General features: G+C 41.6%; 52 protein-coding genes and 1 tRNA gene. 19 read left to right on the forward strand and 34 right to left on the reverse strand.

What is annotated here, in order from left to right; all coding sequences use genetic code 11:
- Positions 1-443 precede the first annotated feature (443 nt).
- From RR876_RS11945 to def, 3 genes are all read right to left on the reverse strand, one after another.
- On the reverse strand, positions 444-2,510 hold the full coding sequence (locus tag RR876_RS11945) for a TonB-dependent copper receptor (RefSeq protein ID WP_332477764.1): 2,067 nt from the start codon (positions 2,508-2,510) through the stop codon (positions 444-446).
- A 69-nt stretch (positions 2,511-2,579) separates the two neighbouring features.
- On the reverse strand, positions 2,580-3,017 hold the full coding sequence (locus RR876_RS11950) for a DUF2946 family protein (protein WP_332477763.1): 438 nt from the start codon (positions 3,015-3,017) through the stop codon (positions 2,580-2,582).
- A gap of 90 nt (positions 3,018-3,107) precedes the next feature.
- A complete protein-coding gene (gene def / locus RR876_RS11955) occupies positions 3,108-3,641 on the reverse strand; it encodes a peptide deformylase (protein ID WP_332477762.1) in 534 nt (177 codons plus the stop codon).
- Between the two features lie 120 nt (positions 3,642-3,761).
- Here def and RR876_RS11960 point away from each other — a divergent pair, with 120 nt between their 5' ends.
- Genes RR876_RS11960 through RR876_RS11970 form a run of 3 tightly spaced genes read left to right on the forward strand, consistent with a single transcriptional unit; the run spans position 3,762 to position 6,687 of the window.
- Positions 3,762-4,916: a LysM peptidoglycan-binding domain-containing protein gene (locus RR876_RS11960; protein ID WP_332477761.1), complete on the forward strand. Its 1,155-nt coding sequence runs from the start codon at positions 3,762-3,764 to the stop codon at positions 4,914-4,916.
- 22 nt (positions 4,917-4,938) lie between these two features.
- Positions 4,939-6,072, forward strand: coding sequence for a DNA-processing protein DprA (gene dprA / locus RR876_RS11965; protein ID WP_332477760.1), 1,134 nt, complete (start codon positions 4,939-4,941; stop codon positions 6,070-6,072).
- A gap of 45 nt (positions 6,073-6,117) precedes the next feature.
- Entirely contained in the window at positions 6,118-6,687 is a 570-nt protein-coding gene (locus tag RR876_RS11970; protein WP_332477759.1) for a Sua5/YciO/YrdC/YwlC family protein, read from the forward strand.
- A gap of 399 nt (positions 6,688-7,086) precedes the next feature.
- On the opposite strand, the gene RR876_RS11975 is transcribed toward RR876_RS11970, so the two are convergent.
- Entirely contained in the window at positions 7,087-8,007 is a 921-nt protein-coding gene (locus tag RR876_RS11975; RefSeq protein WP_332477758.1) for a DMT family transporter, read from the reverse strand.
- Between the two features lie 337 nt (positions 8,008-8,344).
- Here RR876_RS11975 and RR876_RS11980 point away from each other — a divergent pair, with 337 nt between their 5' ends.
- The 6 genes from RR876_RS11980 to RR876_RS12005 all read left to right on the forward strand — a co-directional run bounded on the left by RR876_RS11980 (position 8,345) and on the right by RR876_RS12005 (position 12,418).
- Positions 8,345-8,899: a hypothetical protein gene (locus tag RR876_RS11980; protein ID WP_332477757.1), complete on the forward strand. Its 555-nt coding sequence runs from the start codon at positions 8,345-8,347 to the stop codon at positions 8,897-8,899.
- A 123-nt stretch (positions 8,900-9,022) separates the two neighbouring features.
- On the forward strand, positions 9,023-9,568 hold the full coding sequence (locus RR876_RS11985; protein WP_004984048.1) for a glutathione peroxidase: 546 nt from the start codon (positions 9,023-9,025) through the stop codon (positions 9,566-9,568).
- 199 nt (positions 9,569-9,767) lie between these two features.
- Positions 9,768-10,142 carry an RcnB family protein gene (locus RR876_RS11990; protein ID WP_332477756.1) on the forward strand — a complete coding sequence of 125 codons (375 nt, stop codon included), beginning with the start codon at positions 9,768-9,770 and terminating at the stop codon, positions 10,140-10,142.
- 134 nt (positions 10,143-10,276) lie between these two features.
- On the forward strand, positions 10,277-10,867 hold the full coding sequence (locus RR876_RS11995) for a hypothetical protein (protein ID WP_332477755.1): 591 nt from the start codon (positions 10,277-10,279) through the stop codon (positions 10,865-10,867).
- 90 nt (positions 10,868-10,957) lie between these two features.
- Positions 10,958-11,401 (forward strand): AAA family ATPase, encoded by a 444-nt coding sequence (locus RR876_RS12000; RefSeq protein ID WP_010325655.1) that lies wholly within the window; start codon positions 10,958-10,960, stop codon positions 11,399-11,401.
- A gap of 81 nt (positions 11,402-11,482) precedes the next feature.
- Positions 11,483-12,418, forward strand: coding sequence for a hypothetical protein (locus tag RR876_RS12005; protein ID WP_332477754.1), 936 nt, complete (start codon positions 11,483-11,485; stop codon positions 12,416-12,418).
- A gap of 31 nt (positions 12,419-12,449) precedes the next feature.
- On the opposite strand, the gene RR876_RS12010 is transcribed toward RR876_RS12005, so the two are convergent.
- From RR876_RS12010 to RR876_RS12060, 11 genes are all read right to left on the reverse strand, one after another.
- Positions 12,450-12,770 (reverse strand): hypothetical protein, encoded by a 321-nt coding sequence (locus RR876_RS12010; protein ID WP_332477753.1) that lies wholly within the window; start codon positions 12,768-12,770, stop codon positions 12,450-12,452.
- 357 nt (positions 12,771-13,127) lie between these two features.
- A complete protein-coding gene (locus tag RR876_RS12015; RefSeq protein ID WP_058868679.1) occupies positions 13,128-13,547 on the reverse strand; it encodes a F0F1 ATP synthase subunit epsilon in 420 nt (139 codons plus the stop codon).
- A 26-nt stretch (positions 13,548-13,573) separates the two neighbouring features.
- Complete coding sequence (gene atpD, locus RR876_RS12020) at positions 13,574-14,968, reverse strand: F0F1 ATP synthase subunit beta (RefSeq protein WP_332481882.1); 1,395 nt, start codon at positions 14,966-14,968, stop codon at positions 13,574-13,576.
- A gap of 26 nt (positions 14,969-14,994) precedes the next feature.
- Complete coding sequence (gene atpG / locus RR876_RS12025; RefSeq protein ID WP_201707056.1) at positions 14,995-15,864, reverse strand: F0F1 ATP synthase subunit gamma; 870 nt, start codon at positions 15,862-15,864, stop codon at positions 14,995-14,997.
- Positions 15,865-15,952: 88 nt separating this feature from the next.
- A complete protein-coding gene (gene atpA, locus RR876_RS12030) occupies positions 15,953-17,497 on the reverse strand; it encodes a F0F1 ATP synthase subunit alpha (protein ID WP_004684423.1) in 1,545 nt (514 codons plus the stop codon).
- Between the two features lie 44 nt (positions 17,498-17,541).
- Positions 17,542-18,078: a F0F1 ATP synthase subunit delta gene (locus tag RR876_RS12035; RefSeq protein WP_004684422.1), complete on the reverse strand. Its 537-nt coding sequence runs from the start codon at positions 18,076-18,078 to the stop codon at positions 17,542-17,544.
- A 12-nt stretch (positions 18,079-18,090) separates the two neighbouring features.
- Entirely contained in the window at positions 18,091-18,561 is a 471-nt protein-coding gene (locus tag RR876_RS12040) for a F0F1 ATP synthase subunit B (RefSeq protein WP_004684420.1), read from the reverse strand.
- A 38-nt stretch (positions 18,562-18,599) separates the two neighbouring features.
- Positions 18,600-18,845, reverse strand: a complete 246-nt coding sequence (atpE, locus tag RR876_RS12045; protein WP_000424060.1) for a F0F1 ATP synthase subunit C — start codon at positions 18,843-18,845, stop codon at positions 18,600-18,602.
- A gap of 84 nt (positions 18,846-18,929) precedes the next feature.
- A complete protein-coding gene (atpB, locus tag RR876_RS12050) occupies positions 18,930-19,805 on the reverse strand; it encodes a F0F1 ATP synthase subunit A (RefSeq protein ID WP_332477751.1) in 876 nt (291 codons plus the stop codon).
- 107 nt (positions 19,806-19,912) lie between these two features.
- Complete coding sequence (locus tag RR876_RS12055; RefSeq protein WP_332477750.1) at positions 19,913-20,311, reverse strand: ATP synthase subunit I; 399 nt, start codon at positions 20,309-20,311, stop codon at positions 19,913-19,915.
- A 171-nt stretch (positions 20,312-20,482) separates the two neighbouring features.
- Entirely contained in the window at positions 20,483-21,322 is an 840-nt protein-coding gene (locus RR876_RS12060; protein WP_332477749.1) for a zinc ABC transporter substrate-binding protein, read from the reverse strand.
- Between the two features lie 141 nt (positions 21,323-21,463).
- Here RR876_RS12060 and RR876_RS12065 point away from each other — a divergent pair, with 141 nt between their 5' ends.
- The 4 genes from RR876_RS12065 to RR876_RS12080 are packed head-to-tail and all read left to right on the forward strand — an operon-like array spanning position 21,464 to position 24,031.
- Positions 21,464-21,958, forward strand: a complete 495-nt coding sequence (locus tag RR876_RS12065; protein WP_004984035.1) for a transcriptional repressor — start codon at positions 21,464-21,466, stop codon at positions 21,956-21,958.
- Positions 21,943-22,725 (forward strand): zinc ABC transporter ATP-binding protein ZnuC, encoded by a 783-nt coding sequence (znuC, locus tag RR876_RS12070; protein ID WP_332477748.1) that lies wholly within the window; start codon positions 21,943-21,945, stop codon positions 22,723-22,725. Before RR876_RS12065 ends, znuC begins: the two co-directional genes overlap by 16 nt.
- A gap of 3 nt (positions 22,726-22,728) precedes the next feature.
- On the forward strand, positions 22,729-23,529 hold the full coding sequence (gene znuB / locus RR876_RS12075) for a zinc ABC transporter permease subunit ZnuB (RefSeq protein WP_332477747.1): 801 nt from the start codon (positions 22,729-22,731) through the stop codon (positions 23,527-23,529).
- Between the two features lie 4 nt (positions 23,530-23,533).
- Positions 23,534-24,031 carry a DUF523 domain-containing protein gene (locus RR876_RS12080; protein ID WP_332477746.1) on the forward strand — a complete coding sequence of 166 codons (498 nt, stop codon included), beginning with the start codon at positions 23,534-23,536 and terminating at the stop codon, positions 24,029-24,031.
- Here RR876_RS12080 and RR876_RS12085 read toward each other — a convergent pair.
- Entirely contained in the window at positions 24,012-24,632 is a 621-nt protein-coding gene (locus RR876_RS12085) for a LysE family transporter (RefSeq protein WP_183175634.1), read from the reverse strand. The two genes, RR876_RS12080 and RR876_RS12085, sit on opposite strands and share 20 nt — an antisense overlap.
- A 161-nt stretch (positions 24,633-24,793) precedes the next feature.
- Between RR876_RS12085 and RR876_RS12090 the strand changes: the two genes are divergently transcribed.
- Positions 24,794-25,714, forward strand: a complete 921-nt coding sequence (locus RR876_RS12090) for a Dyp-type peroxidase (protein WP_332481883.1) — start codon at positions 24,794-24,796, stop codon at positions 25,712-25,714.
- Between the two features lie 45 nt (positions 25,715-25,759).
- Here RR876_RS12090 and RR876_RS12095 read toward each other — a convergent pair whose 3' ends face one another.
- The 4 genes from RR876_RS12095 to RR876_RS12110 form a co-directional block, all read right to left on the reverse strand.
- A complete protein-coding gene (locus RR876_RS12095) occupies positions 25,760-26,518 on the reverse strand; it encodes a hypothetical protein (protein WP_332477744.1) in 759 nt (252 codons plus the stop codon).
- 4 nt (positions 26,519-26,522) lie between these two features.
- Positions 26,523-28,709 carry a LysM peptidoglycan-binding domain-containing protein gene (locus RR876_RS12100; protein WP_332477743.1) on the reverse strand — a complete coding sequence of 729 codons (2,187 nt, stop codon included), beginning with the start codon at positions 28,707-28,709 and terminating at the stop codon, positions 26,523-26,525.
- Between the two features lie 2 nt (positions 28,710-28,711).
- Positions 28,712-32,026 carry a type VI secretion system Vgr family protein gene (locus RR876_RS12105; RefSeq protein ID WP_332477742.1) on the reverse strand — a complete coding sequence of 1,105 codons (3,315 nt, stop codon included), beginning with the start codon at positions 32,024-32,026 and terminating at the stop codon, positions 28,712-28,714.
- A gap of 152 nt (positions 32,027-32,178) precedes the next feature.
- Positions 32,179-33,879 carry an NAD-dependent malic enzyme gene (locus RR876_RS12110; RefSeq protein WP_332477741.1) on the reverse strand — a complete coding sequence of 567 codons (1,701 nt, stop codon included), beginning with the start codon at positions 33,877-33,879 and terminating at the stop codon, positions 32,179-32,181.
- Positions 33,880-34,151: 272 nt separating this feature from the next.
- Here RR876_RS12110 and RR876_RS12115 point away from each other — a divergent pair, with 272 nt between their 5' ends.
- Entirely contained in the window at positions 34,152-34,751 is a 600-nt protein-coding gene (locus RR876_RS12115) for a hypothetical protein (protein WP_332477740.1), read from the forward strand.
- An 8-nt stretch (positions 34,752-34,759) separates the two neighbouring features.
- On the opposite strand, the gene RR876_RS12120 is transcribed toward RR876_RS12115, so the two are convergent.
- On the reverse strand, positions 34,760-35,044 hold the full coding sequence (locus RR876_RS12120) for a DUF2798 domain-containing protein (protein WP_004684392.1): 285 nt from the start codon (positions 35,042-35,044) through the stop codon (positions 34,760-34,762).
- Positions 35,045-35,221: 177 nt separating this feature from the next.
- Between RR876_RS12120 and argS the strand changes: the two genes are divergently transcribed.
- Both argS and RR876_RS12130 read left to right on the forward strand, forming a co-directional pair.
- The gene (gene argS, locus RR876_RS12125; RefSeq protein ID WP_332477739.1) at positions 35,222-37,027 is read left to right on the forward strand and encodes an arginine--tRNA ligase; all 1,806 of its coding nucleotides are present in this window, start codon (positions 35,222-35,224) and stop codon (positions 37,025-37,027) included.
- A 278-nt stretch (positions 37,028-37,305) separates the two neighbouring features.
- Positions 37,306-37,908 carry an SPOR domain-containing protein gene (locus RR876_RS12130; RefSeq protein WP_332477738.1) on the forward strand — a complete coding sequence of 201 codons (603 nt, stop codon included), beginning with the start codon at positions 37,306-37,308 and terminating at the stop codon, positions 37,906-37,908.
- A 26-nt stretch (positions 37,909-37,934) separates the two neighbouring features.
- Here RR876_RS12130 and RR876_RS12135 read toward each other — a convergent pair whose 3' ends face one another.
- The 7 genes from RR876_RS12135 to RR876_RS12165 form a co-directional block, all read right to left on the reverse strand.
- Positions 37,935-38,546, reverse strand: a complete 612-nt coding sequence (locus RR876_RS12135) for an alpha/beta hydrolase (RefSeq protein ID WP_332477737.1) — start codon at positions 38,544-38,546, stop codon at positions 37,935-37,937.
- Positions 38,547-38,560: 14 nt separating this feature from the next.
- Complete coding sequence (locus RR876_RS12140) at positions 38,561-39,202, reverse strand: glutathione S-transferase (RefSeq protein WP_332477736.1); 642 nt, start codon at positions 39,200-39,202, stop codon at positions 38,561-38,563.
- Between the two features lie 131 nt (positions 39,203-39,333).
- Positions 39,334-39,732 carry an OsmC family protein gene (locus tag RR876_RS12145; RefSeq protein WP_332477735.1) on the reverse strand — a complete coding sequence of 133 codons (399 nt, stop codon included), beginning with the start codon at positions 39,730-39,732 and terminating at the stop codon, positions 39,334-39,336.
- A gap of 106 nt (positions 39,733-39,838) precedes the next feature.
- The gene (locus tag RR876_RS12150) at positions 39,839-40,786 is read right to left on the reverse strand and encodes a pirin family protein (protein ID WP_218289132.1); all 948 of its coding nucleotides are present in this window, start codon (positions 40,784-40,786) and stop codon (positions 39,839-39,841) included.
- A 322-nt stretch (positions 40,787-41,108) separates the two neighbouring features.
- Positions 41,109-42,677 (reverse strand): glutamine-hydrolyzing GMP synthase, encoded by a 1,569-nt coding sequence (gene guaA, locus RR876_RS12155; RefSeq protein ID WP_332477734.1) that lies wholly within the window; start codon positions 42,675-42,677, stop codon positions 41,109-41,111.
- A 147-nt stretch (positions 42,678-42,824) separates the two neighbouring features.
- Positions 42,825-43,190 carry a NirD/YgiW/YdeI family stress tolerance protein gene (locus RR876_RS12160; RefSeq protein WP_332477733.1) on the reverse strand — a complete coding sequence of 122 codons (366 nt, stop codon included), beginning with the start codon at positions 43,188-43,190 and terminating at the stop codon, positions 42,825-42,827.
- A gap of 112 nt (positions 43,191-43,302) precedes the next feature.
- Positions 43,303-43,719 carry a DoxX family protein gene (locus tag RR876_RS12165; RefSeq protein ID WP_332477732.1) on the reverse strand — a complete coding sequence of 139 codons (417 nt, stop codon included), beginning with the start codon at positions 43,717-43,719 and terminating at the stop codon, positions 43,303-43,305.
- 194 nt (positions 43,720-43,913) lie between these two features.
- Between RR876_RS12165 and RR876_RS12170 the strand changes: the two genes are divergently transcribed.
- Entirely contained in the window at positions 43,914-44,558 is a 645-nt protein-coding gene (locus RR876_RS12170) for a DedA family protein (protein ID WP_332477731.1), read from the forward strand.
- On the opposite strand, the gene RR876_RS12175 is transcribed toward RR876_RS12170, so the two are convergent.
- The 5 genes from RR876_RS12175 to RR876_RS12195 all read right to left on the reverse strand — a co-directional run bounded on the left by RR876_RS12175 (position 44,555) and on the right by RR876_RS12195 (position 47,405).
- Positions 44,555-45,148, reverse strand: a complete 594-nt coding sequence (locus RR876_RS12175; protein ID WP_005401909.1) for a LysE family transporter — start codon at positions 45,146-45,148, stop codon at positions 44,555-44,557. The two genes, RR876_RS12170 and RR876_RS12175, sit on opposite strands and share 4 nt — an antisense overlap.
- A 215-nt stretch (positions 45,149-45,363) precedes the next feature.
- Positions 45,364-45,753: a hypothetical protein gene (locus RR876_RS12180; RefSeq protein ID WP_332477730.1), complete on the reverse strand. Its 390-nt coding sequence runs from the start codon at positions 45,751-45,753 to the stop codon at positions 45,364-45,366.
- Positions 45,750-46,604 (reverse strand): ParA family protein, encoded by an 855-nt coding sequence (locus tag RR876_RS12185; RefSeq protein WP_279679147.1) that lies wholly within the window; start codon positions 46,602-46,604, stop codon positions 45,750-45,752. Before RR876_RS12185 ends, RR876_RS12180 begins: the two co-directional genes overlap by 4 nt.
- Before the next feature lie 85 nt (positions 46,605-46,689).
- Complete coding sequence (locus RR876_RS12190; RefSeq protein WP_332477729.1) at positions 46,690-47,082, reverse strand: SirB2 family protein; 393 nt, start codon at positions 47,080-47,082, stop codon at positions 46,690-46,692.
- A gap of 14 nt (positions 47,083-47,096) precedes the next feature.
- Positions 47,097-47,405: a BolA family protein gene (locus tag RR876_RS12195; RefSeq protein WP_176536954.1), complete on the reverse strand. Its 309-nt coding sequence runs from the start codon at positions 47,403-47,405 to the stop codon at positions 47,097-47,099.
- Positions 47,406-47,626: 221 nt separating this feature from the next.
- On the opposite strand from RR876_RS12195, the gene RR876_RS12200 reads away from it, so the two are divergent.
- Positions 47,627-47,702 (forward strand) — tRNA-Gly (locus RR876_RS12200).
- Between the two features lie 137 nt (positions 47,703-47,839).
- Here RR876_RS12200 and RR876_RS12205 read toward each other — a convergent pair.
- A partial coding sequence (locus RR876_RS12205; RefSeq protein ID WP_332637084.1) for a type I secretion C-terminal target domain-containing protein occupies positions 47,840-49,823 on the reverse strand: 1,984 nt, incomplete at its 5' end.

Below are 49,823 nucleotides of genomic sequence, written 5' to 3' on the forward strand. Positions count from 1 at the left end.
TTTTACCACTTGGGCTAAATCCTTGTTTCTCAACAAGTTTTAATCAACATCACCGCCGATGGATGTGCATTCTACAGTATTTCTAATCCCTTGCAACACCTTTTCTCAATAAATATTTCTGCATGTTTATTTTTCAAACTCATAAAAACATAAGTTATTGTTATTTATATAAAATATTTTTTAATAAATTTATCCACTTCCCTAGCTAGCGCCATAAACCACACCATCACACTCGCACAAATTAAACTTAATCTATTGTTTTTATTTATTTAAATAAAAATATCTCAAAATAAATCTTAAATATTTTACTTAAATCGCTGTTTCTTTCTACTTTTTATGGTGAATATCCACCCACAATGCTGTTTTCTCTGTCAATTTCTATCTTAGAACCAAAAACAGCCATGCTATTTCTAGAATGGCTGTTTCCGATCATCACAATATATTTAGAACTTCATACTGATACGAGCCCAATAATTGCGACCCGTATTGTTAAATTGTTCAGTGCCAACTTGACCATCCACACCAACACCCAACTTATTTAAGTGTTCGGTATAGGTTTTATCAAGAACATTATCGATACCGACAGCAAGATCAACATCATTCATCACTCTATAGCTCGCATTCAACGCGAGTGTGCTAAAACCTTTACTCTCGCCAATGTCATAACCCACGATATTACCTTTATTGAGGTTAATACGATCCTGCTTTGCCACTGCACGCCATAATAAGCCTAAAGAATATTTATCTTGTACATATCTTAAATTGAAACGCCCTTCTAAAGGTGCAACCTGAGGCAATGGATCATTATTATCCGTAATTTCTCCCCATGCATACATGGTACTAATATCAGCTTGAATCGCATCGGTAAATTGATAACCCACACCTGCTTCTGCACCTGCAATCACCGCATCAACATTTTTAGCACCCGCGCTAAAAGAAGAACCATGGCTATGACCACCCATTCCTGTGGTTGGGTGATTATGATAACTCAATAAAATAAAGTCATTCACTAAACCTGCATACGCAGAAACCCAAGAGCTAAATGCACCACGTTCGTGTTGATAGCCCATATCCAACTGTAAAGTTTTTTCAGTATCAAGATCGTTAAATGTTGGCTTTGACATGCCTGTATTGCCATGTGCTGTACTAAATAATTCCCAATAATCAGGTACTCGCTCTACATAACCCAAACCAATATAAGATTTGGCATAATGTTCAGGATGCTGATTTTCTAAACGAATAAATGCACTTGGCAAGGTTTCTTTACGTTCATCATTCAGTTTAAGTGCATCAATTTTTACTTGATCAATTCGTGCGCCTGTCACCAATTTATAGGCATCATTCAATTGATATGTTAATTCCCCAAAAGCACCATAAGAATGAAACTTCATATTGGTGGCTAAAGGCATATTCATCATCATGGATTTCATACTGCCAGCATGGTGATTTTGCTGAGAATCAATTCCTGTAATCAGGCTCAATTTATCCCATTCACTGGTCATGGCTAAACGGCTATTTAAAGTACGGCGTGTGACCTGCATTTCTGATGGATTTGCTACCATCTTGTGTGTTGTCATGTCATGAGTCATTGGCGGTGTACGCAAACGGAAATTATCCATCACATGATCGTTATAGCTATAGTTGATCTGCCCTTCAACTTTTTGAATAACATCCGTTAGATTTTTCTTTTCAAATCTTAAGCCTAGGCTTTCACGGGCAAACTGTGAGCCATCCATCGTTCGACCTGCGTATTCAGCCTCTCCATCGGCTTTTCCACCTATCAGTTCAACCCATGTATCGTCATCGGGCGTCCAGCCTAAAGCTAAATCGGTATTCCAACGCTCCCAAGCAGAAGGAACTGTATTACCATCACCATCTTGGTAACGATTTGACTCAGAACGATTGGCATTTAGACGAATATATTTTTTCTCATCACCCACCGCCGCTTCAATATTATGATCAAGACGACCAAATGAGCCGATTAAAACGCTGGCTTGTCCAAGGTAGTTTTTATCTTTCGATAATTGCGGTTTTTGTCGTTCGAAAATAACCGTTGCCGCCGAACCCGTATTGGCATATTTAACCGTTTGAGGGCCCTTAATGACAGAAATACGATCATAACTTTCAGGCTGAATATAAGACGTTGGCGCATCCATACGTGCAGGACAAGCGCCTAAGTTTTCAGTGCCATCAGATAAAATTTTAATGCGTGAACCAAACATACCGCGGAAAGTCACATCGCCATTGGTTCCACCACTTTTGATTGAACTAAAGCCAGGAATACTTTGTAAATAATCTGCGCCATCTGTTGCAGGAACAGGTTGAATAGGCTGTTTTGGATCTGCATGAATAATTAAACCATTGGCATCATTATTCAGCTGAGCAGTGACCACGATTGGTGCTAATTGGGTAGCGTCATGATCTTGCTGTGCAGCGATACTGCTTGAAGAATAACAAGCGATACAAATTGCAGCCGATAAAGGCTGTAAAAAGAATTGAGGTTGAGCCATTTTCTTTCTCTTAAATCATAATAAAACAAGGCTGGAGTCAATGAAGACCCTAGAAAAATAAGTTTTGATTTATGCAAAAAGTGGCGGGGCTCGCCCTTGAGGAATCAGAAAGAGTCGTTGTAATGCAAAATAAACATGCCAAAACGTGTCTTGAAATGCAATTAAGCGGACTTGTATACGATCTAGAACAGCTTTGACCTCCAACTCAGGGGGTAAAACTAAATTGCCATAGACCGTACAATATTGGCATTGATGGCTTGCATCATGATGATTGTGTTCAGCAGGTTGTGAACTGAGTTCATGCTTAGCCTGCATTTCATGATGATGTGTGGAATGCTTTTCAGCATGAGAACTGAGATGTTCAACTGGTTTGAGTAAAAGCGCACGCGAAATGGTTTCACAGACCGGCGCAATTTGATATTGCGTCGGTAGTAAAGGCTGTAAAAAAACAGCAATCTGTAAAAACACGGCTACACAAGACAGTAGCAACGCAGCTCTAAAAAACAATCCATTCCATCCGAATTGGGAACGCGGCCAGTATAACAAAGCCCAATCGAAATTGGGCTCACTTTAAAGATGATTTTTAAGCAAAAAAACTTAACCGCGTTTTACAGCTACTTTGTCTTTTTGGCGCTGACGCGTCAATTTTTCCACTTTTTCACGTGCGCGTTGACGCTTCAGTGGTGACAAATAGTCGACGAACAATTTGCCATTTAAGTGATCCATTTCATGTTGAATGCAAACAGCGAGAAGTTCGTCAGCTTCGATCTCAAATGCTTGACCTTCAAGGTTAATTGCTTCGATCTTTACGCGTGACGGGCGCTCAACTTTGTCGTATATTTGGGGAACTGATAGGCAGCCTTCTTCATAGGGCTGCGTTTCTTCAGTCAATGGGGTAACTTTGGGGTTAATGAATACCAAAGGTTGATCTTTATGTTCAGATAAGTCCATGACAATCAACTGAATATGATGATCAACTTGTGTCGCGGCAAGTCCAATGCCTGGCGCTTCATACATGGTTTCAAACATATCTGCAGCCAGCTGACGAATTTCATCAGTAACTTCTTCGACGGGTTCTGCAATGGTACGAAGACGGGGATCAGGAAAACTTAAAATAGGTAATAAGGCCATACTGCGTCCTCAATTATGCCATTGATCAAAAAACCAAATGAAGGGAATGCTTGATCAAAAAAATGTGTGTAATATCGTTATTATAACGCAACTACATACATAATTTTAGGAATTATGATAATGAAAAAGGTTTTTATGGGCATGCCATCTTTTAGTGCCTTGGGGTTTAAGCAACACATGTTAGCACTTGCGGTTTGCGTAAGTGTTGGCGCAGGCGTCATTTCAACTGCTCAAGCGGCGCCTACACGAAATTACAATCCACCTGCTTTAAAAGCCAATGCACCAAATGTTTATATGGTGAAAAAAGGCGATACCCTGTGGGATATTTCTAAACGTTTTCTAAATAATCCTGTGCGTTGGCCTGAAATTTGGGCCAGCAATAGACACGTCAAAAATCCGCATTGGATTTTCCCAGGTGACCGCTTACTGATGTGTACTCATGAAGGCCGTCCAATTATTGGTAAAGACGAAGGCGATGGCTGTGAAGGGATTATTCGTCGTTATACAGGCGGCACTAAACTTCAACCTCAAGCACGCGTTGAGTCTTTAAACAATGCCATTCCTGTCATTCCACTGGAATACATTAAAAACTGGCTTGAACACAGCACTATTCTTTCAGAGGAATCTTTGGAAGGTACACCGTATATCGTTGGTGCTGCCGATCAGCGTGTGATTGCAGGTAAAGGCCAAACTGTTTATGCACGTGGCCAAGGCATTGAAGTCGGTCAACGCTACGCGATTTACCGTGAAGGCGAACCGTACATTGTGACGGATGCAGAGGGCAACAAACAAAATCTAGGTCTAGAATTGACTCAGGTTGGTTCAGCCATTGCCATTCGTGGTGAAAATGACATGTCCACTTTAGAAATCACAGATTCGTATAATTCTGAAGTACGTCGTGGTTATCGCGTACTGCCTGAATACGACGCCATGCTTCCAACCTTGTTCTACCCAACACATGCACAAGATGTGACTGATGGTGGACAAGTGGTTCGTGTTCAAGGTTCGATTGGTCTAGCTGCGAAGCATTCAGTTGTAACCATTGACCGTGGCACAGTGGATGGGGTTCAATCGGGTTATGTGTTCTCGGTTAGTCAAAAGGGTCAAGAAATTCGTGATCCGAAAACCAATGAAAAACTGACCCTTCCAACAGAGCGTATCGGCAACATCATGGTCTTTAAAACCTTTGACCGTGTCAGCTATGCTTATGTGCTCGACAGCGAACTACCAATGAACTTGGGCGCGAAACTTTCTCCCTCTGTAGTGGATGAATAATCCGTTGCCTTAAGGTGTATATATGCTGAACTCTTTATCACATGAACAGATTGCAACAATCACCCTGTGGTATTTAGTTCAGCATTCTTTATCGAGCTTTCAAAAACTACAGCAGCATTTTGGCACAAGCACAAAAGCTGTTGCTGCCTCCAATCTTCAGATCTGGGCAAATCTCGGCTTACACAAAAGTCATCTACAACGTGTCGTAGAAATTCAAACACCTGCTGGCCAAACCAAATTACAAACTTTACTGCATGACGTCCAAGCCAGTTGTGATTATATTTTGCTTGATAGTGAAAGTTATTATCCCTCGCAGCTGCTGCCCTATTCTGACCGACCACCCATTTTATTTGGTCAGGGCAATCCACAAAGTTTACTCCAACCTCAAGTTGCTATCGTCGGTAGTCGAAAACCCAGTCCGCACGGCAAACAAGTGGCTTATGACTTTGCCTATTACCTCGCCGAAAAAGGCTTTTATATTTGCAGTGGTTTAGCTGAAGGTATTGATGCAGCTGCACATCAGGGTGGCTTAAAACATCAACGTACCATTGCCGTGATGGGCACGGGCTTAGATCTCACCTATCCTTCCCAACATCAAACACTGCGTACGCAAATATTAGAAAATAATGGCTGTATTATTACTGAGTTTTTACCTCAAACCCCGCCTTTAAAACGTAATTTCCCACGGAGAAACCGCATCGTCAGTGCACTGAGTTTAGGGGTTGTGGTTGCAGAAGCAGCACTCGAAAGTGGCTCTATTGGCACAGCCAAGTCTGCTGCTGAACAAGGCAAGACGATTTTTGCGATCCCCGGTCATATTTACAGTGAACACCATCAAGGCTGCCATCAACTGATCCGAGAAGGGGCGATTTTGGTCGATCATCCTGAGCAAATCATTGAAGACTTGGCACTCCCCACTCAATGGCATAGTCAATCCCAGTCGCAAGAAACCACCCCAAGTGCTAGTATTGAGATCCCATCTGATTTACTCGAACTTTATAATCAACTGGATTGGGTGGGACAAAATATGGATCAACTTAATTTCAAACTCAACACCGATATTGCCACACTTACCAGCCAGTTAATGGAACTGGAGATTTTAGGGCTCGCACAACAACAGGCTGGCAATTATCTGCGTTGCCGTTCCAGCCAATAAGGTTCACAATAACCCTTTATGAATCAATAAAAGGTACAAAGTGTAATGATTACCACCTCTGTGACTGAAGCGGCGCAATGTTTAAAACAAGGTCAAGTTTTAGCATATCCAACAGAAGCAGTATGGGGTTTAGGCTGTGATCCGTATAACGAACAGGCTTTTCTAGATATTTTGCAGATCAAGCAACGCCCGATTGAAAAAGGGGTGATTTTACTGGCTGGGCAAATTGCTCAAGTTGAACCACTTTTAGAACATTTAGATCCCCACATCCGTCAGCAGGTGATCGAGAGTTGGAGCGATCGCAGTCCATCAGAACGCGCAACCACGTGGTTGCTACCTGCAAATGAACATATTCCGACATGGATTAAAGGCAATCACCCTAAAGTTGCTGTACGGGTAAGCACACATCCGATTTGTGTGGCGCTTTGCAATGCCTTTCAAGGCTTCATTGTCTCAACCAGTGCCAACCCCGCTGGATTGCCACCTGCCCGTTCACTACAAGATGCCAATCACTACTTTGCCCAACAGGTCGATTATCTGAATGGTGACCTAGGCTTGAGCCAGGAACCGAGTCGCATACTCGATGCCGAAACTGGCGCAGTGGTTCGCGCCTAAAAGCATGCTATTTCTCAGGATTTTTACTGAAAAATAGACAAAAAAAAGCTCAGCCATATAGGGATGGCTGAGCATAAAAAAGGATGTGTAATCACATCCAGAGGGTCTGAAAACTGATGAGCAAACACTTAATACACGTTTTGACATTGGCCTAAGTTTGCAGTGCGCGTATTATGTAGCAAATTGCTTTTCTAAACAAATAGATTTTTTATATTAAAAACAGCGTTAAAACGCTGATTAATGGAGATAATTAAATTATAATTCAAATTATCTACCTATTTTTAATCAGCTTTTGCATACATTAAATACATTCATTATCTAAAATAGCATTAATAAATTAACTTATTAATGAATTATTCTATTAAAAAAATAATTCAAATGATTATTTTTTAACCCAAATCAATCCATCGAGTTTGCTAAAGGTACCGTTTTTAATGCTGTTTTACGCTGTGCCAGTAAAATACCACAGATAATGACCACTCCACCGACCGTATGATAAACCGTCCACGCCTCTTTCAACCAGACATAGGCAATCACTGCGGTAAAGACCGGCATCAAGTTCATGAAAATACTGGTTCGATTCGGCCCTAAATGGGTAATGGCCAACATCCATAGTAAAGGCGCAACCAAAGAAGGGAAAATGCTGGCATACATAACACTTGCTGCATTTTGACTATTGATTGAATCGAGACCGAAATAGGCAATAAAAGGTAAATGGTAAAGCAGTGCAAAAAAGATCTGCACATAGAGGCTCAACATCAAGGGAATTTGCAATTGCCACTTTTTCAAAAACACCCCATAGAAGGCATAGAAGAATACCGCAACCACCATCAGGACATCACCCAAATGCCCACCCGATTGAACTAGGCCTGCAAGATTGCCCTGCCCAATGATATAAACCAAACCTGCAAAAGATAAAATACTCCCGATCATCGCAAAACGATTTGGAATATCTTTTAAGATCAGCAGTGAAACAAAAATGGTGAAGATCGGAATAAAGGCATTAATCAGTCCCATATTGGTCGCAGTCGTATAGTGCGCTGCGGTGTAGGCTAAGCCCTGATACAACACCAGACCAAATGCACTTAGCACTGCCAACTGACCCAAATGCACTCGGATTAATGCCCACTGCCGACATAAAGGTCGCACGACAAAAGGCGTTAAAAGAATGAAGGCAAAGAACCACCGATAAAAACTAATACTGACTGGCGAAATGAAATCAGCTACATAACGCGTGACGACAATATTGATCGACCAAATGAGTACGGCAATGATAGGGAGACTCAAAGCCCAATACATACGTTGTGGTGTGGTACTCATTCTTTTTCCCGTTTAGCTTTTGTTTGCAACAATTTAAATGAATGGTAAAACATTTTTATGATTTATTCGAATATCATTTGGGTATCACACATAATTGATACATTTATCTTAAAATTATAAAATTCATAAAAAACAGAATATTAATGGCACTTAAAACTATACATTTCAATAAATTGATGTCTTTCAGCAGCTTCACTCTACAAAAACACCATAGAACAATGTCAACGATCTCTGCATCGTATTGATGCTGTTCTAGCGAACGTATTTTTTAATTGATTGGTCATTGCTCTTAGACTCTGGCTTGCAAAAACATATTTCCCGATAGAAGGATGTCGTTATGAAAAAGTTACTTTTAACCACAGTTTGTATGGCCACACTCACGTTGGCTGCGTGCGAAAAAAAAGGAACTGAGCCAGCCGTTGAACAAACGACGTCTGCATCTGAAGCGACCTCAACCGAAGCAACCACTATCGTTGCTAATCACAGCAATAACAATATTGCCGATATTCAAGCCGATTTGTTAGCCGTACAAACGCTATCGAATGCCAAAGCTCAAGAAGCCGCCGCGTTTCAAAAAGAAGTGAGTGCAACCTTAGAGAAAAAGGATCCCGCTCAAATTAAAACCATGGTTGAAAAAACAGAAACCTATGTGAAGCAATTTAATGATGAATTGGATGCCTTAACCTTAAAAAGTGCTGAAGTAGATGCTTTACGTGAAAAAATGCAGGATGCCAATGATCTGGGTGTAGAGCTCACCAAAGAAAGTACAGATGCAACGCCAGATAGCGCGAAAATCACCGAACTACAAAACAAAGCCACTGAATTGCAGAAATCGATCATTGCTGACGTAACGGCTTTGGAAGCTAAAGTCAAAGCGGCTCCAGCATCTTAATGACCTCCCCACCCTTTAAAGCAAGCCTTGGCTTGCTTTTTTGTTGCGATCAATCCGTAAATGGGCGTGACTTTGTCGAACGCTTCCAACACAATAAAATGCACATCGTATAAGGACACGCAAATGAGCACTTCGATTTATAACATTCCTGTCAAATCCATTCAGGGCGAAGACATCAACTTAAACCAATACCAAGGTAAAGTTCTCTTGGTGGTGAATGTGGCATCTAAATGTGGCCTCACACCGCAGTACGAAGGTTTAGAAAAACTCTATCAAGACAAAAAATCACAGGGTTTAGAGATTCTAGGTTTTCCTGCCAACAATTTCTTGGCACAAGAACCAGGTTCAGATGCTGAAATTCAAGAATTTTGCTCTTTAAACTATCAAGTGGATTTTCCGCTTTTTTCAAAAATCTCGGTCGCAGGGGATGACAAACATCCGTTATATGAAACGCTCACCCAAGCGGTGCCTGAACGCATCGGTGAAGGCCCTTGGTGGAAAGACTTGGTGGACTATGGTTTAACACCGAATGAACCACCGGAAGTGCTGTGGAACTTTGAGAAATTCTTAATCAATAAAAATGGCGAAGTGGTTGCGCGTTTTGCACCGGACATTACGGCCAATGATCCGCGTATTGTCGATGCTATCAATGCTGAATTGGCCAAATAAGCCTAGAGCTGTTTATAAGCAGTCGAATTTAACGGCTGCTTATATTTTCTTTTTTTTAAATGAGTAATAACATTCAAATCGGCTCAATCTTCATGATTTCTTCTTTATTTTGATGATTTTACAACACTTCATTCACGATCAATCAAATACTTCACTCTATGATGCATCTATCCGCTCAAGACAACCAAAAGTGAAGCTCATGCATACATTTATAAAAGCAGCTATTTTATCTATCTCAACGGCATTGATTGCCCTTCCTGCACTAGCAGCATCACAAGAACAACATCAGCAACATCACGCAGCTCAGTCACACGGACATGCGCAACAGCACCCATCAAATGGACATCAACAGCCAACTCAAGCCACTGTAAAGAAAGCCAAGCGTCCATCTCAAGACTGGAAAGCAGGTCAAAAACTCCCAAGCGCTTACCATAGCAATGCCTATAAAGTAGATCATCAAAAATACAAAAAACTCAGCAAACCCGGTAAAAACCAACAATGGATTAAGGTAAATGGCGACTATGTACTGACAGACATTCGCAATCACTCCATTATTAAAATCATCGCTGGTTAAACTGCTGTAAATGAAGAGTGCTCAGGCACTCTTTTTTTGTTTTAAAAAGTTTTGTTATGACTTTGAAACCCAGCATTTTATCTACACATTTTGCCCTTATATTAAAAAACACATAGCCCAATACTGATTTGATGATGAAAAAACTTTTACAAAACTTGGTTCTTCCTTTTGCACTGTTTAGTTCAGGCATCCTACTCATTGGCTGTGAGCAAGCAACAGAGCCGAATCAGCAAGACATCCAGACTGAGACCTCTGAGCAACACCAATCAGCGAATACACAAAGCCCTGAAAAAGCTGAACTGAAAAGTGGCAACATGCTCTATATCGTGCGTGATGTGGCAGATATGCAATTAAAAGCAGGTGAATACGTCACTCAGCTGCAAGAAACCCAAAGTGACTTGCAGGCCGCAATTGAACAGCATGATCAACAACAGTTGCAACACGCAGCAACAGCTTTGCAACAACAGCTCACAGGTTTCAATAATGCCTTGAATGGTCTGAATCTTAAAACTCAAGAAATCAATGATATCCGTGAAAAACTACTGTCTGCCAACCAACAAGTTTTAGATTCACCTTTTTTAAATGGACAGGTGGATTTTAGCCAAGTCGACTTTAAAAAGATGCAACAGCAAATGGGCACGATCCAATCTGAAATGTTGAAATTGGCTTCAATGATGATTCCTCAGCAAGCTGAGAATGATAGTTCAAACACAAACCAATCTTAAAACATGTAAATATTGGTGCTTTCAGCGATAAAGTGGGAGAAAATGACTGCAACCGTTTTCTCCCACTTTGATTGAGGCTCGATCTCACACATGCAGCTGATTATTTTTATGGGCATCCAAGCTTCGGGAAAATCGAGCTATTATCTGCTGAATTTGGCACATAGCCATTTGCGCATCAACCTCGACATGCTGAAAACACGGCATCGTGAAAAAATCATTTTTGAAGCAGGACTGGCCTCAAAAACCAAAATGGTGATTGACAATACCAACCCTACACTAGCCGATCGGGCACGTTATATTGCCAATGCACAGGCCGCAGGCTTTGAAATTGTTGGCTATTTCTTTGAGACTGAGCTCAAAGGTGCACTGGAACGCAACCACTTACGTGAAGGTAAAGCCTGCATTCCTGAAGTCGGGATCAGAGCCACCGCTCAAAAATTTGAACCACCACACTATGCTGAAGGCTTTGATGCACTGTATAAAGTTCGTATTCTCGGGCAAGGTGAATTTTCAATTTTACCCATACAGATTTGAAGCTTTAATGAAAAAACATTAACTATTTCTCATTTTTAGGCTACCATGTACAAATAAGAAACACACAAAAACATTTTTATAATGAAAAAAGTCATTCTTGTGATCGCCTGTTTAGCAATCATCGTCTTTGGCGGGATGCACTTTTTAATGCCTGAAAAAACCACGCCACACTTAACACAGTTTTTTTCTAAAGAGCATAAAGAGGTTCAACGTATTCAGGACTGGCTCAAATACAAACAACAGCAGCAATTACTTTTGGTGGATGTTGTCAGCCCTGTCAGTCCCAAACAACAAGGCGCTTATGCTGAATACATCAAACAAAAAATTGAGCTCAACCAACAAAATATTCAGCGCCTGCAACTCAGCCGCTATCAAACCAAAGCGTTTAAAGAGCTACAACAGCTCGAAATTCATGCGCTAGAGCAATGGAATACCTTATTCCAAACGCATATTGTAGATGCCTTCGTTGAACAACAACATTTCACTGAAATTCCAGCCGAAGAATACCAACAATTTGATGCTGAAGCGCGCTATGCCTTACAAAAACAAGAAATTTTAGTTCTCGAACACTTACAACAATTACTGCAACACAACAGCCCATATCTGTCCGATATCGATCATAGCCTGCTCAGTGATTGGCTTTATTACCAACTGATGCAACATGAAATTCATCCAGTTATCTCTGAATGGTTGGAAGTCGAAACAGATATGCCTGATCGAAGCCGTCAAGATGCGATGCAAGACTTAAGGCTTTATAAGCGGTTTAACCCGAATACTGATGAATATAAGTACATCATGTCACTCGAAACACAGCTCTGGCATGCCGAACACCCATCTTCAAATTTGCTTGTACAACTGTCTAATACCATGTCAAATTCGGATATCGAAATCGATCCAGAGATTGTGATTCCTGAAGATGAGCCTCAGGTTGAACAAATCAAAAAGTTGATCGAGATGCAGCAAGATACCGTTAGCCGCATGATGTTCAGCCAATTGCGTCAGAGCTTTTTGAAATAAATTTAAAACAATGCTTTGAGCTCATACCTCATCAAAACAAAGACTGTTCCTGAGTTTTGCTCTGTGCTAACCATTCTTTAAAAGCCTTTTGCATGGCGTGACGCTCATATGGCTTGGCTAAACGTGCTTCCATCATTGAAAAATCACCCTTATAAGCTGCTTCAATCAGGGCTTTGGTCAGCTCCTGAATACTCGCGCGACCCCGATGTTCATATTGTAATATTTCTTCTGAAGTCAGTACCAAATCCCAACACGACACCACTGAACTCATATCGACTGCAATACTCAGATAATAATGCTCAAAATCTTGGTAAAGTTCCCAAAAGTGGGATTCATGCGCAATCAGGTTCATCTTCATCTTCGCTTACAGAGAAGCTTTCAAAATATAACTTCTGTTGAATAAAAGATATGCAACTTTAGATAGCTATGTCCTTGCTTAACGAAATATATCAAGCATAGGAGCATTGATTCAGATGAATTTTAAAAATTGTGTATTCAAAATATTCTACAAGCCAACGTACAGTTAAAAGACGAAGCACTATCATGCAAAACAAAGATTGCATGTATGCAGCAGACCAATCCAGTCCATTTGAACAATGACAACTAAGAAACCAACAAACTCATCATGAAATAAGCAATTGACGCATTTTGATCAACAGACATAAAAAAAGCCACCTTTCGGTGGCTTTTTTTAATCTCAAACCGTCTCTTATTGAGCGCGATTTTTGATTTTGCGGATGGTTTCCAACTGAGCAGCAGTTTCTGCAAGAGCAGCCAAAGCAGCAGCCGAGTCCAAGTCGCTCTTTTGATTTGCAAGCAATTGTTCAGCGTGTTTACGCGCTTCAAGAATTGCTGCTTCATCTAAGTTTTCTGCACGGACTGCAGTATCTGCAAGAACCGTAACAACATGCGGTTGAACTTCTAGAACACCACCAGATACATAGATTAACTCTTCTGTACCGTTTTCAAGCAGAACACGGATTGTACCCGGCTTGAGTAAAGTTACTAGTGGCGCGTGACCAGGCATAATACCTAACTCACCACCAGCACCTTTAGCAATTAGCATCGTTACAGTGCCAGAGTACAAAGACTCTTGAACACTTACAACATCACACTGCATAGTCGACATGAGAATCTCCTAAATTAGGTAACTAATTAAAGTTTCTCAGCTTTAGCAATTACTTCGTCAATACCACCAACCATATAGAACGCTTGTTCTGGAATGTGGTCATATTCACCAGCTAAAAGACCTTTAAAGCCACGAATCGTTTCTTTAAGCGGTACAAGTTTACCAGGAGCACCAGTAAACACTTCAGCTACGTGGAACGGTTGAGAGAAGAAACGTTGAATTTTACGCGCGCGGTAAACAGTCAACTTATCTTCTTCAGCCAATTCGTCCATACCCAAAATTGCGATGATGTCTTTAAGCTCTTTATAACGTTGCAAAATATTCTGTACAGAACGTGCAATTTCATAATGCTCAGCACCAACAACTAAAGGATCTAGCTGACGTGAAGTTGAGTCAAGTGGATCGATCGCTGGGTAAATACCAGAAGATGCGATATCACGACTCAATACAACAGTTGCGTCTAAGTGAGCAAACGTTGTCGCAGGCGATGGATCTGTTAAGTCATCGGCAGGTACATAAACCGCTTGGATCGAAGTGATCGAACCAGACTTAGTTGATGTAATACGCTCTTGAAGAAGACCCATTTCCTCTGCAAGTGTAGGCTGATAACCTACTGCAGATGGCATACGACCTAGAAGTGCAGACACTTCGGTACCAGCCAATGTGTAACGGTAAATGTTGTCAACGAACAACAATACGTCACGGCCTTTACCGTTTTCGTCTTTCTCATCACGGAAATATTCAGCCATAGTAAGACCAGTCAACGCTACGCGTAAACGGTTACCCGGTGGCTCATTCATCTGACCGTAGACCATTGCTACTTTGTCTAGAACGTTAGAATCTTTCATTTCGTGATAGAAGTCATTACCTTCACGAGTACGCTCACCAACACCAGCAAACACAGATAAACCTGAGTGAGCTTTCGCGATGTTGTTGATCAATTCCATCATGTTTACAGTTTTACCAACACCGGCACCACCGAACAGACCAACTTTACCACCTTTAGCAAACGGGCAAAGTAAGTCAATGACTTTAATACCAGTTTCTAAAAGATCAGTAGAAGCAGCTTGTTCTGCATATGAAGGTGGTTGACGGTGAATCGGCAAACGCGCTTCAGTTGCAACTGGACCAGCTTCGTCGATAGGGCGTCCTAAAACGTCCATGATACGACCCAAAGTCGCTGTACCCACTGGTACAGAAATTGGTGCTTCAGTATTCGTAACTGTTAAACCGCGCTTAAGACCTTCAGTAGATCCCATTGCGATGGTACGAACTACGCCATCACCAAGCTGTTGCTGAACTTCTAATGTAGTTTCAGTACCAACAACTTGTAGAGCGTCATAGATCTTAGGAACGCTATTACGTTCAAACTCGACGTCGATAACCGCGCCGATGATCTGAATGATACGACCGCTATTCATTGCTGTCTCCTCAATTCAAAATAATGTTAAACGGCAGCGGCACCACCAACGATCTCAGAAATTTCCTGAGTAATCGCGGCTTGACGCAGCTTGTTATAAATAAGTTGTAGGCTCTTGATCAAATCACCTGCGTTGTCCGTTGCAGCTTTCATTGCAACCATACGAGCTGACTGCTCACACGCGATGTTTTCGATCACGCCTTGATATACCACAGACTCGATATAACGAACCAATAAGCCATTTAAAAGCTGTTCAGCTTCAGGCTCATAGATATAATCCCAACCGTATTGACGGTTAAGGGTCTTGTCTTCTTCAGCAGCAGCCAAAGGAACAAGTTGTTCGATCTTTTGATTTTGAGTCATGGCATTGACAAAGCCGTTTGACACAAGATAAATACGATCTAACTCGCCTTTATCAAATGCGTCTAACATCACCTGTACAGAACCAGATAACTGTTCAAGGCTTGGTGTATCACCGACATTTGTCGTAGCACCCAGCACTTTACCGCCGTAGTTTTTAAAAAACGAAACCGCTTTTTGACCAATTAAAGCAAATTGAACTTCAATTGACTGCTCTTGTTGCTGTTGTACGTGTTTAACCACTTTTTTGAACAAGTTAATGTTCAAACCACCAGCAAGGCCACGATCTGAAGACACAATGATATAGCCAACGCGCTTCACAGGGCGTTCAACCATATAACGGTGTTTGTATTCAGGATTCGCTTGAACCAAGTGAGCAATTACACGGTGCATATTTTCGGCATACGGACGGCCTTGAGCCATGCGCTCTTGCGCACGACGCATCTTAGAAGCTGCTACCATCTGCATCGCGCGAGTAATTTTCTGCGTGCTTTTGATACTAGCTACTTTGGCGCGAATTTCTTTTAAATTTGCCATACGCTTAACCTAGTATTCGAAGGCCCTTTCGAGCCCTCGAAGGTTGATCCGTGAACCAAACCAAAACTAAATCCAACTGAAGTTGAAATTAGTAAGTTTGAGTCGCTTTAAAGCTTTCAATACCTGCTTTGATTGCAGCTTCGATGTCTTTGTTGTAATCACCAGTTTCATCGATGTTTTGCATTAACGCAGCATTTTCTGAACGGAAGTAAGAGATTAACGCAGCATCAAAGTCTACGATTTTCTTCACTTCAACGTCAGCCATGTAGCCTTCGTTAGATGCATAAATTGAAACAGCTTGGTCAGCAATTGAATATGGAGCATATTGTTTTTGCTTCATTAATTCAGTTACACGTTGACCATGTTCAAGTTGCTTACGAGTTGCTTCATCAAGGTCAGAAGCGAACTGAGCAAACGCTGCCAATTCACGGTATTGCGCCAAAGCAGTACGGATACCACCAGACAATTTTTTGATGATCTTAGTCTGCGCTGAACCACCAACACGAGATACAGAGATACCCGCGTTCACAGCAGGACGAATACCTGCGTTGAATAATGATGTTTCAAGGAAGATCTGACCGTCAGTGATCGAAATTACGTTCGTTGGTACGAATGCAGATACGTCACCCGCTTGAGTTTCAATGATTGGTAATGCAGTTAATGAACCAGTTTGGCCTTTAACTTCACCATTCGTGAATTTCTCAACATAGTCAGCAGAAACGCGCGAAGCACGCTCAAGAAGACGAGAGTGAAGATAGAATACGTCACCTGGATACGCTTCACGACCTGGTGGACGACGTAATAACAATGAAATTTGACGGTAAGCAACAGCTTGCTTAGACAAATCATCATAAATGATTAGTGCATCTTCACCGCGGTCACGGAAGTATTCACCCATTGTACAGCCAGAGTATGGAGCCAAGTACAACATTGCTGCTGGATCGGCTGCAGCTGCTGCTACAACAGTGGTATACGCCATAGCGCCAGTTTCTTCTAGCTTGCGCACAACGTTAGCAATAGTCGATTGTTTTTGACCAATAGCTACGTATACACATTTAATGCCAGAGTTTTTCTGCGCGATGATCGCATCGATCGCCATCGCTGTTTTACCAGTTTGACGGTCACCAATGATCAACTCACGCTGACCACGGCCTACAGGGATCATTGTATCTACTGATTTATAACCAGTTTGTACAGGTTGATCCACTGATTGACGCCAAATTACGCCTGGTGCTACTTTTTCAACAGCATCAGTTAATTTTGCATCAATTGGGCCTTTACCATCAATTGGGTTACCCAAAGCATCTACTACACGGCCTAAAAGTTCTGGACCAACCGGAACTTCTAATACACGACCTGTGCAACGCGCTTTTTGACCTTCTTGAAGGCTTAAGTAGTTACCTAAAACAACGACGCCCACTGAATCCTGTTCTAGGTTCAGTGCCATACCGTATAAGCCGCCGTCGAATTCGATCATTTCACCGTACATTGCATCAGCAAGGCCGTGAATACGCACAATACCGTCGGAAACCATAACAATGGTCCCTTCGTTCTTAGCGGTCGCGCTGGTGTCCAGATCGCCGATACGCTGTTTAATGAGCGCACTGATCTCGGATGGATTCAGTTGTTGCATTGCGCTATACCTCAATCTTTTTAAAGTTCAGTCTTCATATGCAATTAAGCAAGAAGACGAGTCCGCATTTTTTCTAGCTTGTTAAGCGCAGAATCATCTATCACTTGGTCGCCTGCACGAATAACAACACCAGCAATAAGCTCTGGTTTAACTTCTACAGAAACATTTACTGCAGCTTCGAATTTTTTCTCTAAAGCATGTGCAAGTAATTGTTCTTGTACAGAAGTCAATGGGAATGCAGATTCAATCACTACATCCACAGTATTGTTATTCTGTGATTTGAGCTGCTCGTATTCAGCAGAAATTTCAGGAAGAAGCACCAAACGGTTGTTTTCAGCAAGCAATGTCAAAAAGTTTGACACTGCTGCAGTTTGGTCTTCGCCTAATACTTTTGCAAAAAGACTTACCTGCTCAGCAGGAGTAAGCTCAGGGCGAGTTAAGAAAGCTGAAAATGCTTCGTCTTGCACCGCAGCACTGAGCAAGTTCAATGCAGATGACCAAGAGTCAGTTGCATTTTGCTCAGAAGCGTAAGCAAATGCTGCTTTAGCGTACGGGCGTGCCAACGTCAAGAGTTCAGCCATAATCCGCCTCTCTTAAAGTTTAGCAGCCAGCTGAGTCAGCATGGCATTGTGAGCTTCAGCATCAACTTTTTGGCTAAGAATTTTCTCAGCACCTGTTACTGCAAGATCAGCAACTTGTTGACGTAATTCTTCACGAGCAGAATTGATTTCTGTATCAACAGCTTCTTTTGCTTGTTGACGAATACGCTCACCTTCAGCTGACGCTTGAGTACGAGCTTCTTCTACCAATTGTGCACCGCGACGGTTCGCTTGTTCGATCAATTGAGCCGCTTGCGCTTTCGCTGCATCTAATTCAGCTTTCACTTGAGCTTGCGCATCCGCAAGATCAGCTTTTGCTTTTTCAGCAGCGTTTAAGCCATCAGCGATTTTACGCTGACGCTCACTAATCGCATTGATTAGTGGTGGCCATACAAATTTCATGCAGAATGCGACAAACATCGCAAACGCAATCGCTTGGCCAATCAATGTGAGGTTAATATTCATTGCTATTCCTCAATAGTTTAATTTAGGAATTAAGCTGATTAACCTACAAATGGATTAGCAAAGATGAAGAACAAGCCAATACCAACACCGATCATAGGCACAGCATCTAATAGACCTGCGATTAAGAACATACGAGTTTGAAGTTGTGGAGCCAATTCTGGTTGACGAGCAACAGCTTCAAGGAAGCGACCGCCTAAAAGACCAAAACCAATCGCAGTACCTAAAGCACCAAAAGCGATCAAGATAGCAGATGCAATTGCAACTAGACCTAAAGTGAGTTCCATGATAATTCCTCAGAGGTTAGGTTTATACCAAATTAAATTAAAAAATTATGCGCCCAACCATCCAGTGATAGTTGAGCATTACCATTAATGCTTTTCGCTTGCCATGCTCAAGTATACGATAGTCAGCATCATAAAGATGAATGCTTGTAGCGTGATAACAAGAATGTGGAAGATCGCCCAAGGCACAGACAACGCCCATTGGATCCAGAACGGTAATAATGCGATAAGGATGAAGATTAACTCACCTGCATACATGTTACCGAAAAGTCGCAGAGCCAATGAAACTGGACGTGCAAGGAATGTTACTAATTCAAGAATTAAGTTCACTGGAATCAATAACGCTTTTGCAACTGGGTTACTTGGGTTAAATGGGTTAAGTGCTAATTCGCCAACGAAACCACTAATCCCTTTTTCACGAATACTGTAGAACAAGATCAATACAAATACAGATAAAGACATACCAAGGGTAATGTTTGGATCTGTAGAAGGTACAACCTTGAAGTAAACGTGATGAGGATCCATACCAAATACACTTGCACCAATCAATTGAGCTGTATACGGGATAAAGTCAACTGGGATTAAATCCATTGCATTCATGAGGAAAATCCACACGAAAATAGTCAATGCAAGTGGCGCAATTAAGCGTGATTTGCCATGGAAAGTGTCGCGAACACTTGAGTCCACAAACTCAATGATCATTTCAATTGCAGACTGGAACTTGGTTGGAACACCAGAGTTTGCAGCTTTCGCTACGCACCAGAATAACAAACAGAAAATCACACCAAGAGTGATAGACCAACCCATTGAATCCAAGTGAATAGCAGTGAACCCCATCTGTTGAGCTTCATCAGCAGTTTCAGCCAACTTCCATGAACCGTCTGGCATTTTGCCATACGTCATATTCGTCAAGTGATGCTTGATATACTCGGTCGAAGTAAGGGCATGTTCTTCAGCAGCCATAAATCACACCTGGTCAATGTCAAATACAAATAGAGAGAACGAACATCGCGTGCTGCTTGACATCTCGTTCACCTCCTAAAAAACTTTTCAATTTTTTGTAGTGCTTATTAAACTCGTTTTTGTTGACGCGACACCCAAAATGGAGCAACCCACGTCATGGTTTGAACGAGCATAAAACCACAAAACAATGCCACCGCTGACAACGGTTTGACATTGCTTAAAATTAAAATGAAACCAACAATCACAATTGCAAACTTACCCATCATGCCGTTATACATGTTCGCAAGAACTTGTTTAGAGGCGCGAGCTCCTGCTGCTCGAAACGATTGCCACGAAAAATAGCAAGTCGCAAGCCAACACACGAGTGCACCTAATGCTGCACTCAGGGCTGCAGTTGAATCTTTCAAGACCCAACCGATCAAGGCTGAAACAGGAATCATACATGCTTGCAAGAGGACTAAAGCTTTCGCTAATCGTCGGTCAATCATGCGACTAGTTCGGCTCATTATTTATTCACTCACAACAATCATGCTTGACAAGTTTAGCTGATGATTATTTTTAATCGCAGGCATTATAGGGTTACACCCCTGAACATGCAATCTTTTCCCGACCTAAGTCGAGTTTTTTTCTATGTTTAAATTGCTTTTAAACTAATCAATTATTGTTTAATTTTTGCGTCACTTTCGGGTGTTTAGCACACATTTATGCACATGATCGGCCAATTGCTTCCACGCGCTGACAAAATCCCCTGCCCCTGTCATGCTTTCATCAACCGCTTGGAAAACCAATGGGTTCAACTTTTGATATTGTGCTTGACTGGCATGCACTTCGGCCAAAAGGCACATCTTTGAATAAGGGCGGCTGTCATTTAAGTATTTGATTTGCGCAACCGTAGGCGCAATATGTGGGTCATCTGTCAAAGCGCCTGCAAAGCGTAAGTTTAAAGGTCGCTCCAGGTATTGATAGGCATCATGAAAAGACCAATATGGGCGAGCTTGGGTACTTTGACTATATATAGCTGAGGCTTGCAACATTTTCTGAGCAAAGATTTTGGCATTGTTCCAGTAGCGCTCCTTATACTCAGGCATCTGCTGTGAACGCAGGCCTGCAATAAAGAAACCGATGCGTACCGCATTGTTTGGGTCAAGCCAAACATGGGTATCGATGGTATTTTTTAAGGCATCACCACGGGTATTTCGTAGTGGTAAGGCATTAATAATGCCTGAATCTAAAATAGAAACTGCTTTATCATTGGGGGTCAGGAGTTTATCCAACGGTGCTTCATGTGCTCGCCCCAACCAAACAACCAAACCTGCATCCTGAATGATTTTACGATGCATTGGGGTCAAACTCACATCATGTCCAGATTGATCTGCCAACAATAAGGTTGGTTTTTCAATGCCTTTCGTCACTTCCTGTGCAATCAAGTAAATCGGCTGTGTAGAAACAACCAAGTCTTGCGTCCAAGCAACACTACTAAACAGCGCAAACGCAAAAAAAGCCAAGAAACGGGACATGGGGAGCAATCACTAGAAATACAATTAGTGTTATAATATAACAAATCGACAAAAATACCTATGCCTAATCGAAACTCTCTGCGCTTCATGTTAAGATTTAATGTCGTTTTTCTTTTATAAATTTTGCACTTGAGGTTTGTTATGAGCGCTTGTTCTCACGAACACCACCATGCTTTACATGATGTGCATGGTCATCACAACGTTGAGACGCGTTTGGCTGAAGCAGAAGTCTTGTGCGCAACAACTGGTGCGCGCCTAACCCCCTTAAGAAAAGAAGTCTTGGCACTGATCCTGAATGCGACAGGCCCGATGGGTGCCTATGATTTGTTGGCTAAAATTAAAAGCAATGCCGACCGCCCTGCTGCCCCACCGACGGTGTACCGCACCTTAGACTTTTTATTAGAAAAAGGCCTCATTCACCGACTCACCTCGATTAATGCCTATATTCCGTGTTGCCATCCCCGTGAAGGCCATCAAGCAGCCTTTCTCATTTGCACTGATTGCAAATCAGTGACAGAGGCCTCTGCCCAAGGATTATTACAACAACTCGATGCACTTTCCGCAGCCGATGGCTTTACGGCACAACATAGCATTATCGAAATTTCAGGAATTTGTCAGCAGTGTCGCCACAAATAAGCCTCGATCCTGTTCTGGTCGAACTCTCCCAAATTAGTGTTCATATCGATGAACGCGACATTTTAAAGCATGTCGATTTTGTCTTACACGAACGGGAAATTGTGACCCTAATTGGTCCGAATGGTGCGGGGAAATCCACGCTCATTAAAGTGCTGTTGGGTATTGTGCATCCTAATGCTGGCGACATTAAAACAACAAAGCCACTCAAGTTTTCTTATGTACCCCAAAAATTTAATCCCTCACATAGCCTACCGCTGAGGGTGAAAGACCTTTTGGCTTTGGAAAAATGCGATCCTGTAATCAAGCAAGAAATTATCCACGATACTGGGATCAGCAAACTTGAAAACTCCAAAGTACAGCAGCTTTCAGGTGGGGAACGACAACGCGTTTTACTGGCACGTGCGCTGTTACGCCAACCCGATATTTTGGTTCTCGATGAACCCATGCAAGGCTTAGACATTCAGTCTGAAGCTGAGCTGTACGACTATGTACGCAGCTTACCCGCCAAATACGGCTGTGCTGTACTCATGGTTTCACATGACTTGCAGTGGGTCATGCAAGGGACTCATCGTGTAGTGTGTTTGAATAAACACATTTGTTGTAGCGGCCTACCTGAAAACGTGCAGCAGCACCCCGAGTATCAAGCCATTTTTGGTACCAACCGCGTGTTCTATCAACATCATCATGATCACTGCGCACATGGTGATAGTGCAACGCCTTGTCAGCATGACGCGCGTCCACACATTCACCCCGAACCGGAAGCTTAAGTCATGATGGAATGGTTACAACTGCTGTTGCCTGCATGGATTATGGGCACGCTGCTGGTCTTTTTAACTGCGCCACTGGGCTGTTTGATGCTATGGCGCCGCATGTCATTCTTTGCCGACACCATGGCACATGGCACGTTACTGGGTGTCGCGATTGCAGGAGCAATGGCGTTGCCCCTGTGGATGGGTGTGGCTTTTATTGCGGGGTTGTTGGTGGCAATCCTCTGGGTGTTGCATGATCCACGTTTACCAAATGATGCATTACTCGCACTCTGTTCTGCGACCTTGCTCTGCTCGGGTCTGATGTTTATTCAACACATTCCAAGTTTAAGACCTGAGTTACTCAGCTATTTATTTGGTGATTTACTCACGATCACATGGGCAGACCTACCCATTTTTGTTACTGTTATTGTTGTTGCATTGGCAGTGCTTTATAAAAGTTGGCAGGCTCAAATTCAAATCGCGATCGATCCTGATATGGCCGTTAGTGAAGGTGTCAGTGCGAAATGGCAACGCTTGATTTTTATGTTACTACTGGCTTTATTTACCATTTTAGCGCTTCGTGCAGTGGGTTCTTTACTGATGGGTGCCTTGCTTGTTATTCCAGCACTCACCGCTCGACTGCTTGCCCACTCTCCAAAGCAAATGGTGATTTGGGCCTTTGTGATTGCGCAAATTGGGGTGACGGTTGGTTTATGGTCCAGTGCAGGGCTAAATACTTCTACGGGACTCAGCATTGTTTTAACCATGTCGATTTTGTTTGCATTGATTTTTATCGCGCAGAAGTTTAAAAAACTGACATAACTAAATGAGCCATAAACGTTATTTTATCAGCGCATGCCTACTCGGACAAAAAGTTCGTTATGACGGCAAAGACTCCTTAGTCTCTCAGTTAGTTGAAGCCTTGCTCGATAAAAATTATGTCAGCTTATGCCCTGAAGTCAGTGCAGGACTTCCAACCCCGCGTCCCGCAGCAGAAATTCTCCACGGGTCAGGTGCTGATGTTTTATTAGGCCACGCACAGGTTTTTTCCTCAGATGGTCATCAGCTTAGCGATGTCTTTATTCAAGGTGCTTACAAAGCTTTAGCATTGGCACACGCCAATCACGTCACCCATGCTGTGCTCAAAGCCAATAGCCCATCTTGTGGCAGCGATGGCATCTATGATGGCTCATTTACTGGGCAAAAAATTGCAGGGGAAGGAATCACTGCCGCCCTATTTCGTCAACACGGTATACATGTGGTTACCGAACAACAGTTTTTAGCAGAATTGACGCAGACCAAACTTATTGATGAACCAAACTAAGCAATCCCGCTGCACAACTAAATAACACGGCAAAAGTACGATTTAGATATTTTTGCTGTCGCGGTGATTTTAAGAGTTTTAAAACTTTCGCTGCCAACCCCGTATATCCCGCCATCACAATTAAATCAATCGTGACCATCGTGACGGCCATCACCGCATATTGACTCCACTGCGGTTTAGACAAATCCAAAAATTGCGGTAAAACTGCCAATAAAAATACGATTGCTTTGGGATTACTCATATTGATCAAAAATCCATACATCACCAATTTAGAGCGCGATTTAGTCGGTTGTTCTTGTTGAATTTCAATCGATTGAATGGGTGCCATCCATTGTAAATAAGCCAAATACAATAAATAAGCCACACCAAACCACTTCACGGCCCAAAATGCCCAAGGCGTTGTGGCAAAAAGCACCCCTACCCCAGCCGCCACAATACCGATTTGTACCAACAAGGCGAGTTGTAAACCCAGCGCATTCCAATAGCCATGCCTAAAACCGTAGTTAAGGCCACTCGACATTGACGCAATGGCCCCTGCCCCTGGAGAAATACTAATGATCCAACATGCGAGTACAAAGCCAAGCCAAATTTGAAATGACATAGTGGTATTGAGAAAAAAATGACCTTTAGATTATATGATCTTTCATGCTTTTAGGGTTTATTATTCATCAATGAATTTATCACTTAAGGCTATGAAGCTGAAACTGCATAAGGCACAATAAGTGCAGCCAATAGAAATAACAATTTTTTTAGGAGCCATGAATGACCGCCCAATCTGTAATTCTGCCATTACCTTCAGATCATGCCCGTTTTATTGTTTTACGTTTAAAAGATTTAAGTATTGAAGAACTTAAAGAAAAATTAGAAGATTTATTTTCCACCCGTGATCGTCTTATTACCCAACATCCAAATGCGCAAATTAAAACGGCTGTTGCTTTTGGCCCTGAACTTTGGGCACAACTTCATCCTACAGCGCCTGCAGGGTTTAAACAGCTAGAGCCCATTTATGGCTCTTTCAATATGCCTGTTTCATCTGCGGATGTTTTAATTCATATTGCAGCTCAGCGTACCGATATTTGTTTTGCCCTTAGTCAATCGTTCTTTGAAGGCATCCAAGATAAAGTTGATGTTTTAGATGAACGGGTCTGTTTCCGCAATTTTGATGGTCGAGATTTGACTGGTTTTATTGATGGTACTGAAAACCCACAGTTTCCCGATGATCGTGCTGCAACGACCTTATTAAGTGAAGATGCAGGAATATTCGCAGATGGTTCTTTTATTTTTGCACAGCGCTATTGCCATGATTTGGAAAAGTGGAAAAAGCTAAAGGTTGATGCTCAAGAGCAAGTCTTTGGCCGAACAAAACTTGAAAGCATTGAACTAGATGATGACGTTAAACCTGAAAATTCTCACGTTGCACGTGTCGTGGTTGAAGATGATGAAGGCGAGGAAATGGAAATCCTACGTCACTCTCTTCCTTATGGCGATGGTAAAGGTGAGCAAGGTTTATTTTTTATTGCCTATACGAAAGATTTAAGCATTATTGATGCGATGTTACTGCGTATGTTCGGCACCAGTGGTGATGGAATTCATGACCGTATGCTTCATTTTGTGACTCCTGTGGATGGTGCTTATTATTTTGCGCCGAGTGAGGAGTTGCTGGAAGAAGTGTTGGAAGGGTGAGTTTAAATTAGGAGTAACTAAAAATGATAGTTACTCCTAATTTAATCAATTAACAACAAACTCTCCATTATTATTCAGAGTAATTTTCAACAACTTTCCATTCTTTTTATAAAAGATTTCATAGTTTTTATTAATTGTTATATTGTTGGAAGCATCTATAGTGATTTTTTTAAATAGTCCCAATGCATTTACTGAGGTAAGATTAATTACAGAGCGACCAGAATCTGAAGACGATGGAGATGCTATTAGGATCACACCATTTTTTGATTCAGGAAAGATAACTGAACTACCATAGTTTTCATCAAGTTCGTTATAAACCTTCAATAAAGCGGAAACATCAATTAAATTTACTTTATCACAACTAGTCTTACTATTTTTCAAAATGCAGTTGATGTGATCATCAGTATTATAAGGTAATAAAGTTACAGAAAATCCATCATCATTTTTTTTATTAATTTCTTTTAAAACTCTACCATTATCTCTGCCAATTTCATTTAACCTGTTTATGTATTCACCCCTATAGCACTCTTCCTTTACCAATCCAACACCCTCCCCTAGAGTATAAGATTTTTTACTCTCACATCTATTCTCAATACTTTTTTCCCATAGGGTAAAATCTTTTCTTTCATTGTTTTTTAATTTTTTCAACTCTTTTTCAAGAAGAAAATTTTCATTTTTAATACATTGAAATTTTTCCTCAACATTATTTGAATTGCAACCATTTGTGCTAGTTTTTGCACACGCCACATTCAAAAAACCTAATCCTATAAAAAAAATTAAATAAAAAAAATTAAAATTAAACATGGTGTTAAATTCCTTTAAAATTATTTGGAAGTCTTAATTTAAATGGTTTTGGAATACTATCTTTTAATTCAGAAACTGTACCGTGTGCATGAATTGCTTTTCCATGACCAAAAATTAGACCATCTCTAACAGCTTTATCATGAAAAACATTGACCCATGCTTTTCGATTATATTCATCAGAATAATATTTATTTGCATAATTCAAATGTCCCCCTACAATGGATGGGCGACCATTTGCTCTTTCAATCAAATAACTATTCACGAAATTTTTTATCCTTGAGCTAACAGCAGACATTGGCATATTTTGAACAGAACCATATGGCTCTAAACTTTTAGGCCCTGTTATTTTAGAGAACTGACGATGTGCATTGACAACATTTCTCACAGTACCTCCCCATACACCAGATTTCGTCCTATTTAATATAGTATCTACAACTCCAGCAGCTTGTTGTTTAAAATTATTTTCATTATTAAATTTAATTACCTCAGTCTCCGTTACCTTCATAATATCAATAATATCTTGATTCGATAAAATCAACTCACTTTCTAAAATATTAGATTTAGGAGCGTCATTTTTAAAGATAACACCAGAACAACTGAGTAAAGATTGCTTATTTATTTCTTTTAGTAAAACAGAGAATAATTCTCCATTTAGATCTTTAACTGTTTTTTTAAAATAAATTTCATTTCTAGCAACCATCGAAAATTTTGTCACATCGTAATGTACCCATGTACTTGCTCCCGAAGAACCATCATTAAACTTTTCTGGTTCCAGATAAATTTTATCATCTTGTCTTTGTTCTGAAGCATTCATCTTAGATACTAATATTCTTTTACGTATTTTATTCATATCTTGAGAAGCTGTAGTTCTAACTCCATTTTTATTAAAATGTATATCTAAAGCTAGTCCCATATGGTTAACACTAGTTCTTTTCTTTTGCTTATTACTCTCGATACACCTATACCCGGACTCTATATATGCTACTTCGATATTTTCAGATTTAAAATCTTTTTTTAGATAAAAACTTAATGCCTTCAACACCCATATTAAAGACCTATGTAAACCTGGATACTCATTTGCAGTATTTAATCCTGATTTCACCCCTCTAATATTATTACCATACCCTAAACATTCACCACACGGACAAGAAGCCTTCACCATAAAACTTGCTATTGGATACTCATAGTAAAACTTATCCAAAGCGGATAAAACACTTCCACAAATTTTTCCAGTTTCAATCACCCCCATATAATCCCTCTGAAATTGCCTAATACAAGCAGCTGTTAAGTTAGTAAACTCATCTGTGGGTAATGCACCACCAAACCCAGCTAAACGAATATTAATTTCTCTAATTAATTCACTTTTACCTGATGAAATACATTGAGGATTGGTTTTACATAAATTTTCAGTATTTGTTTTGGGTGTTCCACTCTCTTGGCTACGGTCTTCAACTGTCGGGATTTTAGAGCCTAAATTGGCAGTTTCATTGAGTATATTCTTACCCTCTTCATAAAGCTCATTCACCTTATTTAGGATTTCATTACCTAAATTTCCTGAAAAAAGCCCATCACCTTGTTTTTTTTGTGGACTCATCTGAGAAGGCTTTTTTGCTTCTTGCCTCTGAGATATTTTTGATGTTGTACTAGGGGACGATTGATTTTTTGGTTGTGTGGCTGATTTTTCTTTTTGTTGATGCACATGATTTCCTGCAGCTGGAATATTTACTTCCAACTTAATCACTTGACCAATATAAATCTTATTTGGATCATCTATCTTATTTAGGCGTTCTAATGCACGAACTGTCGTATTATTTTTTTGAGCGATATCAAATAAAGTTTCTCCTTTTTTCACAACATGTGTTTTTCTTTTATATTCTCCATTACTTCCCTGATTAGTGAATGTCGTTAAGTTTAAAAGAACTTTAGGGCTCGTAATCTTTACAATCATCCTATCTCTAGACATAACAAAGCTTTGGACTTTTAGCATTAAACCATCAAACATACTTTTGACATGAACATCTAATGCTGTACCTTTATCTCGGCTAATTTCGACAATGCACCCTTTAGAATTTGTTGCACCAGCTGCAATAACCTGTCCAGTCCTTTGGTTCGTCACTTTATATTGAGCTTTAGAAATTGGGCTTCCAAATAAATCTAAAATTTGTATAGTAACCAATGATTTTTTATTCATTTCTAATCCTTATTATTTTCATTATGATTTATTTCTAAATTCTCACCATTTACATTTTTATCAATACTAAAATCATCTTCATCAAAACTTTCGACTCGTAAGCCCCATTCATCATCAGATCCAACAAGCACTTGGACTTTTGTTGGGTCTGATGTGTTAATTTTTCCTGTACGGCCATGTTCATCTATTACCCCTGCAATAAATGCATTTGTCTCAGGAATAAAAGCTTTGTAACTGAGCTGATTGAAATCACTTGCCCAAAATAAATTATAAATATCTAGCCGATTGCTAAAAGTAGAAGAGCAAGGTAATTCAGGAACCTCATAAGATACTTTTGCCCCACCCACAAAACTATGCTGGCCCGCCTTACTTTCAAACTTTCCACCTGTTGTCGTAAAAATCCCATCCCCATTGATTTTGAGCTGCGAACCACCAGCGGTGAGCACAATTTCTTTCGGACTGGTTATTTCTATTTTATCTTCTGTTGAAATTAGCTTAATCACCTTACGTGCAATCGCTTCTATCGCATCATCTTGTGCCTGTAATTCAACTTTTCCTTTTGCAGCAAATGCCTTTAGCCCTTTTTGTGCAGCAAATAAGCTCACTTTATCCTGTGCATGCGCAATAATATTCTTCTGGGCACTTAAGTTAATTGACCCCTGTGCGCTTTCAGCGATGTCTTGAGAAGCCTGTAAAACAATATCTTCAGGTGTAGTTAAGGCAATACCATTGGGGGAAGCCAGCAGCATTAAAGCCTGACGAAAGATCTTCGCTTGAGCTTGATTCTGAGTATCCTGCGTTTGCTCTGCCTCTTGAGCATATGTCTCCATAAAACCTTGCATGGAGCCTAATGCCTGCATGGGATTAACATTCAGTTTGCTGCCTTTATTAAAGCTTCCGCAAGCACTAGTCAGGTCAAAATCTTTCATCTCAACATTGGCAATCACTTTGCCAACATCTTTTAAAGCGGCGAATGGATCCGCATTCAATTTTTCTTTAACGCCTTGCAACTGACTTTTCAAAGCATCTGTTCCATGTTCTTCGAGGTTATCAATAAAGGCTTTTAAATTTTCTATTGAAGCCTCTGCATCCCGAAAATAATCTTTAAATTCATTGATCAAATTGTCTGTGTCTTGACCAAATTTTTGAATATCCTCAATAAAACCACCACACGTTTTTAATGCCGAAATCGGATCCTGACTAACTGCGGTTTTAAATAAACCAACGGTTGCTTGGAGTGCTTGATTGGCGCCTTTTAACTCTACAGACTGAATCAATTTAGGCAGACGATTAACCACATTCAATGCATCAGTCTGTTGTTTAACAGCCAGAGTACTCAACATGTGCATACTGTCATGACCTTGCTGCAAGATGGACTGGGCTTCGGATGCAGCCAAATGATCTGCGACCGCTTGATCCTGTGCATAGGTACTAATCAAGAGGCCTTTGCCTGCACGCATGGCTCCCCATTGATCCGTTCTTAGCTCAAACCCCTCACCACGCCCATCACTGTTTTCAGTTGCTTTTGGATGACTTAGGTTGCCAAGGTTGAGCTGACTCGCTCCATGACTGCTGTGTAACTGCACACTAATTTGCCCTGTCGTATCATCAAAACGCAGCTGGTTAAAACCTTGCCCTGCAACTTCTTGTGATCGAATCCCGCTGAGTTTTTTCGTCGCAGGCAATGTCCCTTTCACATCAAACATGGTTTGGTGGCGCTCCGCTTCATGAATACGTCCCACCACAAAAGGTCGATCGACATCCCCCTCAAAGAAGTCGATGACCACAATTTCTCCGACACGCGGATGAAAACGTGCGCCATACCCCTCACCCGCCCATGGGGTCAATACATCGACCCAAGCCGAGTCCGTGTCATTGTCATTTGCACCCGCACCACCATCATGAGCATGGTCATCACTACGCGTAAACATGAAACGAACTTTTATCCGTCCCCATGCATCCACATAAATTTCCTCCCCTTCAGGCCCGACGACTTTGGCCCGTAAAGGATAAGCTGCTGGACGGTGTATCCACGCTTGATATTCTGGAACAATTTTGACCTCACGGCGTACGACAAAGAGTTCATTGGCTTGTCGTTCCTCACTCAGACCTTGCCAGCGACTCCCTTTTAGTAACAGATTGATTTGCTGTAGCAACTCTTTGGGTAAATTATTTTGGTTATAAAAGACTTTGCCTAAAATGAGAAATTCACGCTCTGCGGACACATGCTGGTCTATTTCAGGATGATCAATCATTTCAAACCAATAGCCGACTCGCGCATCTCGAACGCTACTTTTTGCTGTGAAATATTTGGAGTAAAGCTCGTGATATTGGTTCAGTTGTTGGTTGAGACGATCTAGTTGACTGCTATTGGCAAGCGTGACCTGATCTTCACCTTGTAGATCAGCCGTCCATGCTGGACTGACACACCAGACTTGTTCCAGACCCAAACTTTCATTGTCTTGTTGATCACTGTGCTGATGCGCACTCAACACAGCCTGACTCTGATCTTGAGCTAAATGTTGCGCTTGCCAACGCTGCGTCTGCACAGTCGTGGACTGTAAGTGACGTTCAGCAATAAAACTGGTGATGCTATCAAAAGGCTCAGTAGCATGGCTGCGGTGGAAACGAATCTTTCGGCGGCCCAGCGCTGTAAAAGCTTGATTATCATCAATCAAACGAAGTTGCTGTGCCTGAATCGGTTCGGACGAACTGAGCACCATCGGAGCTTGTTCATCGATCAACCAATTAATACCTTCACTCCGCCATAGTCGAGTGAGAAACTCAGCGTCGGTTTCATTAGACTGCATGACAAAGGGGCGTACATCATAATCACGGCTCAAACCGTCTAAGTTTAGGCTTAAGCTGGCTGCAAATAATGTACTGTGACTTTGCCATTCGCTAAACAGAGTTTCAGTGATTTCACGAACACTTTTACTCATAAACACGCGACTGTTTCTGCGCTTATGCCACAGCGCAGTTGCATCTTCAATCGTCAGTTTATAAACAGTTAGTGCGCCATCACTTTGCCCCTGACTGGCACTGGTAATCACCCCCGTCAGACGAGAAAGCTGCCCCACATCCGTGACCTGATCAACCGAGACTCGCCCACCAATGAACTGTTTTAAAGGTAGATAAGCATTGGTCGATAGACATAGAATTTCAGCTTTTAAGCCTTGATTGATTCTGTGCTCGCCCTCAATCCGCTGAATAAACACCTGTGTGTTCAAAGCCGGATTGGAAAAATGAATATGCAAAGCACGTTTTTGCGAGCCAAATCCAAAGGATTCCAGCATTTTATAAATAGAATTGAACATGGTCATTATTAAGTTATTGGTTTTTATACTTGTGCGCGGAGTGTACAAAATGTCTTTTTTTTAATCTAGTAAAATAATGTTAATGAAGTCTTAGCTCTCAAAAAAACAAAAAGGAGCAGCATGCTCCTTTTTGTTCGATCTCATTTTAAGCTTTAGAAGGCGACACGTTTATAGTGACGATACTCTGGCTTCCAGAAGTTCTTCTCAATCGCGTGTTGCAATTGCTCATCACTAATAATCGGGGCTACACCTGCATCCATTGCTGCTTTGGCCACTTTAAAGGCTATCAGCTTAGAGACTTTCTGAATTTCATCAATCTCAGGCAATAAATCTGCTGTAGGGTTCACGAGCATCGGTGAGCAATCTGCCAAAGCATTACTCGATGCAATTAACATCGAATCGGTCACACGGGTTGCATTGGCCGCAATCACACCTAACCCGATGCCTGGGAAGATGTATGAGTTATTACATTGCGAAATATTATAAATTTTGCCTTGATAGTTTACAGGAGCAAAAGGACTGCCCGTCGCAATCAAAGCCTTGCCGTCCGTCCAGTGAATAATATCTGCTGGCACTGCTTCTACACGCGACGTTGGATTAGACAGTGGCAATACAATCGGACGATCACAGTTCGACGCCAAAGTGCGAATCACTTCTTCAGTGAATAAACCCGGCTGACCCGATACTCCAATCAACACAGTAGGTTTGGCATTTTTCACAACATCAAGCAGTGAAATCACCTCTTCAGCATTGCCCCATTCCGCTATCACGTCTGGCTTTTGCGCCAATTTACGTTGGAAATCGAGTAGATTCGGCTGATTTTCAGTGATTAAACCAAAACGATCAACCATATACACGCGTGCACGCGCTTCGACATCAGTTAAACCTTCAACTTTCATCTGCGCAACAATTTGCTCAGCAATCCCACAGCCTGCTGAACCCGCACCTAAGAAGGCAACGGTTTGATCTTTGAGCTGTTTACCCGCCGCACGTGATGCAGCAATCAAACTGCCCACAGAAACGGCTGCGGTACCTTGAATATCATCATTAAAACAACAGATTTCATCACGGTATTTATTCAATAACGGCATTGCATTATTTTGCGCAAAATCTTCAAATTGAATTAAGGCTTTCGGCCAACGACGCTTGATCGCAGCAATGACTTCATCGACAAAAGCATAGTACTCATCACCACTGATGCGCGGTTGATTCCAACCCATATAAATCGGGTCATTCAGTAACTGCTGATTATTGGTCCCGACATCGAGGGTAATTGGTAAGGTGTAAGCTGGGCTAATACCACCACACGCGGTATATAGCGACAATTTTCCAATGGGAATACCCATCCCGCCAATGCCTTGGTCTCCCAAGCCTAAAATACGCTCGCCGTCGGTAATCACAATGACTTTGACATTTTTCTTGTTGATGTTATGCAAGATGTCATCAATATGCGCACGGTCTGGATAGGAAATAAATGTGCCACGATGGCGACGATAGATATCCGAGAAACGCTGACAAGCCTCACCCACCGTTGGAGTATAGATGATCGGCATCATCTCACTTAAATGGTTTTCAATGAGGTGATAGAACAAGGTTTCGTTGGTGTCTTGAATGTTACGCAAATAAATGTGCTTATTGATCGCATCATTAAAAGCACAGTACTGTTGATAAGAACGCTGACTTTGTTCTTCAATACTTTCTTCAACATGCGGAATTAAACCATGCAAGTTGAAGCGAGTGCGCTCTTCTTCCGTAAATGCGGATCCTTTATTTAACAGCGGCAACTCAAGTAAGGTATTGCCCGCATAAGGGATGTATAAGGGTTGTTTTGTCTTTAAATATTCTGTCGTCATTACCTATCTCGTTATACATAGATTTAGATGAACCTATGGGGAGAATCTATGCATCTAATTCGGCTACTAGCTTAGCGCCATTTGCGCATCTTTTGATATTTATAAGCGTGATGTAATTATCAAAGCGATTTAGTCTGAAAATAAAAATCAAACCAACTCAACGTAAAAATGACGTTTACGACAGTCTTTCGGTCAAATAACGCATGGATAAAATTTGAACTTGAACAAAGCTCAAGCTAAGCTAGCGCTTTTATTTCTTCTTTATATTAAAAATGATCATCAAAAAATTGATGTTGTTGAGCCTTACGTGTCTTTACCTCACACAAATGACAGCATGCCAATCCATTTCTACGGCACAAACTACAGTGAGTGATAAAATTACAGGACTATTTGGTCATAACGAAAAACTGCCTGAAATCGATCCCAAAGGCATTGTCGATATCAGTAAAGCTACCATCGAGCAATATGAGCAACTCAGTGCAAATTTACCCTTGAACCAATGGGTCTATTTGGAGAATGAAAAACAAGGGATTTATCAGCTACAAAACAAATCGACCGAAGGCTTTGTGCTCTCGCTACGTCTGAATTGTAAAATCAGCAGTCATCCGCCTACATTTGAGCTTCAAGATGTGCAAGGCAAACGTATCTTATATGGCTATGATAAAGAAGCAGGACAGATTCAGTTTTTACTCGACAACAAAAACTACGGCAATCCCTTTGATCCATTTCAACGCCAAACCCTGAGTCGTTTTCAACAACAGCTTGCCAGTGCCCAAGTGATTAAGCTCTTTCATGCAGGCAAACTGTATCGTTTTCAAAACCAAAATGCAGAACTCCTGAGCAAACCTGTCTCATGCCGTGAAAATAGCTAAAATGGAGGTTATTTGGGTGGGTTCAAATGTGACATATCGACAAACACACCGGTCAAACGGCGCACAATCGGTAGCACAATGAGCACTACAGGATAGGCCACCACCCAAGACATCATCCATGCGGACAGCCAAACCTGTAGGAAATTGTCCACCCAGCCCAAATTGCGCCAAAGATTGATCATCGAGATAATGCCACTCATAAAAAATGAGATAAAAAATGGCAAAATAAACATGGCGTATTTTGCTGGTAATTTGGGAATATTGCCAATGATCATCGGCCGCTGTTCAGACACGTTTTATCCTTAAAAGTATGCGTTTTGGTTTTCATCATACTGCGCTTTTCATGTTTATTGCAGCGCAATCGTTAGCAGTTTTCGAACATTTTTTATTCTATAAAAATGGATTCACCTAAAGACGCGGAAATTTGCTATATTTAGCGTTTTTCTGCGACATCAAATTTTCGACTGAATATGAACACGGCAATCCAAGCAGCTCTCGAGCACGCAGTACAAAACCTTCAAGCTGAAGGTATCCTTCCAGCAGACTGGAACAACAGCAGTACTTTGACGCGTACCAAAGACCGAAGCCACGGGGATTTCGCGTCCAATATCGCGATGATTGCCTCTAAAGCTGCGGGTATGAAGCCTCGTGATTTAGCCGAAAAAATTCTTGCTGCACTGCCTGAAGTGGCGGACATCAGCAAAGCAGAAATCGCAGGCCCTGGCTTTATTAACTTCTTTTTAAATGCTGACCAACGTTTTGCTGTACTTGATCAAATTCAAGCGCAAGGCAAGCAATTTGGTCGCACGCAAGCCAATGCTGCGAAAAAAATACAAGTGGAATTCGTTTCTGCCAACCCAACATCGAGCTTGCACGTTGGTCATGGTCGTGGCGCTGCCTATGGGATGACGGTTGCAACCTTGCTTGAAGCAACAGGTGCGACGGTAGACCGTGAATATTATGTGAATGATGCAGGCCGTCAAATGGACATCCTTGCAACATCTACCTATTTACGCTACCTCGAATTAACAGGCCAAGAACTGGTTTTCCCTAAAAATGCCTATCAAGGCGATTATGTTAAAGAAATCGCGCAAAGCATTATCGATGCTGATGACGATGCCTACGTCCGCCCTGTGGCAGACGTCTATAAAGATGTCCCTGAAGATGTGCAATATGCAGAAGAACTCGATGCTGAAGGCAATAAAGTTGTCCTCTCAGGTGACAAAGAAAAGCACATTGATGGTTTAATTCATAATTCACAAAGCTTAATCGGTGAAGCTTACCGTGTCTTCCACCAAGCAGCACTCAATGCGATCTTAGATGACATCAAAGATGACTTGGGCGAGTTTGGCGTAACCTTTAACCAATGGTTCAGCGAAGCCTCATTGACAGACAAAATTGATGAAGCTTTAGAAACTTTAGAACAACGTGGTTTCTTATACGAAAAAGACGGCAACATTTGGTTCAAATCGACTGAATTTGGCGATGAAAAAGACCGTGTTGTGAAGCGTCGTAATGGACAAACCACTTACTTTGCTTCTGACATTGCTTATCACCTGAATAAATTACAACGTGGCTATACCGATATTATTGATATCTGGGGCTCAGACCACCATGGCTATATTTCACGGGTTAAAGCCGCGATTGATGCCTTGGGGTATGACTCGAAAAAACTCACCGTTCTATTGGTTCAGTTCGTCAGCTTATGGCGTGGTGGCGAGATGGTACAAATGTCATCTCGTTCTGGTCAGTTCGTGACTTTACGTGACCTGCGAAAAGAAGTGGGCAACGATGCTGCGCGTTTCTACTACGTGATGCGTAAGTCTGAGCAACACATTGACTTTGACTTAGACCTTGCAGTTTCACAAAGCAAAGACAATGCGGTGTACTACATCCAGTATGCGCATGCACGTGTCAATCGTATGGTCGATGTGAAAGCACCTGAAAAAGGCATTACTTTTGATCGTAGCAAAGCAGCTGATTACGATGCGACCTTATTAACTCTTGACGCTGAAACTGAAATTCTTGCCAAACTTGCAGCTTATCCTGAAATTGTGCTTCGTGCTGCAAATAGCTATGAACCACACCAAGTGGGTAACTATTTGAAAGAACTCGCAGCGTTATTCCATGGTTGGTATAACTTGGATAATACAAGAATTATCGACGAACAGAATATTGCCCTTTCGCAGGCCCGTTTATTACTTTCAATAAACGTACAACAAGTTTTGCGTAATGGTTTAGAGTTACTAGGTGTGTCTGCACCTGAAGCCATGTAATAAGTGAAGCAAAGCTTCACACATGGCTGCAAGACCGAAAGCTATGCTTGAGGTAACGATGTAGAAAGCAACGCTTTGCACATCGTCGCAAGACACAGGGCTATGCCCGAAGTAGCCATATCAACCATGATGTATTGCTCGCTTTGTGAAACTTGAATTTTGCAAAGCGATTCTTTATTTTACGATGACGCCTCTTTTAATCCCTTGAGGCCAAGTATTAAAATAAAGAAAAGAATGGGCTAGTCCCTCATATTGATTAGAAGAAAAGAGGTTTCCACGTGTTTGGAAAAACGCAGCGCGGTGTATCTGAAAGACCGAACAAACCCAAAAAGCCACTGATTCCAGCTTGGCTTGGTACACTTGTGGTCATTTTAATCGTGCTCTGTTTTGCTGTAGCACTGTTACTGTGGAAGCCTTGGGCACCAGTGAAGCCGAAAGGTCAAATCACTTCGGAACATTATCAAGAAGAAACCAATAAAGACTACCGTTTCTACGACTTACTGCCACAGCAGCAAGTGACTCCGATTCCAGATCAAGCCATTCCTGAAACTAAAGACAATCCAAGCACCGTAGTGATTGTTGAAGCACCTGCTGCTGAAGAAAGCACTCCTGCTGAACCAGGTTTAACCGAAACAGCACCGGTACCACAAGCACCAAGCTTTATTTTGCAAGTGCGCAGCTACCCTGACCCAGACAGTGCCGATGCACGTCGTGCAGAAATTATCTTAAATGGTCTCTCTGCCGATGTAGTCAAAACCGTTGAAGGTGGCCAAACATGGTATCGCGTGATTTCAGGGCCATATGACTCGCAAGAAGCCGCGGTGATTGCGCAACAAACCCTACAACATAGCGGCATTGACTCAATTGTGGTCAAACGCTAAAAAAAGGATGCCTCGGCATCCTTTTTTTATACTCTGAGTTTGGAGAGAAAGTTTTGAATCAATTGCGCAACATGCTCCGCATGCACATATGCCAAATCATGTTGTCCCTGTGACACGATGTGCAATTCTGCATGTGGTATTTGACGGTGTAAGGCCTGCCCCACCGCAACAGGACTAATCGGATCTGCATCGCCCCAAATCAACAAAACTGGACACTGGATACGCTCCAGAATGCTCGTCAAATCAGACTGATGCTGAACAAACCAATCAGGAACAGTAAAGCACTGTTGATAATCCTTTCTCCAATCCGCTACTTGAAAAGGACTTAAATCAATGCCGCCTGAGGTTGCCACGAGTACCAAAGCCTGCACCTGCTCAGGTTTTTGTAGGGCAGATTGTACTGCAAAAATGCCACCCATCGATTGTGCAACGACCACAGAAGGCTGTTGAATTTGATTCAATACATCGTCTTGTAAGCTCTCAAAGCTCTCAAAGCTCTGCACATCCACATCATCAGGATAACCACCAAAGCTCGGATAAGCGACGACCATGGTTGAATCGTCCTGAGGAAGGTGCTGTATGACAGGTTGCCAAAATGCCGTATTGCCCGATGCACCGGGTAAGAAAATCAAGTTCAAACCATCACCACCCTCTAGAACCCACTAAGCTCTTTGGCTTTTTTAAAGGCTGGGCGCTGCTGAATGCGCTGTGCATAAGCAACCATTTGAGGGTTATGGGCTTTTACCCGCTCTTGCATCGCCACCACAGGGAAGCTCATTTGGATATCGGCAAAGGAAAAATCCCCTGCAAAATATTCATGTTGAGATAAATAATTTTCCAAATATGCACTGTGCTCTTTCAAGCGTGGATTAATAAAGCCACCTTTCACCCCATCACAAATTTTATTGGCAAGCGGTTTAATTAGAAATGGGACATGCTTGGGTACATTATTCATCACCAAGGTCATGACCAAATATGGCATCAATGAACCTTCGGCATAATGCATCCAGTAGTTATATTGCATTAAGTCCTTTGGATTTTGCGGTTTAAACTTGTGCTCCGTATCGTAGGTGGCTTGCAAGTATTCTAAAATCACCGCAGATTCTGCAATGACCAAATCACCATCGGTCAAAACAGGGGCTTTGCCTAAGGGATGAATGTTTTTTAACTCAGGTGGCGCAGCATAGGTCGGTAGGCGTTTATAAAACTTCACCTCATACTCCAGCTCTAATTCTTCCAAAGCCCATAAAATGCGTAAAGAGCGTGAATGTTCTAAATGGTGCAGGGTAATCATTGTTTTGCCTTTTGTTTTAATTGAAATCTAGCACTCACTTTACGCTAAAATTTAGATTTTGCACCTGTCGATGCACATGAATACCCAGTCGCGCAAAATCCTTTACCGCCTATAAAAAACCGTCAACCAATTTAAACAATTGAGGTTTCAATCTCGACAGAACGTAATAGAGTTTTAGTGACTGGTGTCTTTTGACAGATATCTAAGATTTTTTGGCGCACTTCTTCTGTCAATGTTTGCTCAAACGACAAACGACGGCTGATCCATTCTCGGCCTTCTTTATTAGCATTAAAATCTGCTTCGACACTAAAAGCCCCCCACTCAATACCCTTGTGCTGCGCATACATCCGTAGGGTAATCATGGTGCAGGAAATCAAACCTGTACAAATAAAGTCATAAGGTGCTGGGCCTTTATCTTGACCGCCAAAAGACTCTGGTTTATCGGTAATAAATTGGTGTCGCCCACTGCTTACTTCACCAGACCATGCTTCGACGCATGTTTTGACTTCCGCATTCGCAATTATTGCCATATTTTTATTATCCTATTTTTCATTGATATTATTTTGAATAGGTTTCAAGTATTGAAACTGTCCACCTATTCTGTTGTTGAACGACTTTTCGCAGTATTCAAACCACTTATTTTGAAGCACGCATTTGGTCTGGAAATGCCGGAGCTTCCAAACGCGGACCTTCATAGTCAGGAATGGAACCAAAACGTTCATCTTGTGCAATCCACTGATCACGCGCAATTTTCAATTCTTCTTGAGTACGACCAACAAAATTCCACCACAGTAGAATTGGACTTTCAAATGGTTCACCACCTAACAGTAACAAGCGGCTGCCAGCATGAATTTCAATTTCAATCGCACTTACACCCTGCTCGAGCACCACCATATTGTCTTCAGTCAGTTCGTGCCCATTAACCGTGGCTGTTCCTTCTAAAGCCATAAATCCATATTCAAAGTTAGGATTGAGTGTTAAACGGGTTTTGGTGCTTTCTGCTGCGCTTAAATCCACTCCTAACAGTTCGGTATAAACACTCACAGGTGAAGTGGTATTTAAAAACTCTCCGACCAAAACGGTAAATTCCACCCCATCTTTTTCCACCACTGGCAGTTCTGGATAGTGATCGAAACGGGGTTCAACAGCAATTTGTGCATCGGGCAATGCAATCCACAATTGTGCCGCATGCATTTTGGTTTCTGTATCTGGTGCGACTTCCGTATGGGAAATCCCATGTCCTGCGGTCATGAGGTTGACCTGTTTTGGACGAATCAACTGTTTGCTACCCAAACTGTCGGTATGCATCATGGTGCCTTCAATCATCCATGTAAAGGTTTGCAAACCGATATGTGGATGTGGGCCAACATCTAAACCGTCCCCTTGAGGGAAGGTTACAGGGCCCGCGTGATCTAAGAAACACCATGCACCAATCATTCGTTTATGGCGACTTGGCAGCGCACGCTTGATGACCGTCCCTTGGCCGATTTCAGCACTTCTCAGTGGAAACTCTTGAATGAATTGATTTACGTACTTTTCACAGTCATCCGAATGTGAAAGTTCAGTATAGTTATTATTCGTCATGTGCTTACTCATTACAGATCCATATGTTCTAGATCATAACAAGCAGATTCCCAACTGCACATCCCTAAAAATAGAATGCTGATTCTTAAACTTGGGACAATATCTTGTGTTTTCAAAATCTAACTACAAGACAATGAGTGGATGTAAAATGTTGTTACATCTTTCTCCCTATATGCCTTAGGAGTTCATACGCATCCACTCAAACTTTATTAGAAAGTATAGATATTACGATTTCGAATGACTCACTTCATCCCAATAATCAAATACCACAAAAAAAGGACGCCTAAGCGTCCTTTTTCAAAAAGTAATTTTCGTTAGAAAATTACTCCCATTCAATCGTTGCTGGTGGCTTAGACGATACGTCATAAACCACACGAGAAACATCTTTAATTTCGTTCATGATACGAGTCGAAATTTTATCTACAAGATCATAAGGAAGATGTGCGAAACGTGCTGTCATAAAGTCAACGGTTTCAACCGCACGAAGTGCAATCACCCATGCATAACGACGACCATCACCTACGACGCCAACAGATTTCACCGGTTGGAATACAGCAAAGGCTTGTGCAGTTTTATCATACCAACCACTTGCACGAAGCTCTTGCATGAAGATGTCATCTGCAAGACGTAAAATGTCTGCATATTCTTTCTTCACTTCACCCAAAATACGCACGCCCAAACCCGGACCTGGGAATGGATGGCGATATAGCATTTCAAACGGTAAACCTAAAGTTGTGCCTAAACGACGCACTTCATCTTTAAACAAATCACGGATTGGCTCAACCAATTCAAACGCTAAGTCATCTGGTAAACCGCCCACATTGTGGTGAGATTTAATCACATGTGCTTTGCCATTTTTGGTTGCAGCAGATTCGATCACGTCTGGGTAAATCGTACCTTGAGCAAGGAAGTTTACGCCATCAAGCTTACGTGCTTCTTCAGCAAAAACTTCAATGAACTCACGACCAATGATTTTACGTTTTTTCTCAGGATCAACTTCACCAGCAAGTGCAGTCAAGAAACGCTCTTCCCCATCGGCACGAATCACACGGATACCCATGTTTTTCGCAAACATGTCCATCACTTGTTCGCCTTCATTCAAACGAAGCAGGCCGTTGTCAACGAATACACAAGTCAATTGATCGCCAATCGCACGGTGTAAAAGCGCTGCAACAACTGATGAATCAACGCCACCCGACAGACCTAAAAGAACTTTTTGATCGCCAATTTGCTGACGTAATTGTTCAACGCGTAGGTCGATGATGTTTTCAGAGTTCCACAGGCTACGGCAGCCACAAATGCTGTGTACAAAGTTCGATAATAACTCTGCACCTTTTGCAGTGTGCGTTACTTCTGGGTGGAACTGAATACCGTAGAAACGACGAGTTTCATCAGAAACCATCGCAACTGGACAGCTTGATGTGCTTGCAGTGATTTGGAAACCTTCAGGAATCGCTGTCACTTTGTCACCATGGCTCATCCAGACTTTAAGTTGGTCTTTGGTATCTTCAAGATCACCAATCAACTTGTCACGAACTTGGATGTTTACTTCGGCATAACCGAACTCATGTACAGTACCCGGCTCAACTTTACCGCCAAGCTGTGCAGACATGGTTTGTAAGCCATAGCAAATACCCAAAACTGGTACACCTAAGTTGAACACAACTTCTGGCGCACGTGGGCTGCCTTCTTCGTGTACGCTCTCAGGACCACCTGACAAGATGATACCGTTTGGATTAAATGCACGAATGTCTTCTTCAGACATGTCATAGGCATACATTTCAGAATATACGCCAGCTTCACGTACGCGGCGTGCAATAAGCTGGCTATATTGAGAACCGAAATCCAAAATAAGGATACGATCTTCAGTAATTTGAGTATTGGTAGTCATGACAAACAACTATGAAAGGCAAACGAATATAAGCGCCGTATTCTAGCATTTTTCCGCGCATAACGCACATAATTCGGACAAGCTTTATACAATGATTAAAACCCAATGGTTTTTATATCAAAAAGCACGCTTTCGCGTGCCTGATGTTTATTTCAAAACTTTTTCTATTTTAACGACTTCAATATCGGTCGGTTTATAACGATGTGTATCGACCTCACCCACAACCTGCACTTTATCGCCTGCTTTAATATTGGATGCTTTCCATAAATCGTCATCAATATCCAGTAAAATAACTCCTGTACCATCGCTGAACTCGTAGTGGTCTTCATTGAGATGTTTCAGCAGTGTCCCTTTTAAGGTGACCGCCGTTTCATCTTTGAGCTTTGCAATGGCTGACACAGAGACATGGTTCTTTGCTGCTGCTTGTAAAATGATATGGTCATCCTTGGCCCATGCACCAGCGGCAAGACTTAAACTGATAATACATAACCCTATTTTAAAAAGATTTTTCATCTTATTTTCCTCATGTTTTATTGATCTTGATCAAAACAAAAAATAGGCATCCACACCGTACTTTTTTGTAAATAAAAAAAGCAGCATCGTGAATGCTGCTTTTCATTTTGAATTATTTTTCAATCAGATGATCTAGACTCATTTTTCCTGCACCATGCAGCATTAGAAAAAATAAACCACCCGCCATGGCAAAGTTTTTCATAAAGTTAATGCTGTCTTGCGCGCCATCGTGAAAAATAAACGCAGTAATTATACTAAATAGACCTAAGCCAAACGCAGCAAAGCGGGCTTGAAAACCAAATAACAGCGCTAAACCACCACCAAACTCAACTAAAAGGGTTAAAGGTAATAGCGCTCCGGGAACACCCATAGACTCCATATACCCTACAGTTGCGCTATATGCTGAAATTTTTCCCCAGCCTGCAACAACAAAAATATAAGCCATGAGTACACGGGCAATTAAAGCTAAAACTGCATCGGTATTGGGTTGATTGACAATATTTTTGACCACAACATTTGGATTAAACATTTTTACACCTTTAAATACGTTTTATTTGAAGTTGTAGCTATCTTAATGTTCTCTATTTTTAGAATAAATATGCATTTTTATCACGCATCGTTTCAAAATAAGAACACCAATAGCTAAATTTATTTACGTTTTAATACTGACTTCTGATAACGAGACTGCTAGGATTTCCGCACTCTTTTGCTTATTTGTGCCCCATGGAACTGATTGATTTTATATTACATGTCGATGACCATCTGCTTGAGTTTATCACCAACTATGGGGTTTGGATTTATGCAATTTTGTTTCTCATCATCTTTGTGGAAACAGGTTTGGTGGTCATGCCGTTTCTACCCGGCGACAGCTTATTGTTTGCCGCAGGTGCCTTAGCTGCATCCACAGGTGCAATGAACCCATGGACTCTTGGTGTTTTACTTTTTATCGCAGCTGTACTGGGCGATACGCTGAATTATCACATTGGTCGTTATATTGGACCGCGCGTTTTTGAAATCGAATCCCGTTTCATCAACAAACAGCACCTGATTAATACGCAAAAGTTCTTTGAAAAACATGGGGGTAAAACCATTATTTTTGCGCGCTTTATCCCTTTTGCGCGAACCTTTGCACCTTTTGTAGCAGGTGCAGGAAAAATGAATTACAAATTTTTCCTGTCTTATAACCTGATTGGTGCATTCTGCTGGATTGGTTCATTTATTACTTTAGGCTATATTTTTGGTAATGTGCCTGTGGTCAAAGACAATTTCACGCATCTGATTTTCGGCATTATTATTATTAGTGTCTTGCCGGGGATTATTGGTTTTATTCGTGCCAAATTAAAGAAAAAATCAACCCCTGAAGCTTAAGCAAAAAAGCGTAGAATCACGGGAAACATACACACCACCAACAACATGGCCGATCCTTTATATAAGAGATCGGCTTTTATTTGTTTGGACTCGCCCGATAAAATGGCACGGCCAAAAGACATCCAGAACAGTGCCGTTGGCAATAACACCAGACTAAACACGGCAAAGACCAAAAAGAAATTGGTGGGATTATCCCAGGCTTCATAGGGAAAAATACCTGCAGCAAATAAGACCGCTTTCGGATTTTTCAAAGTAGAAAAAAACAATTGTTTAGGTCGAATCGAGGTAAAACGTTGATTATGTTTTTCTAAGTGCGAGCTTTTCCACAAATGAAAAGCCAGCCAGAACACATAGACTGCACTGAGTGCATGTAAAAGGTCTATCAGATAGGGCCAAGTCGGTGTACTGAGATGAATCAGGAGTGCCCATAAATTGATGGCATAGAAATACCCAAACAGTTCTGCGGGTACAAGTAAGCTGGTCTTCGCCAGACCTTGCTGATGTGCAGAGCTTGCGAGTAAAGCATTGGTTGGTCCCGGGATCATCAAGACAGCAATCATTGCCAATACAAACAGCCAACTCTCAATCATAGACATCCAACAACAGCATTAAAGATGCGCAATTTAGCCGAAAAAGAACAGTTTCCTCAAGTCAAAGCGGAAAAAAACACAGAACCCATGAGGTAGAAAAGTGCCCTGTAAAACGATAGTCCGTTGTTTTATTAAAATTATTTTCGAAACATTTTGCTAAGGTTTTAATGACTGCTGAAAGGTTGAACCCTTCAGCAGGATGAATAAATGCGGCATTAATTCGTCTTATTTTGCACGGTAATCGCACAGCCTTTGAATTTTGCAGCTTGTACAATCGCCTCTTGCTGACCCAAAAGTCGTGAAATTTCAGTTTTTTTGGTATTCGATGATTGTCCCATATTCACTGAAACACTTGGGCCAAAGCCCCAACCGCCACCATGACTCCATCCACCACCCAGACCTAGACCCACACCGACACCCGTACGTTTTGCAGTAGGTACACCTGCATCTAAATGTTGCTGAATCCGATTATATTCCGCTTGTAACTGTTGGCAGTTCAAAGCTTGATACTGTGTAGGAGAGACATAAGTCGGTTTAACCGTTGTGGCACAGGCACTCAATAACAGCGTACTGCCCATTAAAAAAGCAATTGTGATCTTTTTCATGCTGAATCTCGCAGTTTATTATTCTCAATCTCATTGAACAATGATTGATAGGCCTGCGTCAATTTATGATCGTGTGCCAAATGAATCAAGGGTAAATTTTTGTGGTGAGATTCTTTCATCAGCACCGATGGGGGCAACATACTTTCTAGCACAGGCAGACCTTCATCCTTCAGCTCTTGCACCACTTCACGCGGAAGTTTGGCCTGCGCTTGGAACTGATTCACCACAATGCCTTCAATTTCCAAATGATCATTATGATCGTCTTGGGTTTCGAGCACATTTTCGATCAAAGTTTGCAATGCACGTTTAGAAAAGACATCACAATCAAACGGAATCAGGACTTTATTGGCTGCGATCAGTGCCGACAAAGTAAAGAAGTTAAAGGCTGGTGGTGTATCGATATAGACACGATCATATTTTCCAGCAAGTTGTTGTAACGCATCACGCAGTTTATAAATTTTATGTTTTGACTCTAAAGCATAAGCCAATGCCCCCAGGCTTGGGCTGGCTGGAATCACATCCAAATTTTTAAAAGGGGATTGATGTACATAACTTTCTAAGCCTTTAGCACGCCCTTTGAGGATCGAACCAATAGCACTGCCCAATAGACTTTTATTTTGAGTTGTTCCAAGTACTTCTTCAAAATAGTTTTCAATATTGGGTTCTAAAGCAGGCTTGTCTGCCGAATACGTTGCGTCATCGCCCAGCACATACTGACTCGAATTCGCTTGCGGATCGAGATCAATCAGTAAGGTTCTTAGGCCTTGATATGCACTAATTGCTGCCAAATTCACTGCAATACTGGATTTGCCGACGCCACCTTTTTGATTAAATACCACACGTGTATGCATGAAATCCCCTCCCTCTTGTTATTTTTCCGCTATAGATAGCAGTGTAGCGCAGAACAATCGCTGTGCCGATAATTATGTCTAACAATTAGCCAAAGTTTGGTTTAATAACGACTAAACCTAAAATGGAAATCATCGCAACCACCACCAAAAATAAACCCGCTCGGCGCTGTGTAAGTAAAATGCTATCTTCTTTTTTATACGCTTTCGACAAAGAGGACAACATCACTAAAAATAAAACCACTTTGGCATAAAACCATGTTTGTACATCAAAGTTTTTCATCACTAAAAGTGCAATCCCAGTCAGTACAATCACCAGCATGCTTAAGTGCTGAAGAGCAACAAAAGCCGTTCGACCCGCTGGATTAGGCTGATTGCCTTGGACGCCTTTAAATAGCGTCATGGCACGCGCCAAAATCACGACACATGCCAAGCTGACCGCACTCATATGCACGATCTTAATCAATAATTGTGTTTCCATGACTAAATCTCTGCTTAGCTTTTCGGGGCGTGCGCGCAATTTGGGCTGGAAGTATCTTGCCCTTGCCACTCTGCGGGTAGAAAGGCATGAATAGCCAAAGCATGAATTTTACCTGGACTAAGTAAATCTCCTGCTACCGCATAAATTTTTTGATGGCGCTGAACTAAACGCAATCCCGCAAAAATATCACTCACCACGATCACTTTAAAATGTGATTCTTTACCCGGAAAATAGCCGCCATGACCAGAAGATTCATTCACGACTTCTAAATGCGATGGGGAAAGCTGTTGTAAGCGTTCAATCAGTTGCTGCTCCAAGCTCATACCTGTCTCCAAAAATAATGATTCGTTCAGAGTATACCTGTTCCTTCAGGATGTTGAATGCGTAAAACCCTTTCAGCTAGCATCAGGCACAACGTTTCGTGAACAAAAGTTAAAAAAATCTCAAGGCATCGTCTAAAACTGGCTTTATTTTATGCAATTAAACTCAGCTTTTTCATAAAGCTATTGACCCTGAACTTGCTTGCTGTATCATACAGCGCTATGCGGGAATAGCTCAGTTGGTAGAGCACAACCTTGCCAAGGTTGGGGTCGCGAGTTCGAGTCTCGTTTCCCGCTCCAAATTCAAAAAAGCCCTCATCGAAAGATGGGGGCTTTTTTATTTGGCAATATCTCAAATACATCTCCATTCAGATAGCAAAAAGGTACTGTGCATATATTCACACAGTACCTTTTCTGATGAATTACATGCTGATTACTTAGTAAACAATTTGGTTATTATTTAACAGACTATTTAACAGTTGTTCATTTGTTAAGTTTAAATCTGCTGGAGAAATATTATCCAAAACCAAAAGATCTGACGCAGAAAATCCATTACTCGCGCCATCACGGTCAATACTAATCACTGCTTTACCATCAACATTGGTTTCTACTGAAATATAATCCCCAATATTGGCCGATGTTTGCAGACCATCCAGTAACGCTGAAATATCTATCTTGTCTGCATCAGTACCAAACTCAAAGTCGGTCCAAGTATCTGTACCATTGCCACCCGTTGCATCCGCATTATCTAACAAGTAATAGATAGCAGTATCGGCACCATCTCCACCAGTCAGAATGTCATCACCAGCACCACCCTGCAAAATATCATCGCTGGCTGTACCAGAGAAATCGATGGTCTCATTTACTGGATCTGTTGTGATGGTTAAAACGGCATCTTCAGTATTGCTATACTCGTCTTGAACGGTATACGTGAAATTATCAACCACTGAAGTAGCATTTCCTGATGTTACTGTGGACGTATAGATATAATGCCCATTTTCGTAAAGATGTAATGTCCCGTGGGTACCTGTGATGATAGCGTAATTGCCATTTACATCTGTTTGGTTGAAGGTAATAGGAACTCCGTTGACTTCAATGATTGAACCATTTACTACGTCATCGTTCGTAAGCACATTCCCTTCGGCAACATATGTTTTTTCATCAACGCCATAAACTGCGGCATTCACCTCATTAAACAACTGTGCAGGATTACTCAGGATTTCTTGAGCCACTAGCTGCAACACATCATCCAATGCAGGGAGTAAGTCACCTGCACCAATGGTAGTTAATAGATCCTTGACACTCCCTAATAAGCCATTCAAAGCGTCATTTAAACTTAAATTATCAATCAAACCTGCCAGTAGTACATCTGCAATTAATGGCTCGATCACCAGATTAAATAAATCTTCACCAATTAAATCAAGGTTATCAACTACACCATCAACCAGACCACCTACAGCATTTAATAGAGGCTGAACAAGGCTAGGACCAACTAATGGTATGTTGTTTATAAGGCCTAAGACCCCACTATTTATATTACCCTCAAGAATTTCACCAACCGTCGCACTCGTAATATCACCAAGCACAAGAGCGAGTAGAGGATTCGCTAAAACAGCCTGTAAAGTTGATCCTAAACCTGATACTAAAGGGTTGGGATTGCCTTCGACAAGATTCAATAATTGTTCGACTGAAAGCTGATTTAATAATCCAGCAGCAATATTTTCATTACCTATTAAGGCGTCTTTAAGTAAGCCAGTAACTGTATCCAAAATTAAAGTTTCGACCGTATTACTGCCTAAGTCTTCTAAACTCACAGTAGATAAGATATCAGCCAGTTTACTTTGGTCGCCCTGAACCACGACTTCATAATCGCCTGGTGGCAGGTCATGAATATCTAGTCTTAAGCCATTGCCATCATCACCGATAACACCTAATGCTTCCAATCCTAAAGCACCTGCGACTAAACCGCCTTGAGCCGTGCTTGATGCTGCCACTGTATATTCTTGACCTGTTTCCTTATTTATAACAGTAAATGAATATGCATCTGCCACAGTTACCAAGGATTCGCTTTTGACTGTGATGACAACATCTTGAGCTCCATTTGCTATACTAAACTCTAGCTTGTCTGTAGCACTACTACCAGCCAGTAGCTTAATTGCTGTGTCAGAAGTTAATTCACCGATTGGATTTGGATTAACCTGACTTTCTTGGTAAACGGCATTAGCACTATCATTTTCAAGTACCAGCGGATCATTTGTAAAGATTAAGTCGCCAGCCGTTGCTGTATCTGTGCCTGTATTCCCAGCCTTATCCGTCACTTCGACTGTGACATCATCACCTGCCTGAACCGCTGCTGTATCTACTGTCGCGCTGAATGCGCCCGTATCATCAGTCTCGCCTTCCCAGATCGTGTTGCCATTT

The organism is Acinetobacter sp. (assembly GCF_036666595.1).
Classification (GTDB): Bacteria; Pseudomonadota; Gammaproteobacteria; order Pseudomonadales; family Moraxellaceae; genus Acinetobacter.

Bases quoted from the DNA above. Each gene is read 5' to 3' on its own strand.
- RR876_RS11945 (WP_332477764.1), bottom strand. From the start codon at position 2,510: ATGGCTCAACCTCAATTCTTTTTACAGCCTTTATCGGCTGCAATTTGT.
- def (WP_332477762.1), bottom strand. From the start codon at position 3,641: ATGGCCTTATTACCTATTTTAAGTTTTCCTGATCCCCGTCTTCGTACC.
- RR876_RS11960 (WP_332477761.1), top strand. From the start codon at position 3,762: ATGAAAAAGGTTTTTATGGGCATGCCATCTTTTAGTGCCTTGGGGTTT.
- dprA (WP_332477760.1), top strand. From the start codon at position 4,939: ATGCTGAACTCTTTATCACATGAACAGATTGCAACAATCACCCTGTGG.
- RR876_RS11970 (WP_332477759.1), top strand. From the start codon at position 6,118: ATGATTACCACCTCTGTGACTGAAGCGGCGCAATGTTTAAAACAAGGT.
- RR876_RS11975 (WP_332477758.1), bottom strand. From the start codon at position 8,007: ATGAGTACCACACCACAACGTATGTATTGGGCTTTGAGTCTCCCTATC.
- RR876_RS11980 (WP_332477757.1), top strand. From the start codon at position 8,345: ATGAAAAAGTTACTTTTAACCACAGTTTGTATGGCCACACTCACGTTG.
- RR876_RS11985 (WP_004984048.1), top strand. From the start codon at position 9,023: ATGAGCACTTCGATTTATAACATTCCTGTCAAATCCATTCAGGGCGAA.
- RR876_RS11990 (WP_332477756.1), top strand. From the start codon at position 9,768: ATGCATACATTTATAAAAGCAGCTATTTTATCTATCTCAACGGCATTG.
- RR876_RS11995 (WP_332477755.1), top strand. From the start codon at position 10,277: ATGAAAAAACTTTTACAAAACTTGGTTCTTCCTTTTGCACTGTTTAGT.
- RR876_RS12000 (WP_010325655.1), top strand. From the start codon at position 10,958: ATGCAGCTGATTATTTTTATGGGCATCCAAGCTTCGGGAAAATCGAGC.
- RR876_RS12005 (WP_332477754.1), top strand. From the start codon at position 11,483: ATGAAAAAAGTCATTCTTGTGATCGCCTGTTTAGCAATCATCGTCTTT.
- RR876_RS12010 (WP_332477753.1), bottom strand. From the start codon at position 12,770: ATGAACCTGATTGCGCATGAATCCCACTTTTGGGAACTTTACCAAGAT.
- RR876_RS12015 (WP_058868679.1), bottom strand. From the start codon at position 13,547: ATGTCGACTATGCAGTGTGATGTTGTAAGTGTTCAAGAGTCTTTGTAC.
- atpD (WP_332481882.1), bottom strand. From the start codon at position 14,968: ATGAATAGCGGTCGTATCATTCAGATCATCGGCGCGGTTATCGACGTC.
- atpG (WP_201707056.1), bottom strand. From the start codon at position 15,864: ATGGCAAATTTAAAAGAAATTCGCGCCAAAGTAGCTAGTATCAAAAGC.
- atpA (WP_004684423.1), bottom strand. From the start codon at position 17,497: ATGCAACAACTGAATCCATCCGAGATCAGTGCGCTCATTAAACAGCGT.
- RR876_RS12035 (WP_004684422.1), bottom strand. From the start codon at position 18,078: ATGGCTGAACTCTTGACGTTGGCACGCCCGTACGCTAAAGCAGCATTT.
- RR876_RS12040 (WP_004684420.1), bottom strand. From the start codon at position 18,561: ATGAATATTAACCTCACATTGATTGGCCAAGCGATTGCGTTTGCGATG.
- atpE (WP_000424060.1), bottom strand. From the start codon at position 18,845: ATGGAACTCACTTTAGGTCTAGTTGCAATTGCATCTGCTATCTTGATC.
- atpB (WP_332477751.1), bottom strand. From the start codon at position 19,805: ATGGCTGCTGAAGAACATGCCCTTACTTCGACCGAGTATATCAAGCAT.
- RR876_RS12055 (WP_332477750.1), bottom strand. From the start codon at position 20,311: ATGAGCCGAACTAGTCGCATGATTGACCGACGATTAGCGAAAGCTTTA.
- RR876_RS12060 (WP_332477749.1), bottom strand. From the start codon at position 21,322: ATGTCCCGTTTCTTGGCTTTTTTTGCGTTTGCGCTGTTTAGTAGTGTT.
- RR876_RS12065 (WP_004984035.1), top strand. From the start codon at position 21,464: ATGAGCGCTTGTTCTCACGAACACCACCATGCTTTACATGATGTGCAT.
- znuB (WP_332477747.1), top strand. From the start codon at position 22,729: ATGATGGAATGGTTACAACTGCTGTTGCCTGCATGGATTATGGGCACG.
- RR876_RS12080 (WP_332477746.1), top strand. From the start codon at position 23,534: ATGAGCCATAAACGTTATTTTATCAGCGCATGCCTACTCGGACAAAAA.
- RR876_RS12085 (WP_183175634.1), bottom strand. From the start codon at position 24,632: ATGTCATTTCAAATTTGGCTTGGCTTTGTACTCGCATGTTGGATCATT.
- RR876_RS12090 (WP_332481883.1), top strand. From the start codon at position 24,794: ATGACCGCCCAATCTGTAATTCTGCCATTACCTTCAGATCATGCCCGT.
- RR876_RS12095 (WP_332477744.1), bottom strand. From the start codon at position 26,518: ATGTTTAATTTTAATTTTTTTTATTTAATTTTTTTTATAGGATTAGGT.
- RR876_RS12100 (WP_332477743.1), bottom strand. From the start codon at position 28,709: ATGAATAAAAAATCATTGGTTACTATACAAATTTTAGATTTATTTGGA.
- RR876_RS12105 (WP_332477742.1), bottom strand. From the start codon at position 32,026: ATGTTCAATTCTATTTATAAAATGCTGGAATCCTTTGGATTTGGCTCG.
- RR876_RS12110 (WP_332477741.1), bottom strand. From the start codon at position 33,879: ATGACGACAGAATATTTAAAGACAAAACAACCCTTATACATCCCTTAT.
- RR876_RS12115 (WP_332477740.1), top strand. From the start codon at position 34,152: ATGATCATCAAAAAATTGATGTTGTTGAGCCTTACGTGTCTTTACCTC.
- argS (WP_332477739.1), top strand. From the start codon at position 35,222: ATGAACACGGCAATCCAAGCAGCTCTCGAGCACGCAGTACAAAACCTT.
- RR876_RS12140 (WP_332477736.1), bottom strand. From the start codon at position 39,202: ATGATTACCCTGCACCATTTAGAACATTCACGCTCTTTACGCATTTTA.
- RR876_RS12145 (WP_332477735.1), bottom strand. From the start codon at position 39,732: ATGGCAATAATTGCGAATGCGGAAGTCAAAACATGCGTCGAAGCATGG.
- RR876_RS12150 (WP_218289132.1), bottom strand. From the start codon at position 40,786: ATGACGAATAATAACTATACTGAACTTTCACATTCGGATGACTGTGAA.
- guaA (WP_332477734.1), bottom strand. From the start codon at position 42,677: ATGACTACCAATACTCAAATTACTGAAGATCGTATCCTTATTTTGGAT.
- RR876_RS12160 (WP_332477733.1), bottom strand. From the start codon at position 43,190: ATGAAAAATCTTTTTAAAATAGGGTTATGTATTATCAGTTTAAGTCTT.
- RR876_RS12165 (WP_332477732.1), bottom strand. From the start codon at position 43,719: ATGTTTAATCCAAATGTTGTGGTCAAAAATATTGTCAATCAACCCAAT.
- RR876_RS12170 (WP_332477731.1), top strand. From the start codon at position 43,914: ATGGAACTGATTGATTTTATATTACATGTCGATGACCATCTGCTTGAG.
- RR876_RS12175 (WP_005401909.1), bottom strand. From the start codon at position 45,148: ATGATTGAGAGTTGGCTGTTTGTATTGGCAATGATTGCTGTCTTGATG.
- RR876_RS12180 (WP_332477730.1), bottom strand. From the start codon at position 45,753: ATGAAAAAGATCACAATTGCTTTTTTAATGGGCAGTACGCTGTTATTG.
- RR876_RS12185 (WP_279679147.1), bottom strand. From the start codon at position 46,604: ATGCATACACGTGTGGTATTTAATCAAAAAGGTGGCGTCGGCAAATCC.
- RR876_RS12190 (WP_332477729.1), bottom strand. From the start codon at position 47,082: ATGGAAACACAATTATTGATTAAGATCGTGCATATGAGTGCGGTCAGC.
- RR876_RS12195 (WP_176536954.1), bottom strand. From the start codon at position 47,405: ATGAGCTTGGAGCAGCAACTGATTGAACGCTTACAACAGCTTTCCCCA.